Raw genomic sequence first — 56,977 nt, 5'->3', positions numbered from 1 at the left:
GGCGCAGCTCACAGGCCCGCAGGTCAGGAGCCTGCCGCGCGCGTCGGGTCACGAATGTGAAAAGGGTCTCAAACTAATGGTCGCCGAATAATCCACATCGTGAGATTTCCAGGACTCACGAGCTGCGGAGGCCCGACGCCGAGAGACCCCGCACCCACGCGAACGGGTCGTCTCCTAGGGGCGCCCAGGTGGGTTCGAATCCGCTCGACTGGGAGATCAACGCGACCACCGCGCCTGCCAGGAGCAAGACCGCGGCCACAACCGTGGACCCGTGTCGACCCGGGGTGAGAGCTCGCGCGACCACCCGCGACCCTCGACGTACCGTGGATCCCCCCGGCCCCCACCAGCCGACGAGCAGCGCGGCGGCAGCCCCCGCGAGCAGAGGCGCCGCGGCCGAGGTGTCGCTCGCCGACCCGGGGACTGGCCCAGCCCCCTGCAGCGCGATGGCCCCCGCGAGGGCACATCCCCCCGCGAGCGCGGGAAGGATCGCACCGAAGATGCTGCCGAGCGCCGCCCCCACGGCGTACGCCGGAGAACGCACCACGGCTCCCGCCACGTCGCCGCGCCGTACGCCGTACTCCCCGCGCCGCAGGCTCAGCCCCACGACGGCGCGGTCCACCGTGCGCGCCACCCAGGACCACGCGGTCCCGGCAACCAGCGCAAGCACCGGCGCGACCAGCGCAAACGCCGCGAGAAGCGCCGCTCCCGCGACGATCACCCCGGTCCGTCGGGCCCGCGGGACGGCCCCACTTCCGTACGCCGCGCCCGGCGGCGGGGCGTACGGCGCGTACGGCGCCGCGGCGGGCGGCCGGGACGGGGACCCATGCGGCGCAGCGACTTGATGCCCGGAGGCCGACCCGTGCGGCGCAGCGACCGGTGCTCCGTACGCTGCGGCCCGCACCCCAGGAGAAGCGGGCGACGCCGGGACGATCGGGACGGGCGCCGTCCTCGCCACCGCGGGGATGACCTCGGTGCGGGGCAACGCGGGCAAGGACGCGGTGGGCCCACCCCGCGCGGCGTATCGCTCCAGCCCCGCCAGGATCTGCGCCTGCGTCGGCCGCGCTGTCGGCTGGGGATCGAGGGCCGCGCGCAGCAGCGGCGCCAAGGCGGGGTCGACCCCGGCGAGGTCGCACTCGCCAGCCCGGATGCGGGCCAGGACCGCATCGGCCGGGCCCTCGCCGAACGGCACCCGGCCGGAGGCCGCGAAGGCCAGCGTCGCGGCCCACGCCCACCAGTCCGTGGCCGAGGTGACCTGCGCCCCGTCGAGGATTTCCGGGGCCAGGAACCCCGGCGTGCCCATCACCAGACCCGTCGACGTGATCCGGGCGTCGTCGGTGCCGTACGCGATCCCGAAGTCGATGAGCACGGGCCGCCCGTCGTGCAGCAAGACGTTGGCGGGCTTGAGATCACGGTGCACCACGCCGGCCGCGTGCACCGCGGAGAGCGCCTCGGAGAGGTCCCGCGCGAGGGCGAACAGGGCCTCGGGGGGCAGTGGGCCGTGTTGGGCGACGTACCGATCCAACGGCGGGCCGGGAATGTACCGGGTCACGACGTACGGCCGCGATCCCTGGACGTCGGCGTCGACGATGCCCGCGACCCCCGGGTGCCGAATCCGCCAGAGGTGATCGACCTCGCGCGCCAGCCGCGCGCGCGTCGCCGGGTCGTCCGTCACGTGGTCGCGGAGCACCTTGACGGCCACCGCGCGGCCCCGATCGTCCAGCGCCAGGTGAACGACGCCCATGCCGCCGCGGCCGAGCTCGGAGCAGAGGCGGTAGCGGCCCACCATCCCCACCTGTGACCCCCCTCTCCTGGCGCCCCGACGACGGCCCACCCGGAGCCTCGCTCAGGGTACGGCGCGTCGCTGGAACCCCCCTGGGAGGGGCGAGCACGCCGGGACGGAGCTTCCCCTACGACGTCTCGACCCGCCGATCCGCTCCCCCGGGCAGGTTCGCCCAGTCCCTCCCGCCGGTGGGCTCGCACCCCGGCCATAGAGTGGAGATCGCCCGATTGGTGAGGAGCTGAGACACGTGAGCGAGCGCACGACAGCGCGGCCGGACGTCGCACCTGCCACCGAGCAGACCTACGACTTCGTGATCGCCGCGAACCGCCTGCCCGTCGACCGCAAGGAGGCTGCGGACGGCACGGTCAGCTGGCAACGCAGCCCCGGTGGGCTGGTCTCGGCGATGGACTCGGTGATGCGGGGCCGGGAGGGCGCCTGGATCGGCTGGGCCGGGGACGCGGGCGAAGCCCCCGCCCCGTTCGAGGACGCGGGCATGTATCTGTACCCCGTCCCGTTGAGCGCCGAGGAGATCGCCGACCACTACGAGGGCCTGTCCAACGACACGCTCTGGCCGATCTACCACGACGTCATCGTCCCTGCGACCTTCCATCGGCGCTGGTGGCAGGCCTACACGAGGGTCAACAAACGCTTCGCGGAGGCGATCGCGACTGTCGCTGCGCCGAACGCCACGGTGTGGGTGCACGACTATCAGCTGCAACTGGTGCCCGCGCTCGTGCGCGAGCTGCGCCCAGACGTCCGGATCGGCTGGTTCAACCACATCCCGTTCCCGCCGGTGGAACTGTTCGCGCAGCTCCCGTGGCGCCGCGAGATCATCGACGGCCTCCTCGGGGCGGACTTCCTCGGCTTCCAGAAGTCCTCGGACGCGGCCAACTTCCGGCGCGCCTGCCGGGAGCTCGCCGGGCTGCGGTTGAAGCGCGACATCGTCTACACCGCCGGACCCCCCGGCCAGCACCGGGCGGTGCGCGCCGCCGGCGTGCCGATCTCCATCGACACGGCCCACTTCACCGAACTGGCCGCGCGGCCGGAGGTCCAGGCGCGGGCCAAGGAGATCCGCGAGTCGCTGGGCAACCCCAAGGTGCTCATGCTCGGCTGCGATCGCCTCGACTACACCAAGGGCATCCGGCACCGCCTGAAGGCCTACCAGGAGTTGCTCCGCGACGGGGCCATCGCCCCGCCCGAGCAGTGCTTGATCCAGGTGGCCGTGCCCAGCCGGGAGCGGGTCGACGCCTACAAGGACCTCCGCGAGCAGGTCGAACTCACGGTGGCGCAGGCCAACGGCGACTACAGCTCCCTGGGCTCGGCGGCGATCGAATACCTGCACCAGAGCTTCGACCAGGCGGAGATGGCCGCGATGTATCGGGCCGCCGACGTCATGCTCGTGACCCCGCTGCGGGACGGGATGAATCTCGTCGCGAAGGAATACATCGCCTGCCACCCCGACGACACGGGCGCCCTGGTGCTGTCCGAGTTCGCTGGCGCCGCAGAGGAACTCACCCAGGCCTATCTGTGCAACCCGCATGACATCCAGGGCCTGAAGGCGACGATCATGAGGGCGGCCACGGCGCCGAGCGCCGAGCGGCGGCGCCGGATGCGGGCGCTGCGGCGCCGCATCACGCAGTACGACGTGCAGCACTGGGCCGCCAGCTTCCTGCAGGCGCTGGAGGCCGCGCCGGAGCGGCCGGCCGCGGAGCCCTCGACCCAGGCGGCGGGGAGCCGACGGTGACCGCGCGACCGGGGGGTGCGCAGGCCGCCGCCGAGCTGAGCGCTGACGTGCACGAGCTGGTACGTCGGGCCGCGGCGCTGCCGACCGTGGTGCTGGCCACCGACTTCGACGGCACGCTGGCGCCGTTCGTCCAGGACCCGATGCAGGCCCGGCCGGCACCCGGCGCCATCGAGGCCCTCCGGGCGGCGCTGGCCCTGCCGGGCGTCACGGTCGCCCTCGTCTCGGGGCGTGACCTCGCCGTCCTGCAAGATCTTTCGGGGTTGGCCGACGACCCCCGTGTCGTCTTCATCGGGACGCACGGGGCCCAGTCGAGTCGCGTCGTCGGCTCGGGTCAGCTCACCCCCGCTCAGACCGACCTGCTGAGCGCCCTGGACGAGGCGCTGCACGCCGTGGTCGCGGCACATCCCGGCAGCCGGATCGAACGCAAGCCCGCCGCGGTGGTCCTGCACACGCGCGGCATGCCCGAACCCGCGAACTCGGCGGCGCTGACGGCGGCCGGCGAGGTGGCCGAGCAGTTCTCGGACTGCCATCCGCTGCGCGGCAAGGACGTCCAGGAGATCGGGGTCATCGAGGCGAACAAGGGCTCGGCGCTGCGCGGCCTCGCCGCGGAGGTGGGCGCCGACGCCACGATCTACCTGGGCGACGACGTCACCGACGAGATGGCGTTTCGGGCGCTGGATCCCGCCCGCGGCGACGTGACGATCAAGGTCGGTGGAGGGAGCACGGCCGCGTGCTGCCGCGTCGCCGACGTGCCGGCCGCGGTCGCCGTACTGGCCGCGTTCGTCGCCGCGCGCACGGCGAACCCGCCCCGCTAAGCCGACCGCCCACCGCGCCGACCGCGGGCCGTCCGCACCGCCCCCTCCAGCCGCGCGGACAGGCCCGCCTCGCCGCGTCGCATCGCCGCGTGCGCCGCGCTGGTCTGCGGGGCGGGGCCAGTGGAGGAGCGAACGACGAAATCGGGACGGAACACGAGTTCGGCACGCGGCGTCGGCTGACCCTCGATCTGCGCGAGGAGCAGCGACACCGCGGCCTGGGCCATGCCCGTGGTGTCCTGCCGGACGGTGGTCAGCGGCGGGTCGGTGTAGGCCATCAGCAGCGAGTCGTCATAGCCCACCACGGACAGGTCCGTCGGGACGCTCAGCCCGCGGCGCCGCGCCTCGGCGATGACGCCCAGCGCCATGATGTCGCTGCCGCAGGTGATGGCGGTGCAGCCGGCGTCCAGGAGCTGGGCCGCCGCCTGACTGCCGCCCTCAACCGTGAACAGCGTGCTGGCGATGAGGTCGCTGACATCGTCGAGGCCCACCAGGTCGGCCATGGCCTGCCGGAAGCCGGTGATTTTGCGGTGCGAGGGGACGAACCGCTCCTGGCCCACGGCCAGGCCGATGCGACGGTGGCCGAGCCCCACGAGGTGACCGACCGCGAGCGCCATCGCCCCGACGTCGTCGTTGCTCACGAACGGGGCCTCGACGCTCTCCTGGTAGCCGTTGACCAGCACGACGGGCAGCCCGCGCTGGGTCAGGGCGTGGTAGCGCGACATGTCCGCCGTGGCGTCGGCGTGCAGCCCGGAGACGAAGACGATCCCCGAGACCCCCCGCTCGAGCATCATCGCCACGTAGTCGTCCTCGGCGATGCCGCCCGCGGTCTGGGTGCACAGGATCGGGGTGTAGTCCCGCGCCGCCAGGCCGGACTCGATGGCCTGCGCGAACGCCGGGAAGACCGGGTTCTCCAGCTCCGGGACGACGAGCCCAACCAGCCCGACGCTCGCGCGCCGGAGCTTGGCCGGGCGGTCGTAGCCGAGCATGTCGACGGCGGCGAGGACCGCCACGCGAGTGCTCTCGGCCACGCCGGGCTTGCCGTTGAGGACCCGGCTCACGGTGGCCTCGGACACGCCGGTCTGCGCGGCCACGTCCGCTAGCCGCGGAGCTCGCATGGGTCCTCCTCCGTACGTCGGCGGCGCCTGTGGCGGGAGATTACCAATGGGGCTGAGTCCCCCACGACGCCGCGGCACCTCACGACGCGACTATCCCCGAGGTAACGAAATTACGCAAGAAGTCTCCAAAGGCTTGTGCAAGATCTTGCAGAGCTTTAGGCTCCCGGGAAGAGCGGGCGAGGGCGCCCGCCGCGAACTACCTAGGAGCACACACCCATGCGCCGGAGCGTTTACGCTGCAACCCTGCTCACCACGACGGCGATTGCGCTGACCGCCTGCGGTGGCGGCGGCAGCACCACTGCAACGACTTCCAGCGCCGCCTCCAGCGGTGCGTCCGCGAATGCTGCGGACATCAAGGGCGACCTGACCTGGTGGGACACCTCGGATGCGACCAACGAGGCCCCGATGTACAAGGAGATGATCGCGGAGTTCAGCAAGCAGTACCCCAACGTCAAGATCAACTACCAGTCGGTCCCGTTCGGTGAGGCCCAGAACAAGTTCAAGACGGCCGCCGCGGCGAAGTCCGGCGCTCCGGACATCTTGCGCGCCGAGGTCGCCTGGGTGCCCGAGTTCGCTTCCCTCGGTTACCTCTACAAGCTCGACGGCACCGAGCTGACCAAGGACATGGACGACTTCCTGGCCGCCCCCAAGGGTTCGACCCAGTTCAACGGCGGCACGTACGGCGTCCCGCAGGTCACCGACACCCTCGGCCTCATGTACAACAAGAAGATGCTCGCCGACGCGGGCGTCCAGCCGCCCAAGACCTGGGACGAGATGAAGACGGCCGCCGCCGCCATCAAGACCAAAACGGGCAAAGACGGCGTTTACCTGAACCCGGCCGGCTACTACCTGCTGCCGTTCATCTACGGCGAGGGCGGCAACCTGCTCGACCCGCAGGCGAAGAAGATCGTCGTCAACGACGCCCCCGCCGTGGCCGGCGTCACCAAGGCCCAGGAGCTGCTGAAGTCTCCCGGCTTCACCAAGGCCCCCGCCACCGAGGCCTACAAGGCCATGATGGACGCCTTCAACGCCGGCAACGTGGCCATGCTCGTGCAGGGCCCGTGGGAGACCGCGAACGTCTCCAAGGCCGCCACCTTCGGCGGCAAGGACAACCTCGGCATCGCCGCGGTCCCGGCCGGCTCCAAGAAGGCCGGCGCCCCCGTCGGCGGCCACGACTACGTCGTCTACCAGGGCATGAGCAGCGACAAGGCCAAGGCCGCGATCGCCTTCATCAAGTTCATGACGAGCCCGGAGAACCAGGCCAAGATCTCCGACAAGCTCGGCGTCCTGCCCACCCGCAAGTCCGCCTACGACAAGGTCACGAACCCGCTCGTCAAGGCGTGGCAGCCGGCCATAGACGTTGCGGTCGAGCGCGCCTGGATCCCCGAGGGCGGCCAGCTGTTCGCGCCGCTCGACAAGGCCGCGACCAAGCTTATGGTCAACCTCGCGGACCCGAAGGCGACGCTGACCGAGGTCGCCAACACCTACAAGGCCGAGGTCGTCAAGAGCTACAGCACCGTCGGCTGAGTGCGCCGTCTCAGCTGATCCCGCACGCCGTACGGCGGGCGGCCACCCCGGCCGCCGTACGGCGTGTCCCATGACCTGTCTGTTCCGCACCCACCGCAGCACCGCCGTACCGCTCTCAAGGAGTTCCATGTCGGTCGTCGTCAGCATCGGGGGGAGCCGATGAACCGGCTCCGGACCCTGTGGGGCAAGCACTGGTACGCGTGGGCCTTCGTCGCGCCCGTCGTCATCGTGCTCGCCGTGCTCGTCTTCTACCCCCTCGTGCAGGGCATCTGGCAGTCCTTCACCAATCTCACCGAGGCCAACCAGGCCGCCGAGGTGTGCACCAAGACCCTCGGCGGCGACCAGGAGTGTCGGCCCAACCCGAACCAGGCGCACTTTATCGGGCTCGGCAACTACGCCGACCTGCTCACCGGCCGGGTCGGCGAGTTCTGGCATCAGCTGCTCATCACGCTGATCTGGACCGCCGCCTGCGTGTTCTTCCACTACACGCTCGGGCTCGGCCTGGCGATCCTGCTGCACCGCGAGATGCGCCTCCGCAGCATCTACCGCGTGCTGCTGATCCTGCCGTGGGCGGTCCCCGCGTTCGTCTCGGCATTCGCGTGGAAGTTCATCTTCGACCGCGACGCGGGCATCATCAACGCAGTCATCACCGGGATGGGCGGCCAGGCCGTGGACTTCTTCGACACGACGCCCAAGGCCCTGATCGCCTGCATCATCGTCAACGTCTGGCTCGGCGTGCCGTTCATGATGGTCGCGCTGCTCGGCGGCATGCAGGCGATCCCCGGCGAGCTTTACGAGGCCGCCGAGATGGACGGCGCCACCGGCTGGCAGCGGTTCACCAATGTCACGCTGCCGGGCCTGCGGCCGGTGTCGAACTCGGTGATCCTGCTCGGCACGATCTGGACCTTCAACATGTTCCCGATCATCTTCCTGGTCAGCCGCGGCGGCCCGTCGGGCGGCACGGAGATCCTCGTGACGGGGGCGTATCGCGCGGCCTTCGAGGGCATCCGCAACTACGGCTTCGCCGCGGCGTACGGCGTGGTCATCCTCTCCATCCTCGTGCTCTACTCGCTCGTCTACCGGCGAGTGCTCCGCAGCCAAGGGGAGGTGTGGTGATGGCACGCCGGACCCGTCGTGGCCACCGTTCCCCCGCCGCCTCCGTGGGCCTGCACGCCACGTTGCTCTTCGCGACCTTCGTGGCCGTGTTCCCCATCGCGTGGATCGCGTTGGCCTCGTTCAAGCCGGCGGCCGAGGTCGGTCAGCTCGGCCTGCCCACCAGCCCCACGCTGGAGAACTACTCGAGCCTGCTCGGGACGACCGACTTCGCCAGGTGGTTCGCGAACTCCGTCGTCTGCGCCCTCTTCACGATGCTGATCGGCATCGCGATGTCGGCGACGGCGGGCTACGCGATCAGCCGGTTCAACTTCCCGGGCAAGCGGTCGCTGATGTGGACCTTCCTCGTCACCCAGATGTTCCCGGTCTCGATCCTCATCGTGCCGATCTACACGATCATGTCCCGGCTGGGCCTGATCAACACCCACGTGTCCCTGGTCATCGCGTACTGCACGATCGCGGTCCCGTTCTGCACCTGGATGCTCAAGGGCTACTTCGACTCGATCCCCGGCGAACTGGACGAGGCCGCGCACGTCGACGGGCTCGGGCCGTTCGGGACGTTCTGGCGGGTCATCCTGCCGCTGGCCCGGCCGGGCCTGGCCGTGACCGCGTTCTACACGTTCCTCACGGCGTGGGGCGAGGTCGCCTATGCGAGCGCCTTCCTCAACACCGACGACAAGTACACCCTCGCCTACGGCATGCAGATCCTCGTGCCCCGGCCGCCGGCGCTACCGCACTGGGATCTGCTGACCGCCGCGGCCGTGCTCATCACGATTCCCGCCGCCGTCGTGTTCTTCTTCGCCCAAAGACACCTGGTCGCGGGGCTTACTGCGGGTTCCACCAAGGGCTGATCGGCCGATGGCGTAGCCTGCTCGTGGCGGGCGCGTTTCGCGCAGTTCCGCTCGACAACCGCATATCGCCTGGACCCTCGGGTCTCCCCAAGGTCGGGGCATCCATCCTTTACAACGGATCGTCCGGCACGTTCCTGCCGGTGAAGGGAAGACAACGTCGTCATGGCTACCGTTCGTTTTGAGAGCGCTACCCGCACTTATCCGGGTAATGACAAGCCGTCCGTAGACGCCCTGGACCTCGACATCGCCGACGGCGAGTTCCTGGTTCTCGTGGGCCCGTCAGGCTGCGGAAAGTCCACCTCGCTGCGGATGCTCGCGGGCCTCGAAGAGGTCAACGCCGGCAAGATCTACATCGACAACAAGGACGTCACCGACCTGTCGCCGAAGGACCGCGACGTGGCGATGGTGTTCCAGAACTACGCCCTCTACCCGCACATGTCCGTCGCCGACAACATGGGCTTCGCCCTGAAGATCGCCGGCGTCGACAAGGGTGAGATCCGCCGGCGCGTGGAGGAGGCGGCGAAGATCCTCGACCTCACCGAATACCTGCAGCGCAAGCCGAAGGCCCTCTCCGGCGGTCAGCGCCAGCGCGTCGCGATGGGTCGCGCGATCGTGCGCGAGCCCAAGGTCTTCCTCATGGACGAGCCGCTGTCCAACCTGGACGCCAAGCTGCGGGTGCAGACCCGCACGCAGATCGCCTCGCTGCAGCGCCGGCTCGGCATCACCACGGTCTACGTCACCCACGACCAGGTCGAGGCCATGACAATGGGCGACCGAGTGGCGGTGCTCAAGGACGGCTTGCTGCAGCAGTGCGACAGCCCGCGCCGCATGTACGACCACCCCAACAACGTCTTCGTGGCCGGCTTCATCGGCTCCCCCGCGATGAACCTCTTCGAGGTGCCCGTGGAGGGATCGTCGGTGAAATTCGGTACGGCGACGCTGCCGGCCAGCTTCGGAGCTGCCCCGAGCGGCGGGCGCGTGACGCTCGGCGTACGGCCCGAGGATCTCGACATCGCGCAGCAGGGGCTTCCGGTGACCGTGGAGGTCGTCGAGGAGTTGGGCGCGGACGCCTATGTCTACGGCTCCATGGACGGCGCCGAGCCGACCGACAAGCCGATCGTGGTGCGGGTCGACGGGCGGGTTCCCCCGGAGAAGGGCACCCGGATTCACCTGATGCCCAAGGCGGATCACGTGCACTACTTCGACCCGAACACCGGCGAGCGCCTCGGCGACTGAGCCGCTCGACGACGCATGCAGGACTGCCTTCAGCCCCACAGCTGGGGGCAGTCCTGCATGTCGGGCTGCATTTCAGGGCTCCGGGTGGTCCAAACCCCGCGGTCGGTCCTGGCGATCGTGCAACACCCGGACGATGCGAACCTCTGCCGGCTCGGAGAGCTGATAGAAGACGCCATACGGGAACCGTCGCATCCGGGCACGACGCAAGTCGCTGAAGCCCTCGACCATGGTGCCCGAGCGGGGAAACGCCGTGAGGCGTTCGACGACTCGGCCGAGCGCCTCGACGAAGGCGTCCGCCAGTTCGGCGCTGACCTCGGCGTAGTGATCCCGGGCGGCACGCACGTCGGCGACCGCGGCGGGTGCGAGGACGACGTTTATCGCTGTCCCCACAGTTCGCGATGCACCTCGCTCCAGGGCCGCGCGGCGTGGGGCTGTGCGGCGTCCTCGTCCAAGGCCTGCTGCAGCAGGCGTCGCTCCTCCTCGGACGGGCAGTACTTCGCTTCGCCGAAGTGCGTGCGGATCGCCTCCTGGATCATCTCGGACCGCGACCGGTGTTCGATCTTGCGGGCCCGCTCGACCAGCTCGTACAGCTCCTCGGGCAGCGTCACCGCAACCTTCCGCACCGCCATGCCGGACCTCCTCGGTATGAGTTCAGCATACCGGCGAGCGCGCCCGAGACCCTGACGTTGTCAGTACGCCCCTACGCCCGGTGCCCCCTGGAGGGAGATAATCGCGGGATGCCGCTGCAGATCACCGCGTCCCGCCCGGATCCGGCGCTGCTCGACCTGCCCTGGTCGACGCCGCTGGAGGAATGGGACGGCCCCTACCTGGCGCACCTGCCCCGCGGGATCTCCCGGCACGTGGTCCGGTTCGTCAAGGTGTCGGGGCGGGTCCTCGCGGTCAAGGAGATCAAGGAGGAGATCGCGCGTGCGGAGTACGGGCTGCTGCGGTCGCTGCGCCGATTGGAGCAGCCGACGGTGAAGCCGTTCGGGGTGATCAGTGGACGGACCACCCCGGACGGCGAACCGCTCGATGCCTGCCTCCTAACGCGGCACCTGAAGTTTGCGCTCCCCTACCGGGCCGTGTTCAGCCAGCGGATGCAGCCGGACACGGCCCGGCGGCTGCTGGACGCGCTCGCGGTCCTGCTGGTGCGGCTGCACCTCGCGGGGTTCTGGTGGGGCGACGTGTCCCTGTCGAACACGCTGTTCCGGCGCGATGCGGGGGCGTTCTCGGCGTACCTCGTCGACGCCGAGACCGGCCAGCTGCTCCCGTCGCTGACCAAGGGGCAGCGCGAGCACGACCTGGACATCGCGCGGGTCAACATCGGCGGCGAGGTCATGGACCTCGCGGCGAGTGGCTCCCCCGCGGCCGAGGGGCTGGACCCGGTCGCCATGTCGGAGCGGGTGCTGATCCGCTACGAGCAGTTGTGGGACGAGCTGACCGGGGTGGAGCGGTTCGAGACCGGGGATCGGTGGCGGGTCGACGAGCGGATCCGGCGGCTCAACGCGCTCGGCTTCGACGTCGACGAGCTGGCGTTGTCGACGGACCTGGCCGGTACGACGATCCAGATCCAGCCCAAGGTCGTCGACGCCGGTCACCACAGCCGACGGCTGATGCGGCTCACGGGCCTCGACGTGCAGGAGAACCAGGCCCGCCGGCTCCTCAACGACCTGGACAGCTACCGCGCGAGCGAGGGGCGGCAGGGCGACAGCGAGGAGATGGTGGCGCACGACTGGATGTCGCAGGTGTACGAGCCGATCGTGTCGAACGTCCCGCCCGACCTGGCCGGGAAGCTGGAGCCGGCGGAGATCTTCCACGAGGTGCTGGAGCACCGCTGGTACATGTCCGAGAAGGCCGGTCAGGACGTCACCACGTTGTGGGCCTTCGTGGACTACCTCAACACGGTCTTGCCGGGCAAGCGGGACGAGGAGGCCATCGTCGGCGTCGACACGGTCGAGATGCCGGTGGTCGCCATGTTCGAGGACTAGAAGGTCGACGGATTTGCCGGCCGGCCTCAGGCCTCGGCGCGCCTGGTGGCGACGGCGTACAGCGCCACCCCCACCGCGACCCCCGCGTTGAGCGACTCGATCGAGCCGATCGGGATCGAGACGACCTGGTCGCAGGTCTCCCGGACGAGCCGGGACAGGCCCTTGCCCTCGGAGCCGACCACGACGACCAGCGGCACGTCGGCCAGGTCCAGCGCAGGGAGCGAGACCGTGCCGTCCATGTCGAGCCCGACGACGAAGAAGCCCGCCTTGCGGTAGTCCTCCAGCGTGCGGGTGAGGTTGGCGGCCTGCGCCACGGGCACGCGCGCCGCGGCCCCCGCGGACGTCTTCCAGGCGGAGGCGGTCATGCCCACGGATCGGCGCTGCGGGACGACCACGCCGTGGCCGCCGAAGGCCGCCACCGAGCGGATGATCGCCCCGAGGTTGCGCGGGTCGGTGATGCCGTCTAGCGCCACGACCAGCGGAATCCCGGGCGCCTCGGGGTCGATGAGGTCGCGCGGGTCGGCGTACGCGTACGCCGGCACGGTCAGCGCGAGGCCCTGATGCACGCCGCCGTCGGTGAGCCGGTCCAACTCGGTGCGCGGCGCCTCGAGGACCGGCAGCCCCTGCTCGTGCGCGAGCTTGAGCGCCTCGCGCACCCGGTCGTCGGAGTCGATCCGGCTCCCGACGTACATCGTGCTCACCGGCACGTGCGCGCGCAGCGCCTCCACGACGGAGTTCCGGCCGAAGACGATCTCGGTGGATCCCTTCGTACGCCGAGTGCCGGCGCGCGCTGGCGCCTTGGCGCCGCGGCCGGCGCCCGCGGCGTTGGCCGCGGCGCGCTTGGCCGCCTTGTGCGCCTTGTGGTAGACGCGATCCTCCGCCTTCGGGGTCGGCCCCCGACCCTCGAGGCCGCGACGGCGCTGCCCGCCGGACCCGACGGTCGCCCCCTTCTTGGATCCCGTCTTCCTGGTGGCCCCGGGTCGGCGCGCGTTGCCGGCCATCAGGAGGCCTGCTCGCTGCGTCGGGCCAGGCTCCAGCGCGCGCCGGCGGGGGTGTCCTCGACGAGCACGCCGACCGCCGCGAGTTGGTCCCGGATGGCGTCCGCCGTGGCGAAGTCGCGCGCCTTGCGGGCTGCGGCCCGCTGTTCGATCCGGTCCGCCACGAGCGCCTCCAGGGCCGCCGCCGAACCGTCGTCGCCCCCGGTGCCGTCGCCGGCCCAGATCGGGTCGAGCGGGTTCACGCCGAGCACGGCCGTCATGGCGACGACCTGCCGGGCGGCCGCCGCGGCGGCGTCGGGGTCGCCGTCGTCGAGCGCGGTGTTGCCGGCCCGGACGGTGTCGTGCACGACCGCGAGCGCGCCGGACACGCCGAGGTCGTCGTCCATGGCCGCGCGGAAGGCCGCGGGCAGCTCCACGTCGGCCGGATCGACGGTGTCTCCGTGCGCCCGGCGCAGGAAGCCCTCGATCCGCTCGACGGCCGCCTCGGCTTCGGCGAGCGAGCCCTCGTGGTATTCGAGCGTCGAGCGGTAGTGCGACGACGTGATGTAGTAGCGCACCGCCAACGGCCGGGCCACCTTGGTCACCTCGGCCACGGTCATCCCGTTGCCGAGGGACTTGCTCATCTTCTCCCCCGCGGCGGTGAGCCAGGCGTTGTGCATCCAGAACCGCGCGAACCCGTAGCCGGCCGCCCGGGACTGGGCCTGCTCGTTCTCGTGGTGCGGGAAGCGCAGGTCGACGCCACCACCGTGGATGTCGAAGGTGTCGCCGAGGTACTTGCGCGCCATCGCCGAGCACTCCAGGTGCCAGCCGGGCCGACCGCGACCGTACGGCGTGGGCCAGCTCGCCGTGTCCGGCTCACCCGCCTTGTGCCCCTTCCAGAGGGCGAAGTCCCGCGGGTCGCGCTTGCCGCGGGGATCCGCGTCCTCGGCGGCCTCCATGTCGTCGATGCCCTGATGGGTCAGCTCGCCGTAGCTGGGCCAGGACCGCACGTCGAAGTAGACGTCCCCGCTGCCGTCGGCCGCGGGATAGGCGTGCTCCCGCTCGACCAGGCGCTCCATCAGCTCGACCATCTCGGTGATGTGGCCGGTGGCGCGGGGCTCGTACGTCGGCGGCAGCACCCCGAGCGTTTCCAGCGCCTGGGTCGTCTCCCGCTCGTGCGCGTAGCTCCACGCCCACCACGGCTCGTCGTTCTCGGCCGACTTGCGCAGGATCTTGTCGTCGATGTCGGTGACATTGCGGACCATGGTCACGGCGTACCCGTGCCCGATCTCGAGCCAGCGGCGCAGCACGTCGAACGCGACCGCGAAGCGCAGGTGGCCGATGTGCGGGGTGCCCTGGGTGGTGAGCCCACAGATGTACATCCCCACCCGGCCAGGCTCCAGCGGCGTGAACTCGCGCAGATCGCGAGTGGCGGTGTCGTAGAGATGAAGGCTCACGAGTGCTCACCCTACCGGCCGCGCATCCGGACCCTCGGGGGTGCTTACCGGCGCCGGGTCACCAGTCCGTGTCCGCGTGCCGGCTCAGGGGGCGCAGGACGCCCTGCAGGTCGCCCCACAACAGGGAGCTGGGTCGGCCGGCCAGCATGACCGTCGCGTCCTCGGCGTGGCGCACCAGGTAGGTGCCGAAACCCTGAATGTCCACGTAGTCCAGCGCGATCTCGCGGGCGTCGCACTGGGCTCCCCACGGCCGCCACGGGGCGGCCCACATCGCCGCCAGCGCCGGCTCGGCCCCGCCGGGAACGGGTTCCGCGGGCGAGTGGCAGCGCCGCCGGAACGCGTCGCGGCGGATGGGTCCATGCTGCTCGTCCGAGCTGTTCAGCATCGGTTGCAGCCGGCCCCAGCCGGCCAGCACGAGCGGTACGGCGTCCGCCGGGAAGACCAGCAGCTCGCTGGTCTGGCGGGCCTCCTCGGCCGGGTGGATGCCGAGATACATCATGCGCTGGGCGCCGACGTACAGCCGGGCGCGCCGGGTCAGGCCGCTCGGGTCGGTGGCGAAGTCGGTCGAGTACAGCAAGACGAGTGCCGCGTGGCGCAGGTCGTCGCGCAGCCGCCGCCCGGCGGGCGTCAGCTCGCCGTCCTCGCTCACGAGGCCGAGTTCCGCGAGGGCGGTTCGGTCGGTGGCGGGCAGGGCTGCGGTGCTTCCCAGCCCCCGCAGCGCGTCTGCGGCCTGCGGGGTCACGGGCATGGCGGGGAGCGATTCGACGTTGGTCTGCCGCATCTCAGGCCACCTTGGGTCGCACGTGCGCCACGATGTCGGCCAGTTCCTCCTCCAGCGGCAACAGATCCGCGAGCGCGCACTCCACCTCGATCTGCACGGCGCGCCCGGCGTCGTCGAAGACATAGCAGTCGTGCGCGACGGTGGCGTCCTTCTCCACGCGCGCGGTCTGGACGAGGCGACCCTCTCCCCACACGGGGTGCGGCCACACGTCGCTGCTGGTGAAGACGGCGTGCGGGTGGTGCCGCCGCACGGACTCCCAGACCCGATAGGGCGCCTCGCCCACGGTCCCGATCCCGTCGACGACCCGGATGGAGACGGTGGGGCGCGGGCCCCGACCGCGGTGGGGTCCGATGAGGACGAGATCGGCGGCTGTCGCGTCCGGCACCGGCGCCTCGTCCGCCGCCCACCGACCGGGCGCGTCGACCATGACGGAGGCGCGACCTTCGAAGCGCCGACGTTCTGTTGTCTTCATCCGTTCCACGCCTATCGAGACCGGGCTGCGCGCCATCTGACTGGGGATCCGCCCTTGGCTCGGGCGGCGATCCGGCCCACGAGTCCAGACGGCGACCCGTGCACGTTTCTCACCGTTGAGAGTGCACCAGGACACGGCTATGTCACCAGATTTGCGCCGGGCAAGTTTCACACTTGCTCTTAACTCCCACATTTTGAGACGGTCTGCTCGCCTCGCGGACGCGAGCCTCATGTCCCAAAAGACGGTTTGGCCAGCCTGTTTCCCCGATCTCGTTGACCTGCTGCGGCGTTAACAGCCCGATCCTCCCGCCGCCCGCCCGAAGGGTCGCCCTTAACAGTTACACCCGAGGTTACGTTGTGACACGGACGTCCGACTCACTGTGTTCGAGAGTGACCCGGGGCGTTCGAGAAGAATTCACGCGGGCAGCACGAGGGCGGTCGCCACGGCGGCCACCCCCTCGGCGCGGCCGGTCAGCCCCAGCCCGTCCGTCGTCGTCCCGCTCACGCTGACCGGAGCCCCACAGGCCGTCGCCAAGACGCGTTGAGCCTCCTCCCGCCGGGTGCCGATCTTCGGGCGGACGCCGATCACCTGAATGGCGACGTTTCCGATGTCGAATCCTGCGGCCCGTACGAGCCGAGCAGCCTCCCGCAAGAGCACCACCCCGGCCGCGCCGGCGAACTCCGGGCGGTCCGTGCCGAAGTGTGCCCCCAGGTCGCCGATGCCGGCCGCCGAGAAGAGGGCGTCGCAGGCGGCGTGGGCGGCCACGTCAGCATCGGAGTGGCCCGCCAGGCCAGGCTGGCCGGGCCATTCCAGCCCCGCCACCATGAGGGGCCGGTCGGGGTCGGCGCTGAAGGCGTGGACGTCGACGCCCACTCCCACCCGGGGGACGAGGTGCGCTGGGGCAGGTCCGCTCACCTGGGCAGCATAGGCCGCGCGCCGTGCGCCCGAATCGTCATCCAGAGTTCACCCGTCGGACGTCTGGGAGCGATGGCGGCGACCCCTCGACGGGAGGAACGTGCGAGGCGTCGAAACCTCCCCAGACAGAAACCGCCGATGCGCCTCACCCGTTCCCTCACCGTCGCTGCCGCCGCTGCCCTGCTTGCGGCGCCCGCGGGGGCAAGCCTCGCCATCGCCGCACCCGCCGCGGGCCCTGCCCACGACGCGAAGGGCGCGCTGCCCGGCGGGTACAAGAACCTCGTCGTCATCTACCAGGAGAATCACTCCTTCGACAACCTCTACGGGCGCTGGGGCCAGGTCGGCAAGGACCAGGTCGACGGCGTCTTGACGGCACCCGCGTCGGCGCTCACCCAGGTGAAGCAGGACGGCACGGCGTACCGTTGCCTCCCCCAGAACGACGTGAACCTCGCGGCCGTGCAGCCGAAGTGGTGCACCGGCGACGCCGGCGCGGCGCCGAGCGCGTTCGGCAACGCGCCCTTCAACGTGGACGACTACATCGCCGCCACCGCCAAGACCTGCCCCGACCCGAAGGCGCCGTACGCGCCGAACGGCGTCCTGGCCGGGACCGCCGGGGCGACCCCGGGCGGCTGCACCGAGGACCTCGTGCACCGGTTCTACCAGGAGCAATACCAGCTCAACGACGGCGCGATGAACCGTTACGTGACCGGCTCCGACGCGCTCGGCCTGACCATGGGCCACTACAAGACCGGGGACCTGCCGATCTATCGTTACCTGCACGCCAAGGGCGCCCCGAACTATGTCGTCGCGGACCGCTTCTTCCAGGCGGCGTTCGGTGGTTCGTTCCTCAACCACCAGTTCCTCATCGCGGCGCGCGCGCCGCTCGACACGAGCAGCGGCGCCATGGGAGCGGCCTACACCAAGCTCGACGCCAACGGGATGCCGACGAAGTACGCGCAGTACACCCCGACCGTCGACCCGACCACCCTCAAGGACGGGCAGCTCACGGCGAAGTGCGCCGGCGACGCAACCGGGACGGTCCACGACTACGCCAACGCCTGCGGCGCCTACGCGGTGAACACCACCCAACCGGCCGTGCCGCCCTTCGGCAAGGGCGCGCAGATGCCGCTGATCGATGACGCGGAGTACCCGAACATCGGCGACCGCCTCACCGACGCCGGGGTGTCCTGGAACTGGTACGCCGGGGGCTGGGCGGACGCCGAGGCGGGCCACCCCGGGCCGCTGTTCCAGTACCACCACCAGCCCTTCAACTACTTCAAGAACTACGCCCCCGGCACCACCGGCCGGTCCCACCTGCAGGACGAGACGAAGTTCTTCGCGGCCGCGAAGGCGGGGCAGTTGCCCGCGGTCAGCTTCGTCAAGCCGTACGGCGCGGAGAACGAGCACCCCGGCTACGCCAGCGAGCCCGACGGCAGCGACCACCTGGTCAAGCTCGTCGAGTCGGTGTTGAGCGGCCCGCAGGCCAACGAGACGCTCATCGTGATCACGTACGACGAGTTCGGCGGCCAGTGGGACCATGTGACCCCGCCCGGGCAGGGCGGCCAGGGCGGCGTGGCCGACGCCTTCGGCCCGGGCACCCGGATCCCGGCGCTGCTCATCAGCAAGCGCATGACCGCCTCCGGGGTCGATCACACGAGTTACGACACGACGTCGATCCTCGCCACGATCGAGAAGGCCCACGGCCTGGACCCGCTGGACGGTCGCGACGCCCGCGTCGCCCCGCTGACCAACGCGATCGCCAAGGGCATGCCGCCCGGTCAGATGAAGGACCGCTGACCTCGCGCACGATCGCGAAACTTCGGACGCGCGCTCGCGACTCAGCCCGCGAGCGCGCGTTCGGCGGCCGCCAGATCGTCGGGCGTCGTGATCTTCGCGGCGCGGGGATCGCCCGGTACGACCTGGACGCGGCCACCGCAGGCCTCCACCAGCCCGGCGTCGTCGGTGACCGCCACGCCGCCCGCGGATTCGCTGGCCCCGTCGGTGGTCCGCTCTTGTGCCCAGCCGTGGGCTCGCTCGTGCGCGTGCAGTAGGACCTCCCGGACGAAACCCTGCGGGGTCTGGATCGCCCGCAGGGTGGCCCGTTCCGGCGTGGCCACGACGTACCCGTCGGCGTCCACCTGCTTGATCGTGTCGACCACCGGCAGGCCCGGGACCACCGCGCCATGGCCGCCGCGCAGCGCGGCCACCACCCGATCGAAGAGTTCGGGAGGGGCGCCGCACCGAGCGGCGTCGTGGACGAGCACGAGGCCGTCGTCGGGACGCAGCAGCGCGAGGCCGCGCGCCACCGAGTCCGTGCGCTCCGCGCCTCCGGCGACGATGTCGACGTACGGCGTCTCCTCGGCGGCCACGAGCCCGCGGGCCTGGGTCAGATGCGTGACGGGCGCGACGACGACCACGTGCCCCACCTCCGCGCAGGCCAGCGCGCCGTCCAGCGCATGACGCAGCAGGGGGCGCCCGGCGAGCGGCACGAACGCCTTGGGAACGTCACGGCCGAGGCGGTGACCCGCCCCGGCCGCAACGATGATGACAGCGACGTTCACACGTCGAGAATAGGTGCGCGGCGAGGCCGCGAGCAGCTCAGGAAGCCAGGACCTCGTCCAGCATGGTCTCGGCCCGGTCCTCGTCGGTCTTCTCGGCCAGCGCGAGTTCGGAGACGAGGATCTGGCGCGCCTTGGCGAGCATCCGCTTCTCGCCGGCGGACAGGCCGCGGCCCTTTTCGCGACGCCACAGGTCGCGGACGACCTCGGCGACCTTGATCACGTCACCGGAGGCGAGCTTTTCGAGGTTGGCCTTGTAGCGGCGGGACCAGTTGGTCGGCTCCTCGGTGTGCGAGGCGCGCAGGACGGCGAAGACGCGGTCGAGGCCCTCCTGGCCGACGACGTCACGGACCCCGATGTCCTCGCAGTTGTCGGCCGGTACCTCGATGGTCAGATCTCCCTGTGCGACCTTCAGAACCAGGTAGAGCTTCTCCTCGCCTCGGATGGTGCGAGTCTTGATCTGCTCGATCAGAGCCGCCCCGTGGTGCGGGTACACAACTGTCTCGCCGACATTGAAGACCATGTGTCTTATTCCCCTTTCGCGGCCTCCAGAGTATCACGACCGACTCAGTAGCCGTAACCCCGGTCTCGCTATTTGCGCTGGTCAGTGACTCACGGACGAGCGCCCATCCATCGATCCGGGCTTGACAGCGCGCCGTGGTCCGTGCCACCCGCGAGGGTCCGGCGACCCTGTCGGATCCGGTTTCCGGGACCTGATGGGTGACCGCCCGTCGCGTCGGCTGACCGCCGGTCGCAGCCGGGTCGCGCTGCGCGAAGGCGCGGTCGTTGCGGGCTACTACGCTGACCAGCGTGACCACCCGTACGTCGTTCTCCCCCACAGCCACCCGCCGAGCCCAGCGCGCCGTCGCCGTGGGACTGGTAGGCCTGGCCGCCTCCGTCAGCCTGTCCGCCTGCCAGTGGACGTCGCCGATCACGACCCAGCTGCAATACGACGCCGCCGACGGCAAGTCGACCGAGGTCGGCAAGGTGAAGGTGCTTAACGCCCTCATCGTCGCGGATAAGCAGGACGGGCCGGGCACGCTGGTCGCCTCGTTCGCGAACCAGGGCTCCGACAAGGCCACCATCCAGGTGCGCGTCGGCCAGCAGGTCGCCGGGTCGGTCGAGGTCCCCGCGGGCGCGGTGGTGCAGGCCAGCACGGGCGAGAAGCGGCTCCAGGTGGCCAAGGTGCCGGCCGCCCCGGGTGCCACGACCGAGGTCATCTTCCAGGCCCCCGACGGCTCGGTCTCGCCGATCGCGGTCCCGGTGCTGCCCGCGACGGGCCCGTACGACACCCTCAAGCCCAGCGCCGTCGCCTCGACGAGCGCGCCGGCCTCACCCAGTGGGTCGGCGACCGCGACGCCGGCCGCTCCCGGGGCCACCAACGCCCCCGCCACCACGACGCCGTAAGCGGCGCCGCGACACCCAGGAGGGCGACGGCTCAGGCGTCGCCCTCCTCGAACTTGTACCCCAGGCCGCGCACCGTGATGATGTGCCGCGGGTTGCCGGGGTCCGGCTCGATCTTGGCGCGCAGCCGCTTGATGTGGACATCGAGGGTCTTCGTGTCCCCGACGTAGTCGCTGCCCCACACCCGGTCGATGAGCTGCATGCGGGTGAGGACTCGACCGGAGTTGCGCAGGAGCATCTCCAGGAGCTCGAACTCCTTGAGCGGCAGGGCCGCCTGCGTTCCCTGCACGGTGACGATGTGGCGCTCCACATCCATCCGGACCGGGCCCACCTCGATAGCGGTGGGCATGAGGTCTTCCGGCTCGGAGTGCCGGCGTAGCACCGCCTTGATGCGGGCCAGGAGTTCGCGGCTGCTGTAGGGCTTGGTGACATAGTCGTCCGCGCCGATCTCCAGCCCGACGACCTTGTCGATCTCGCTGTCCTTCGCCGTAAGCATGATGATCGGCACGGTGGAGCGCTGGCGCAGGGTGCGGCACACGTCGATGCCGGAGATCCCGGGCAGCATCAGGTCCAGCAGGACCAGTTCGGCTCCGCCCCGGTCGAACTCCTCCAGCGCCTGTGGCCCGGTCTCGGCCACGACCACGTCGTACCCTTCCTTCTTCAATAGGTACGACAGGGGGTCGGAGAACGAGATCTCGTCCTCGACCACCAGGATCCTGGTCATCTGCTCACCTCTCCGCCGGCGGGTGCCGCCGACTCCTCTTCCCAACCCAGCGGCGGTCGCGCGGGTACGGCGGCCAGGGCGGAGTCCTCCGGACCGACGGCGGGCAGCCGGATCGTGAACGTCGACCCTTGGCCCTCCTCGCTCCAGACCTTGACCTCGCCGCCGTGATTGCTGCAGATGTGCTTCACGATGGCCAGGCCCAACCCCGTTCCCCCGGTCGCCCGCGATCGGGCGGGGTCCACCCGGTAGAACCGCTCGAAGATCCGGTCCAGGTCGGCGGCGGGGATGCCGCAGCCCTGGTCGGAGACCGTGATCTCGACGATGCCGTCGACCTGCCGAACGCCCAGTGCCACGCGGGTGCCGTCGCCGGAGTAGTTGACGGCGTTGGTCAGGAGGTTGTCCACGGCAGTCCCCAGCATGTGCGCGTCCCCGAACACGACGGCGTCCTCGTCGATGGCCACCAGCACGTCCATGCCCTTGGCCTCGGCCAGTGTCTGCACGCGATCCGCGGCCTCCCGGGCCACGTCCGCCACGCGCACGGGCACCGGGTCGGACAGCGATTCGGAGGCCTGCAGCCGGGACAGGTCCACGATCTCCCGGACCAGCTGCGTCAGCCGCGCGCTTTCCACCCGGATCCGCTTCGCGAACCGCTGCACCGCCTCGGGGTCGTCGCTGGCGTCCAGCACGGCCTCGGCCAGCAGGGAGATGCCGCCGACCGGCGTCTTGAGTTCGTGGCTGACGTTCGCGACGAAGTCCCGGCGCACCGCCTCGACGCGTTGGGCGTGGGTGTGGTCCTCGACCAGGAGCAGCACCTGGTCACCACTGAGCGGGGCCACCCGCGCCTGAACGGTCAGCGTGCCGGGGCCCAAGGGGCCGCGGGCCAGCTGCAGCCGCACCTCCCGGGTGACGCCGTCCCGCCGGACCGCGCGGACCAGTTCACGCAGCTCCGCATGGGCGAGATCGCGGGATCGGATCAACCCCAACGCCCGCGCTGCCGGGCTGGCGGTGACGACGGCGTCGCCGGCATCGAGGATGACGGCGCTGCTCCGCAGGACCCGCAGGACCTCCGCGACGGCGGGATCGGGCGCCGTGGCCAGGGTGGGGGTCGGCGTGGCCAGCCCGAGCCCCGGCGTCGCCGCGAATCCCCCGGGCCCGCGCGGCGAGTCTGCTCCACGCCCGGGCGCCTGCTCGGCGGGTCGCATCCGGTCGGCCGAGGATCGGCCGCGCCAACGCATCCCGCACCACAGGCCGCCGGCCCCACCGGCGCAGAGGCCGCCGACGAGCGGCACCCACTGCGACACGTCCACGTCTAGCAGCGTACGCACACCGTACGCATGCCAGCCTCCTCACCTGCCATTCCAGGCCGACCGGACGTAGTGTTCACCTAGCGGCCGGGCGACGTTCATCCGCGACTGAAAGCCTTTCGACCGCGGCTTCGGCCGCGGTCGAACCACCAATCCGAACCACGCGAAATAAGGACACCATGCGCGACGCGTTCCACGAGGACCTGGACCGGATCTCCGATCAGCTCGTCGAGATGACCCGCCTGGCGGGCTCCGCCATGTCGCGGGCCACCACGGCGCTGCTCGATGCGGACGTGTCGATTGCCGAAAGCGTCATCGCGGCGGACAGCCAGCTCGACGAGATTCGGATTCAGGTCGATGACCGCTCGATCGACCTCCTCGCGCGGCAGCAGCCGGTGGCGACCGATCTGCGCATGGTCGTGACCGCCATGCAGATGGCCGCCGACCTGGAGCGCATGGGCGACCTGGCCAAGCACGTCGCCAAGGTCGCGAGGCTGCGGTTCCCCACCTGCGCGGTCCCCGACCAGATGCGCCCGATCATCGTCGAAATGGATGCGGTCGCGCGCGCCATCGCCGAGCAGACCGGCGACATCATCGCGAGCAAGCGCGCGCAGGGGGCCGGCGAGCTGGTCCAGGCCGACGACCGGATGGACGCCCTCCACAAGGAGGTGTTCGCCAAGCTGGCCGATACCTCGTGGCCGCACGCCCCGGAGACGACGATCGACGTCACCCTGTTGGCGCGCTACTACGAGCGCTTCGCCGACCACGCCGTCCTGGTGGCGCACCGCGTCGCCTACCTCGTGACCGGCGAATGGCGCACCGTCGACGTGCCGTCCGAAGAGAGCATCCTCGACCGCCACGAGGCGCCGCCGCAGTGACAATGGTGCCGAGCGCCGATGGTGACAAGGTGACGACTGGGTGAACACCCAGCGCTTCGGCCCGTGCACCGTTCGGGCCGAAGCGAACGAGGCCCGCCCCAGGTTTCCCTGGGACGGGCCTCGTCCCGTCGTACGGCCGTCGTCTGACGGCTGCGCGATCAGCGGCCCTGGTTGGCGACCGCCTGCGCGGCGGCGGCGGCGGCCTCGGGGTCGAGGTAACGCCCACCCTTGGTGACCGGCTTCAGGTCGTCGTCGAGCTCGTAGACCAGCGGCTGCGCCGTGGGGATGTTCAGGCCCGCGATGTCCTCGTCGGAGATGCCGTCCAGGTGCTTGACCATGGCGCGCAGGCTGTTGCCGTGCGCGGCGATCAGGACGACCTTGCCGGCCTTGAGGTCGGGGACGATCTCGCTCTCCCAGTAGGGCAGCAGGCGCGCCACCACGTCCTTGAGGCACTCGGTGGGCGGGTTCTCGCCGTCGATGTTGGCGTACCGCACGTCGTGGGCCTGGCTGAACTCGTCATTGGGGTCGAGCGGCGGCGGCGGGGTGTCGTAGCTGCGGCGCCACAGCATGAACTGCTCCTCGCCGAACTCCTGCAGCGTCTGCTTCTTGTCCTTGCCCTGCAGCGCGCCGTAGTGGCGCTCGTTGAGGCGCCAGTTGCGCTTCACGGGGATCCAGTGCCGGTCGGCCGCGTCCAGGGCGATGTTGGCGGTGTTGATCGCCCGGCGCAGCACGGAGGTGTGCACGATGTCCGGAAGCACGCCCTCCTTGACCAAGAGCTTGCCGCCGACGATGGCCTCCTCCCGACCCTTGTCGGTGAGGTCGACGTCGACCCAGCCGGTGAACAGGTTCTTCTGGTTCCACTGGCTCTCGCCGTGGCGCAGCAGCACGAGGGTGTAGGTCATGCGCTCACTCTAGTTGCGCGGGGTTCCCAGGTGAGGGGATGACGGAGGCCCGCTCGACGGTCTCCTCCGGGAGGGGTTCGACGTGGTACGCCGGGTCGTCCTCGCTGCCCGCCAGCACGTCGCGGAAGGCCTCCAGGTTGCGCAGCGACTCCCCCCGCGCGACCCGCCACGCCCATTCCCGCTTCATCGACGTCAGGAAGCCCAGGAGCAGCAGCTCGTTGAACGCCGCGTCGGCGCTCTCCAGCACGACGCCGAACAGCCGGTCCAGCGCGTCCTCGGTCACGGCCTCCAGCGGCAACCGGGCCACGACGTACACGTCGTCGTTGCTGTCCGTCGCGTAGGCGACGCCGGGGGTGCGCAGGTTGCGCCGCAGGAGGTGCCCGAAGAACGCGGCGTGGTTCTCGTCCGGGTGCCGGATCACGAAGGCCGACAACGACGCTTCCCGCTCGGTGAAGACGATCGAGCAGACGGTCTTGAGCTTCTTCTCGCCGGGCAGGACGAGCACGTACTCCCCCGCCCGGGTCCCCGGGTCCAGCGTGAGCTCCTGGTCCGCGGCGAACGCGCGCAGGGCGTCCTCCGCCTGGCTTCGGACGTCGGTCATCGCGATCCTCGCCTCTCGCTTGTCGCCGGGTCAGGCGCTGCGGCGCACCTCGGCTCGAGCGCTCGCCCGGGCCAACGCCTCCAGTGTGTCGGATCTGCGGCTGGCGGCGGCCTCGGCGTACACGTCGAGCAGCCGCCCCGCGGTGACATCCCAGCCGAACCCGCGCGCATGCTCGACCCCCGCGGCGCCCAGCGCCGCCCGCCGCGCCGGATCATCGAGCAGCCGCTCCAGGGCGCGACTCCAGTCGCCGACGTCATGCCCGGGGACGAGCTCGCCGCCACCCGCGACGGCGGTCGGCAGGCCGCCCACGTCGGCCGCCAGGACCGGGGTGCCGCAGGCCTGGGCCTCGAGGGCGACCAGGCCGAAGGACTCGTTGTGGGAGGGGACGGCGACGAGGTCGGCGGCGCGATACCAGTGCGCGAGCCGGTCCCGCGCCCCCGGCGCCTCGAACCGCACCCGATCCGCGATGCCGAGCTGCCGGGCCAGGTCGATCAGCGCCGTCGGGCGTTGCAGGCCGGTCCCGCTCGGCCCTCCGTTGATGACCACCCGCAGCCGCCCGCGCAGGTCGGGACGCCGATCAATCAGCGCGGCGGCGGCCGCCACCAGCAGGTCCGGCGCCTTCAGCGGTTGGATCCGGCCCACGAACGCGACGACGAGGTCGTCCGGGGCGACGCCGAGCACGGCGCGGCTCGCCGCTCGGTCGCCCGGGCAGAAGGTGCGCAGGTCGACTCCGGGGTTGACGACCCGCACCCGGCCGGGCTCGGCGTCGTAGAGCTCGATGAGCTCCGCGGCCTCGGTGTCGGTGTTGGCGACGAGACGATCGGCCACCGCGACCACCTGGGCCTCCCCGAGCTCGCGGTCCTCCGGTTCCGGGGTGTCGCCGTCGGCGAGGTAGGCGTTCTTCACCCTGGCCATCGTGTGCATGGTGTGCACGAGGGGCACGTGCCAGCGTTCCGCAGCCAGCCAGCCCACCTGACCGGAGAGCCAGTAGTGGCTGTGCACCACGTCGTAGTAGCCCTCCGGGTGGGCGGCGACGGCCTGCATGACCCCCGCCGCGAACGCGCAGAGCTGGGCGGGGAGGTGTTCCTTGGCCAGGCCCTCGTACGGGCCGGCGGGAACATGCCGTACGACGACGCCCGGCGCCGCCGCCACGATCCCCTGGTCGCCCGACGTCGCCCGCGTAAAGACCTCGACCGCGACGCCGCGGCGGGCCATCTCCAGGGCGCTGTTGAGAACGTAGACGTTCAGACCGCCGGCATCCCCGGTGCCCGGCGTCGCCAACGGCGAGGTGTGCACGGCGATCATGGCGACCCGCTCGATCTGGGGGCTCATGTCTCGGCCCCTCCTTCCCTGGCTCTCGGGCGTGGCGCTTCGCCCCTGCGGTGCAACGCGCGCGGGGCGGCGACCCTTCCCGGCTTACCGTGTCCCTGTGCCCGCCCGAGTGCCTACGCCGTCGCCCGTGCGCGTGACGCCCGCCACGCGCCCCGCGGCCATGGTCGGCACCATCACCCGGGGGACCACGAACCCCAACCGGCTGCGGCGCTGCGATCGGTGGCTGGTCGCGACGCAGGCCTGGCGGCTGCGCAGCGAACCGGACCCCGTGGCCGTGGACCTCGGGTACGGCGCCTCGCCCGTCACCACCGTCGAATGGGCGGCCCGGCTGAGCCGGGTGGCGCCCGACGTGCGGGTCGTCGGGCTGGAGATCGATCCCGACCGGGTGGCGGCGGCGCGCCCGCTCGAGGCGCCCGGCCTGACGTTCGCGGCCGGCGGCTTCGAGGTGCCGCTGGCGGCGGGCCGCACCGCGGCGGTGATCCGGGCGTTCAACGTGCTGCGCCAGTACGCCGAGGCCGACGTGCCGGGCGCCTGGGAGCGGCTGCGCGGCCGCCTGTCACCGGCCGGGCTGGTCATCGACGGGACGTGCGACGAGCTGGGCCGCCGCGCCACCTGGGTGGCCCTGGACCGGGACGGGCCGCAGTCGCTGACGATCGCCCTGCGGCTGGCCGATGTGGATCAGCCCTCCGAGGTCGCCGAGCGGCTGCCGAAGGCGTTGATCCACCGGAACGTGCCCGGGGAACGGGTGCACGCCTACCTCGGCGCGCTGGACGCGGCGTGGGCGCGGGCGGCGCCGCTGTCGGCATACGGTCGGCGGCAGCGCTTCGTGGCCACGGTGCGGGACCTGCGCGACGCGGGCTGGCCCGTGCTCGGCGGCGTCTCGCGGTGGCGCCTGGGCGAGGTCACGGTGGCCTGGGAGGCCGTGGCGCCCGGCGGGGTTCAGACCCGCTTGTAGTCGTCCTCGAGCCGCACGATGTCGTCCTCGTCGAACTGGCCGAAGCCGACCTCGAGGATGCGCGCGACCTCGGTGCCGGGGTTCGCCATGCGGTGCACCGCCCCCTGCGGCACCCAGATCTGCTCGTCCTTGCCGGCCCGCCAGGTGCGGTCGTCGACGGTGACCTCCATGGGCGCCTCGTCGAGGACGGTCCACATCTCCGCCCGGTGCGCGTGCTTCTGCAGCGAGAGCCGCTGCCCCGGCTTGACCGTGATGACCTTCACGGTCACGGTCTCGTTGGTGCAGAAGCTGCGGAAGTCGCCCCAGGGCCGCTGTTCGGTAAAGACGCCCTCGGTGCGGTCGTCGATGGTGTTCACGAGCTGTCCCCCTCCGCGTCCCGGCCGGATGGAGCGGCCAGGAATTCTGTCACCAACCCTCTCAGGGTAACCCGGTGCGCCCAGAGCAGGCCGCCCGGAGGGAGCACCACCAGGCGCGCCGCGGGCAACGCGGCCGCGAGCTCGCGAGCCACCTCCACGGGGTGCACCGGGTCCTCCTCCTGCGCGATGACCAGCGCCGGGGCGCGGACGCGGGCGAGTACTGCCGGGTCCGGGACGGGCGCCGACCGGGGGACCCGGCGGAACGCCTCGGCGGTGCCGGTGCGGGCGCTTGGGGCGCCGGAACCGACGAGCCACCGGGCGTGCGCGTCGGCCCAGTGGGCCACCGCCGCGGCCGCCTGCGGCCCCGCGGCCTGCTCCTGCGCGAGCGCCCGGGCGAGGGCATCGGCGTCGCCCGCGTCCAGCAGGGCGGCGAGGCGATCGGCACGGGTCGTCTCCGGGCCGGCGCGCGGGGTGTCGAGCGCTGCCGGCAGCACGAGGATCACGCGCTCGAAGCGGTCGGGCGTCTGCGCCAGCAGGGCGCACAACGCCCCGGCGCCCATGCTCACGCCGAGCGCACGGGTCGCCCCGGACGCGTCGGCGACGGCCCGCAGCTGGGCGGCCAGGCCGCCGTACGACCAGGCTCCCGCCCCCACCTCCGAGCGACCGTGACCCCGGAAGTGGAAGAACACCCGGCGCCCGCGCACCCCGGAGGCGAAGGGGCGGGTGGACTCGATCGACTGGCCCAGGCCGTGCGCGAACACCGTGACGGGCTCACCGCGGCCGAACTGCGTCCACTCCACCCGGCCCGCGGGGGTCTCCAGGAGCCGGGGCTCGGATATCACCGCGGCTCCTCAGCGGGCCGCGGTCACCAGGACCCGTAGGGCCCGCGGCCCGACGCGCCGCCCTTTCGCCGCACCGGCGTGTAACGCCGGATCGCCGGACGGACGTCGGCGAGGAAGACCCCGGCCGCGACGACGGCGATGAGCCCGATCCCGAACGGGTTGAAGATGCTCACGAAGCCGATCAGCATCGCGACGGCGGTGATGCCGACCCACCACTGCTTGCTGAGCTTTTCTGCCGTGGCGTAGGCGGCGGACGGATAGCGCAGGGACTCCACGAACGCGAAGACCTGCATCGCGAGGGCGGCGACGCCGAGCAGCATCACGACCAAGGCCTGGGCGTTGTCGAGCGATTGCATCATGACGTCCAGGGTACGTGGCCCGCCGCAGACCTTCAGAATCACGGCTGCTCGCGCGGGCGCCCGTCCGACCCAATCCCCGACCCGGCCAGGACGCAGGCGCAGACCGGTACGCCGCAGGGCCGGGACGCCTCGGCGTCCCGGCCCTGGTGCAGCCGCTGGTTCAGCGCGCTGGGCCCCGGCGTACGGCGCCCGGCGTCACTCGCCCGAGCTCGCGGGCAGGTGGTCGCTCGGAGTGTCGGGCAGGGCCGGCTCGGCGATGATCGGCGTCACGGCCGGCGTGGCCGGCATGTCGGCGGGCGTGGCCGTCACCGGCTTCGCCGCGCGCTTGGTCGTGCGCTTCGCGGCACCGGCGACGGGGGTCGAGGACGCCCGCTTGACGGCCGGCTTGGCCGCAGCCTTCTTGGTCGCTGCCTTCTTGGCGGTGGCCTTCTTCGCGGCCGGCGCCTTGGCGGTCGGCGTGGTGGCACCGGCGTCGACGCCCGCGCTCATGACCGGCCGGGTCTCCGCGGTGGGCGCACCCGGGGACCGGCGGCGACGCGCGATCGGCTTGCGCACCTCGGCCCCGACGGTCTTCGCGGTGCTCATCGGGTGCCGGGCGCCGTGGCTGACGGCCTCGACGACGTGGCTGGCCTGGTCCACGACCTTGTCGGCCTGGTGCGCGGCGGCGCGGCGGGTGCGCTCCGCGGCGCGGCGCCCGTCGGCGACCCGCTTCTCCGCCTCGTGGCCGACCTGCTCGACGACCCGGCGGCCCTCGGCGACGCGCTTCTCGGCCTGCTGGCGACCCTGCGCCACCACGTGCTCGGCCTGGTGGCGACCCATGGCCACCCGCGCCTCGGCCTCGTGCTTGCCCTGCTCCACCAGCGAGGTCGCCTGGTGCACCTTCTTGTCGACGGCCTGGCCGGCCTCCTTGCGGCTGCGCCCGGCAAGGTCGCCCGCCTGCTTCATGAGGCCCTGGGCGGTGGTGGAGGCCTGCGCCGCGAGGTCCACGTCCTTGCCGCGCCGGGCGAGGTCGGCGTACTGCCGGCGCCCCTTGGCGACCGCCTTCTTCGCCTGCTTGACCGCCTCCTTGGGGAGGTGCTTGGCGCCCTTGATCGCCTTGGACACGTCGCGGTTGGCCTTGAGCTGAAGGTCGTCAGCCCGCTGCTGGAGCTCGTCGATGCCCTGCTCAGCGTCCTTGGCGGCCCGGTGGCCGAGCTCGACGAGCTTCTCGACGGCGAGGTCCGACGCGCCGACGACAGCGTAGATGGGGGTCAGCGCCGACTTCTCGGCATCACGGTCGGACTCGTGGGGCGTGGCCGACTTGGCGTTCATGTACATCTCCTTGGATCCATGGTGGTACGACGGCTTGTTCCCGTCCGGAACGGAGGCCCCGGTGGCGAGCTCCGCAGGTGCGTCGACGACGGCGTACCATCCGTCCTCGACGATCCGGGAATAGGCGTCGAGGAGTGCGCGGCGCTGCGGACCGTCGAGCCTGGGGTCGTTGCGGATCGCGACACGCGCGTCCGCCCCGTGCGGTGCGTGGTCAGGGTCGAGAAGCCCGGCACGGACATACAGCGACTCGGCGGACAGGGACAGGCCCTGCGCGAGTTGCTGCAGGATCTCCGCGCTCGGCCGACGAAGGCCGCGCTCGATCTGCGACAGATACGGGTTGCTGATACCCGTGACGGCGGACAACTGGCGAACCGAGAGATTTGCCGCGATGCGCTGCTGGCGAAGGTATTCACCGAGTTCCCGCATCCCCGCCGCCGGGGACGGAATCGTGGTCACGGTGCTTAGTCTGCTAACCATGGCAAGCAATGAGCAAGCGCCGTCGCTGCGATGTTGAACACGTTTTCGCCGCGGCGCTTGCTCCTGCTAACGGTGTGCTTGCCGGGCCCGACGGCGACGGTCAGGGCTGTACGACGACCGTTGGGGCCGCACTGATTCCGCCGGCGACCAGCACCGCATCCACCGGGGTGTTGCGCCGCACGACGCCGAGTGCGATGGGGCCCTCGAGCGCATGCCGGGCGACGCTCGTCAAGCGCCCGACCGAACGCCCGCCCGCGGTCAGCTCTGCGCCGGCTTCCGGCAGCACGTGGCCCGACCCGTCGAGGTGGCAGAACACCAGTCGCCGGGGTGGCCGCCCGAGATTGTGCACGCGGGCCATCGTCTCCTGGCCCCGATAGCAGCCCTTGTGCAGGTGCACCGCCGTGCGCAGCCAGTCCAGCTCGTGCGGGATGGTGCGGTGGTCGGTGTCCGCCCCGAGTCGAGGGCGCCAGGAGGCGATGCGGGCCGCCTCCGCCGCCCAGATCCCGGCCAGCGGGCGATCCCCGACCGCCGCACGCAGCTGCTCCCGCGGCACGATCACCTCGCGCCAGGCGCGCTCGGCGCCGGGGTGGTTCTCGGCGGGTCCGTAGCACGTCGTGTCGCCCACCGGCCCGGGCCACGGGTCGCGCCACGTGGGGGGCTCGCCGGGTCGTCCCTCCGCCGCAATCGGCTCACCCAGTACGGCGTACTCCGCGGTGACCTGTCCGACCTCCACCCGCAACAGGAACTGCATCCGCCGCAGCCACTCAGCCAGGGCGGCGCCCGTGCCGGGTTCCACCGTGATCCAGATGCGCTCGCCGTCGTCGACGAGGTGCAGGGCGTGTTCGACGTGCCCGTTCGGGGTGAGGACGAGCGACTCCGCCGAGGTGTGCGGCGGTAGGTCGGTCAGGTGTTGGCTCGTGAGCGAGTGCAGCCAGGAGAGCCGGTCGGGCCCGGCGATGGTCAGCACGTCGCGGTGAGCCAGGTCCACCACGGCCAGGCCCTCGGCAAGCAGGCGTTGCTCCCGCACCGGGTCGCCGTAGTGCGCGGCGACCCCGGCGTCGAGGCCGCCGGCCGCAACGGCGCCCGGCACCTCGTCGAGCAGTGGCGATCTCATGCTTCCTCCCTCTCGCAGGCGCCGCACCAGCCGTGCACGGCCATGTGCCGCACGTCGACGACGAACGCGGTCTCACGCATCAGGGTGCTGGCGAACGAGTCGGCCACCTGCACGGGCGCCTCGCTCACCGCGCCGCACCCCAGGCACACCAGGTGCAGATGATTGGCGTGCGTCGCGAGGTGGTACGACGGCGCGCGGTGCTCCAGGTGGGTGTGCGACACCGCACCGACGCGCTCCAGCGCCTCCAGATTGCGATACACCGTGGACAGCGACAGCGGCGGTCCGCCGTCGGCGTCGATGGACTCGGCGACCGCGTCGGGCGTCGCGTGGCCCAACGCCCCGACCGCGGCCAGCACCCGCTCGCGTTGCGGCGTCATCCGCATCCCGCGGGCGCGCAGCGCGTCGGCGACCTCCGCCGCGCCCCGCAGCCCGCTCACTCCACCCGCTTGAGGCGGGCCGACAGGTGGCTCTGCAGCGGGTGACCCGTCGCGGCCATGTCCATGGCCCACATGAGCTCACCCTCGACGTAGCCGTACATGCGGGTGCCCGCGTTGTACTCCTTCGCCTCCGGGCTGCGCATCACCCCGTCGGTGCGCAGCTGCACCGCGGGTCGGGCGGGATCCTTCGCCCCGACGTACATCTCGACGATCCCCGTGGGGTGGGTGAGCAGCAGCTCGATCTCTCCCGAGCCCAGGACGCGCCAGAACCCCAGCTCGGTGGCGGAGGGGCGCACCTGGTTGCCGGCCTCGTCGAGCAGCCAGGTCCGGCTCTCCCAACGCAGGAATGCGCGTTCGTCGTGGGTGCAGATCACCTCTTGGCCGAAGTTCATCGACGTCATGCTCGGGTAGCCGACCACGCCCGCGCCCTCCCACCGGCCGACGAGCCAGGCGAGCGGGGCCAGGACGGGTTGCAGGGTCACGTCGAGTTCGAAGGGCATGGCGCCATTCTCCCGCACGCTCAGCGCACGAGCGCGACCAGGAGGCTCACGACGACCCCTACCAGGAGCCAGGAGCCGGCGCCGGAGGCGACCTGCGGTCGGCGGCGCGACTGGGTCGGCTGGACGAAGAAGATCTGGCGCAAGGCGTAGGACCCCAGCCCGGCCACCACGCCGCCAGCGGCCACCACTCCGGCCGCCAGGCCGGCCACGTCGACGAATCGGGCGGCGCCGACGGCTCCCGCACTGGCCAGCGCCGCGGCGATGACGACGGCGGGGACATCGTCGACCCATCGGCCCCGGACGATGTCGGCGAACGCGGCGCACCCCACGGCGGACGCGACGACGACGACCGCGCCCAATGCCCCAGGGCGCGTCAGCGCCGGGAGCGACCCCGCCCAGGCGGCGATCAGCAGGACCCCGGATACCTCCGACGTCAGGGACTCGACGAGCCGGGGCCGACCGTCCCGGCGCGCGAGCTGGTGGACGAACGCGGCGAGGATGCACAGCGCGAAGGCGGCCACGACGGCGTCGAGGTCACCGATGCCGGAGGTGACCGGCCGGGCCACCCACCCCGTCACCCCCAGGACCACGGCGGCGAACGCCAGGACGGCCGTGGTGCCCCGCGGGCTGGGCAGGTTCAGCAGCGGGACCCAGCCCACGACGACGGCCAGCACGCCCAGGGCGCCGACGAGGGCCACGCCCAGCGGCTGCCCGGCCCAGGCGCAGGCCGCCGAGGCTGCAGCGGACAGGACGGCCGCGGACGTCACCAGGGGACGCCACGGCCGCACGGGCATGAGCGGTCCGGCGATGGCGCTCGGCAGCGGACCGGTTGACTCGGCCGACATGACTCAGCCCCCCGCGAACGGGGGCAGGATCTCCAGGACGCTCCCCGCAGGCGCCACGTCGTGGGGCGCCGCCGTGGTGCCGTCGATCAGCGTCGAGGCCACGGCGAGCACCGGAACCAGGTCGGGGTGCTCCGTCGCCGCACCCGCCAGGATGTCGGCGACGACGCCAGCCGCCCGGGTTTCCTCGTCGACGCCGGCGGCGGCGCGGGCCGCGGCCCAGTACCGCACGGTCACCGTCCCCGCCGCCGCGGTCGCTGCCACGGTCGCCGAGGTCGCCGCTGCAACGGGCTCGGCGCTGGGGTCGGCGGGCGGCGCGGGAGTGGGCTCGGTCACGGCCCTAGCCTGCCACGGGCCGCCCACGCCCCGGCGGGGGAAGGACCATCCAGCGAGACGGCCTACTCTTGAGGGGTGGCGGAACTGGTGGTGATGACCTCCGTGCTGGGGCCCAGCGCGGAGGTGTTGCCCGCCCTCGGATTCCTGCCGCACCAGGTCCGCATCGTCCCCCCGGACCTCACGGCGCTCCTCGACGACCGGCACGTGGACGCGATTCTGGTCGACGCCCGCCGCGATCTCGCGGGCGCCCGCACCCTGTGCCGGCTGCTCGCGACCACCGGCACCCCTGGCCCGATCCTCGCTGTGGTCTCCGAGGGTGGCCTGGTCGCGGTCTCCGCCGATTGGCAGCTCACCGACCTGCTGCTGGAGACCGCGGGACCCGCGGAGGTCGAGGCGCGGCTGCGGCTCGCGCTGACCCGCCAATCCGCCCAGGAGCCGGAGTTCGCCACCCCGATCTCCTCCGGCGAGCTGGTCATCGACGAGACCACCTATTCGGCGCGGCTGCATGGCCGCCTGCTCGACCTGACCTACAAGGAGTTCGAGCTGCTGAAGTATCTGGCCGGGCACCCGGGCCGGGTGTTCACCCGGGCGCAGCTCCTCCAGGAGGTGTGGGGGTACGACTATTTCGGCGGCACCCGCACCGTCGACGTCCACGTGCGGCGGCTGCGCGCCAAGCTCGGCTCCGAACACGAGGCGCTGATCGGCACGGTCCGCAACGTGGGCTACCGGTTCGTCCCGGAGGAGTCGCTGGTCTGACGCGTCAGCCCTTGGTGATCCGGGTGAGCGCGGCGGGGCTGTAGGGCGAGTGCGCCTGCAGGTACGCCGCGAACCCGTCGATGTCGAGCCCGCCGAACACCTTGTTCGTCGCCTTGGTGAACGCCGCGAAGCCGTCGCCGCCGTCGGAGAGGAACGAGTTCGCCACGACGCGGTACGTCGCGGCCTTGTCCACCGCCTTGCCGCCGAGCTGCACGCTGCCGTCGACGATCGTGCCCGTCCCGGTCCAGCGGTAGCTGAAGCCGGCGCTGACCTGGAGGACCTTCGGGGCACTCGCGTTGGGGCCGGTGAACTGCTGGCCGAGCAGGTCGTAGATCTGCTGCCCGGTCATGTCCATGCTCACGAGGTAGTTGTTGAACGGCTGGACGTTGAACGCCTTCTGGTAGGTCACCTCACCCGGCTGCTCCCCGCCCATCGGCGCCGCGCCCAGGTCCGCCCGGATGCCACCGGGGTTCATGAACGCCACGACCGGCTTGCCCTTCGCGGCGACGGAGGCGTCGGCCAGCTGGGCGTCGGCGATGAGGTCGCCTAACGCGCTCTCCCCCGCCGGGTTCTGGGCCTTGGTCACGTCGGCGGTGATCCGGCCCAGCACCTTGCTGGCGATGGGCTTGACCAGCTCGGCGTACCGGGCGATGAGCGCCGCCACCTGCGGGTCCGCGGGCACGTCGCGGGTCACGACCTGCTGCCGCGTCCAGGTGCGCTCGCGGACGACGTCCTTGGTCGCCGGGTCGTAGGCGAAGTGCAGGTCGGTGACCAGGCGCCCGAACGCGGCCGCCTGGGTGACCGGCCGCGGCTTGCCCGCCGGGTCCGGCACGTCGCACTGATAGGCGACGTGGCTGTGCGCCGTGAGGATCGCGTCCACGGCCGCGTCGGCCCCCTTGACGATGGGCAGGATCGGGGAACCGTCAAGAAGGTCGGTGGTGCCGGGGGTGCACCGCGCGTCGTACGTCGTGGTCGCCGGGTAGGACTTGCCGTCCGGACCGACCCAGGCGCGCTTGGGGCCGTTGCCGCCCTGGTGGACCAGCGCGACCATCGCGTTGACGCCGTGGGCCTTCAGCTCGGCGGCGGCGCGGTTGATCGCCGCGACCTCGTCGCCGAAGTCGAGGTCCTTGATGCCCGCCTGGGTGACGATGTTGGCGGTGTCCTTCAGCACGACACCGATGACTCCGAGGCGAACGCCGTTGTCCTGCAGGACGGTGTACGCCGGCAGGATCGGCGTGGTCGTGCCCTTGCGGTAGACGTTCGCCGCCAGCACGGGGAAGCCCGCGCCGCGGTAGGGCTGCGCGGCGCACGAATTCTGGTTGTCCTTGCCGGCCCCGTCGTCGATGCAGCCGCCGCGGACGATGCGTAGCAGCTCGGCGTACCCCTCGTCGAACTCGTGGTTGCCCACGACGCCCGCCTGCACGCCCATCAGCCGGGCCGCCTCGATGGTCGGCTCGTCGTGGAACGCCGCCGAGATCAGCGGCGAGGCGCCGATGAGGTCGCCGGTCTCCAGCGTGAACGAGGTCTGCTGTCCGGCGCGCATCCGGGCGAGGTGGGTGGCGAGGTACGCTGCGCCGCCCGCGTCGACCGTCGCGTCGGTGACCTTGCCGGCGGCGTCGACGGTGTGGCCCACGACGACGCGACCCCCGCTGCCCGCTGGGGGCTCGAGGTTGCCGTGGAAGTCGTTGAACGCCAGCAGCTGCACGTCCTTGAGCCGGCGATCCGCGCCCCGCTGACCCTGGGCGTCCGGCGTGGGGGCTGGGGCGTCGTCGGCGGCGAAGGCCGGGGCCGCGAACGCGGCCGTGGTCAGGGCCAGGCCCAGGGATGCGGTGACCAGGCGGGCGAGCGTCGTGGACGACATGCGTCCTCCTCGGGGGGTTCGGGGAGCGCGGCGGCGCCGTACGGCGTGGGGAGTCAAGGCGGCTGGCGTCGCGGCCGGGTTCGATGACGGTCCCACGCTAGAACGGACGTCCGAGTTCACCGTGGTGGAATGGCCGCATGTCGCCGATGAACACTGGGCAAATTCGTCCCGCGGACCGGGCCGCCGTGCTCGAGCTGGTCCGCCGCGTGCAGGCGAGCGACGGCGTCGCCCCGCTGTCCGAGCAGGGGCTGCTGCACCTGGCCCACGGCGCGCGGGAGCCGATCGACGGCGTCCGCCACCTCCTCCAGGCCGCCGAGCCCGGACCGGGCGTGGCCGCCTACGCGCAGCTCGACGCGCGCGCGGGGGGCCAACCCGCCGCCGAGCTGGTCGTCGACCCCGCCCACCGCCGCTGCGGGCATGGCGGCGCGCTCCTCGACGCGGTGCTCGCGAGCGAACCGGCGGTCCGCGTCTGGTCGCACGGCCTGCTGCCGGGGGCCGGCGAGCTGGCCGCATCCCGGGGCATGCAACCCGTCCGAGAACTGCTCAAGCTGGCTCGGGCCCTCGCCCCGAGCGACGCCTTCGACACCCAGGTTCCGCAGGGCTACGTGCTCTCGACGTACGACCCGGACGACCCGCGCGACGCTCGGGACTGGCTCGCGCTCAACGCCGCCGCCTTCGCCGCCCACCCCGAGCAGGGCCGGATGACGATGGCGGACCTGCGCGCCCGCCAGGACGAGTCGTGGTTCGACGCGGCGGGCCTCTTCCTCGTGCGCGACGCCGCCGGGAGCCTCGCCGCCTCGCACTGGACGAAGGTCGAGGACGGGGTGGGCGAGGTGTACGTCGTGGCCGTCTCCCCCGATCACCAGGGCCGGGGGCTGGGCCGCGCCGTCACCGCGGTCGGCCTGGCGCACCTGCGTGACCTGGGCCTTCGCACGGTGGAGCTGTACGTCGACGGGGACAACGCGGCGGCGCTCGCGACCTATGCGGCGCAGGGCTTCCGCACCGTGACCCGCGATGTGCAGTTCGCGGCCGGGGTGTCACGATAAGCGCATGGCCCGCGCCCGCACCGTCCCCGAACCACCGCCCGACGCGGAGCCGCTCGCGCTCGCAACCGCCCTGACCTCGGCGCCGGAGTCGCCGCGCCCCCGCGCGGCCAACGGCCGGTTCGTCCGGCTCCGAGAGAGCGCCACCGACCGCCCCGAGGCCGAGCAGCTCCCCGACGAGCGGTTCCTGGACCGCGAGATCAGTTGGCTCCAGTTCAACGAGCGCGTCCTTCAGCTCGCCATGGACCCCGACCTCTACCTGCTGGAGCGGGCCAGGTTCCTGGCGATCTTCGCCAGCAACCTCGACGAGTTCTTCATGGTCCGCGTCGCCGGGCTCAAGCGGCGGATCGCCACCGGCCTCGCCGTACGGTCCGCGTCCGGGCTGGAACCGCGCGAGCTGCTCGATCGCATCCTCGGGGGCGCCAAGCAGCTCATGGAGGCCCACGCGCGGACGTTCGCCGACGAGGTGCTGCCCGCCCTCGCCGAGGAGGGCATCGTCCTGCTGCGCTGGACCGAGCTAGCCGACGACGAGCGGCGACGGCTCTCCTCCTGGTTCCGGGACCGCGTCTTCCCGGTGCTCACCCCGCTGGCCGTCGACCCGGCGCACCCGTTCCCCTACATCTCCGGGCTGTCCCTCAACCTCGCCGTGACCCTGGTCAACCCCAAGACCGGCAACGAACACTTCGCCCGGGTCAAGGTGCCACCGCTGCTGCCGCGCCTCGTGCGGGTCGAAACCGAGGACGGGTCCACCGACCTGTACGGCGCCCGGTTCGTCGCCCTCGAGGAGGTCATCGCCGCCCACCTGGAGCACCTGTTCCCGGGCATGGACGTGCACGAACACTTCACCTTCCGGGTCACCCGCAACGAGGACCTGGAGGTCGAGGAGGACGACGCCGAGAACCTGCTCACCGCCCTGGAGAAGGAGCTCACCCGGCGCCGCTTCGGTCCCCCGGTGCGCCTGGAGGTCGACCGGGACATGGACGACCACGTCCTCGGGATGCTGATGCGGGAGATGCAGATCGGGCCGAAGGAGGTGTTCCGGCTGGCCTCCCCGCTCGACCTGCGCTGCCTGAACACGGTCGCGGACCTGGATCGGACCGAGCTGAAGTACCCCAGCTTCGTGCCGCGCACCCATCCCGACCTGGCCCGCGTCGAGTCGAGCAAGGCCGCCAACATCATGGCGGCGGTGCGCGCCAAGGACGTCCTCGTTCAGCACCCCTACGACAGCTTCTCGACGTCTGTGCAGGCCTTCGTGGAGCAGGCCGCGGCGGACCCCAAGGTGCTCGCCATCAAGCAGACCCTCTACCGGACCAGCGGCGACTCCCCCATCATCGACGCCCTCATCGACGCCGCCGAGGCCGGCAAGCAGGTCCTCGCCGTGGTCGAGATCAAGGCCCGGTTCGACGAGCAGAACAACATCGAATGGGCCCGCAAGCTGGAGCATTCGGGCGTGCACGTCGTGTACGGCGTGGTCGGCCTGAAGACCCACTGCAAGCTCTCGCTCGTGGTGCGCCAGGAGACCGACGGGCTGCGCCGCTACTGCCACGTCGGCACCGGCAACTACCACCCCAAGACGGCCCGCCTCTACGAGGACTACGGCCTGTTCACCTGCGACCCGAACGTCGGCGAGGACCTCACCCGGCTGTTCAACCAGCTGTCCGGCTGGGCGCCGCGCAGCAAGTACAAGCGCCTGCTCGTGGCCCCGCGTTCGATCCGGTCCGGGCTCGTCGAGAAGGTCGACGAGCAGATCGCCCGGGCCCGCGACGGCAAGCCCGCCTACATCGGCATCAAGGTCAACTCGATCGTCGACGAGCAGGTTATCGACGCGCTCTACCGCGCCTCGCAGGCCGGGGTCGACGTCGACGTCCTCGTGCGCGGGATCTGCGCCCTGCGACCCGGGATCCCCGAGCTGTCGGAGCGGGTGCGGGTGCGCTCGGTGCTCGGCCGCTTTCTGGAGCACAGCCGCGTCTTCGTCTTCGGTCCGGGCGGCGCCGACGGGGTGTTCATCGGCAGTGCCGACATGATGCACCGCAACCTCGACCGCCGCGTCGAGGCGCTCGTCAGCATCAACGACCCCGGCCACGTGGACCAGCTAGTCAGCAACGTGGCGCGGGGCATGAGCGATGCCACCTCCAGTTGGCATCTGGAGGGCTCGGGCCGCTGGACGCGGCACCATCGCGGCCCCGACGGCGAACCGCTGGCCGACCTGCAGGACGAACTGATCGAGGAGCACGCCCGCCGTCGCAAGCGGAACCGGGGCCGATGACGCCAGCGCGCCAGTCCGGCCGGGGCAAGACGCCGGTCGACGTGCCCACCGCGGGCGCGGTGCCGTGGCGCCGCCGCCACGGTCGTCTCGAGGTCGCCCTCGTGCACCGGAGCCGGTACGACGACTGGTCGTGGCCCAAGGGCAAGCTCGAGGCGGGTGAGCCCTGGGCCGCCGCTGCCGTCCGGGAGGTCGGGGAGGAGACGACCTTTCGGGTCCGGCTCGGGATCCCGCTGCCGTCGTCCAGCTACCCGATCGCGCCGCGCTCGGGCACGCCGCAGCGCAAGGTGGTCCGCTACTGGGCCGCCCAGCCGACGGGCACCGAAGGCCGGCTGCGGCGCGAGGTGGACCACGTCCGGTGGGTCTCGGTGCGTTCGGCGCTGAAGCTGATGACCTACCGCCGCGACGCCGAGCAGCTCGACGCGTTGGTACTGGCCGATGCCGCCGGGGACCTCGCCACGTGGCCGTTCGTGGTGGTTCGGCACGCCCATGCGGTGCCCCGGAAGGCGTGGCACAAGAAGGACTGGCTGCGCCCGCTCGACGCCCGGGGGGCGGCCCAGGCGCAGGATCTCGTCGGGGTGCTCTCGGCGTACGGCGTGCGCAGCGTCTCCTCGTCCTCGGCAACCCGCTGCGTGCACACGATCGCGCCGTACGCCAAGGCGGCGCGCGTCAAGGTCTGCTCCACCGGCTGGCTCTCGGAGGAAGGCTACGAGGACAAGCCCGCGAAGATGCCCCAGCTCGTCGCCGCGCAGCTCGACGCCGGCAGGCCCGCGCTGATGTGTAGCCACGGCCCGGTGCTACCCGACCTCGTGGACCTGTTCGTGGACCGCTGCCCCAAGGGTGCAACGCGCGATGCGCTCAAGGCCGCGGGGCAGGAGAAGCTGGTCAAGGGCGAGGCGCTGGTCATCCACCTGCGCGGTCGGGGCAAGTCCGCGCGGGTCGTCGCGGCCGAACGGCACCTGCCGTTGCGCTGACCGGCACGCGCTGCCCGGCTTCCGTCGGGCGCACGACGAGGGCCCCCCGGTTGGAGCGGGCCGGACCGTGCCGATACGGTAGTTCAGGTGTGTCGGGCCGTGGCAGCCCCGGGTCCCAATATCAGCCGCTACGAGCGGCCTCGCGCCGAGAGGCGCTCCCGGCCCGGCACACCGTTATCCCGCGTCGCGGGCCCCGACACGCGAGGCGGCGATGGCCGCCGGTTACGGGGTCGAGGCCAGTCCGTGGTCCAGCCGGTCCAGGACGTGCTCCACGAGCCCGCGGATGCGTTCCGGTTCCAGGGCGGCGCCCGTGCCGTCCGGCACCGCCCGAGACAGCGCGCCGCTCACCACGCCGAAGACGGCGCCCAGCACCGCATCGAGCTCCGCCTGCCGCGCCGGATCTGCGTTCCTGTCGTGTTCGAGCACGTGATCGCCGGCCATGGCCCACAACCGCCACTGCGCCTCGCGCACGTAAGGAACCAGTTGCCGGTGCTCCACGGCGAGGTTGCCCACCGAAGCCAGCCGGGCGAGGACGCCCGCGTCGAACTGGTGCTGCACGAGGCTGCGCACCAGGTCGATGAGCCCGACGGCGGTCCAGTCCACCGGTGGCCAGCGGGACAACCCGTCGGCGGCGTCATGAAGGATGACCGCCGCGACGGCCTCCTCCTTGCAGGCGTAGTAGTTCGAGAAGGTTCGGCGCGAGACGTGCGCCTCTTCGGCGATGTCGTCCACGGTGACGTGCGCGAAGCCACGCTCCCGCACGAGGGCGTAGGAGATCGCGGCGAGCCGCTGCTGGGTCTCGGCTCTCTTGACCTCGCGCAATCCGGGGGGGGCCACGACCAGCACTATGGCACGCGGTCCAGGTGCTGACGAAGCCGGTCGCCTTCAATGTCGACCCGCGGCAGCAAGCGATCGAGCCAGGCCGGCAGCCACCACGCCTTCTCGCCCGCGAAGTGCAGCAGCGCCGGCATGAGGATCATCCTGACGAGGAACGCATCGATGAGGATTCCTACCGACAGGGCGAACCCGAACTGACGGATCGTCGTGTCAGCGCCGAGGACGAACCCACCGAACACCGCGACCATGATGGCGGCCGCCGCGACGACCACGAGGCTGGCGTGGTGGAAACCGGTGCGCACCGCCTCCCGGGCCGACGCGCCGTGGACGTGGTCCTCACGCATCGAGGTCCCGAGGAAGACCTGGTAATCCATCGCCAGGCCGTAGAGGATGCCGGTCGCCATGATCGGCAGGAAGCTGAGGATCGGTCCTGATCGGTCGACCCCGACCAGCCAGGTGAAGCGTTCGTCGCCGAACGCCCGAGCGACGAGGCCCAGCGTCGCGCTGATCGTCAGCAGGAAGCCCCCGGTCGCGACGAGTGGCACGACGAGCGATCGGAAAACCAGCAGCAGAATGACGATCGAGAGGGCGACGACGACCCCGACGTAGACGGGGATCGCGGAGCGGAGCACGTCGGACAGGTCGATGTTGATGGCGGTGAGCCCGGAGACTCCCAGCGGCGCGACGCCGGACAGTTCCGTGCCGCGGAGCCGGTGAACGAGCGCCTCGGTCGCCGGGTCCGTCGGGCCATCCACCGGGATCACCTGGAAGATCGCCAGAGTCCGGTCCGACGTAGCGCCCATGAGTCGAGCGCTGGTGGCACCTTCGACGCCGGCCAGTTGGTCCTGGCGGCTCAGCAGCTCCGCGGTGTCCATGGCGGAGCCATCGGAGTGGGCCACGGTCACCACCAGCGGGGCGTTCGCCCCGGTGCCGAACGCACGAGTCGTCGCGTCGTAGTTCACGCGCTGCGGCGAGCCCGCAGCGGCCACCCCGCCGTCCGGCATGCCGAGCCGCATTCCGGTGACGCCGCTGGCCACGGCCCCCAACCCCAACGTCACGAGCAGCGCGGTGAGCACGGGCAGCGCCGTCACGGCGCGGATCCATCGCCGGGCGACGGGGTGGTGTCGGTGAGCAGGTCGATCGGCGTGCCGGGCCTGAGCGCGTCGCCCGACAACACGGCTGCCCACGAGGCCGAGGAGCGCCGGCAGCGCGGTCAGCGAGATCGCCACGGCGAGCGCCACGGTCGTCGCGGCCGTGAGCGCCATCGTAGAGACGAAGTCGATACGCAGGATGAGCAGGCTGAGGAGAGCGGTGATGACGGTCAACCCCGCGAAGAGCACCGCACTGCCCGCCGTACCGACCGCTCGGCCCACGGCGTCGCCGGGGGTGAGCGACTGGGTGACGATGAGCTTGCGGTGTTTGTGCAGGATGAACAGGGCGTAGTCGATCCCTACGGCGAGCCCGATCATGAGCCCGAGCGCCGGCGTCGCGGTCGTCATCACGTAGTGGGAGGACAGGGCGAAGGCCCCACCCACTCCGATGAAGACGCCGACCAGCGCCGTGAGGACGGGCAATCCGGCAGCCACCAGTGAGCCCAGGGTCAGGAGCAGGACGACGACCGCGATCGCCACTCCGATGAGCTCGTGGCCGCCGAGCGGCGGCTTCGTCGGGTTGAGCGCGGTGCTGGGGTAAGCGGTGAGGCCCGTGCCCTCGACGGCCCTCTCGGTCGCGGTCAGCACGTCCGGGAGGGCGGACTCAGGCAAGTGCGCCAGGGACGCGGTGAACTGCAGCGGCAACATGGCAACGCGGCCGTCGTCGCTGACGCGGACGGACGCGAGCGTGCGATCACCTACCGTCAGCGCGTGTCCTTGGGGTGTCGTGCCGGCGGTGAGCCGATCCAGGTCGGCGTACACCTGCGCGCTGGCCTTCGCCACCCCGTCCGTCACGGCGGTCGTGGGGTCGGTCATCGCGGCGGATCCGGCGGGCAAGCCCAAGGCCTGAGGGGAGATCCCCTTCGCGCCCATCGCCGCGGTCAGGGTCTTGAGGTCGGCGAGGAGGGAGGTCGTACCCACGATCCGCTCGTGGGGCGAGGCCGTCGCCAAACTCCGCGCCCGGGTCGCGAGCCCGCCAAGGGACTGCGCGCCCGGCCGGGTGGCGGCAGCATCAAGGGTTGTGGCAAGCGTGGTGAGTTCGGGGCCGAGTTTGGCGGCTACGCTCTGCTCGACCCGTGCGGCGATCTGCTCACGCACCTGGCCGCGCTGCTCGGAGAGCTTGGCCTCGCGGTTCACGACGTACGGCGTGCTTGCCGCGCGATCGGCCGCTTCGGCGATCGCGGCGGCCCGGGCGGGGGTGTCGATGCGGCCCCCGTCCCTCGCGGTGAAGACCAGCGTTCCCTGCGTTCCCCCGGCCTCCGGCAACCGCGCGGAGACGGTGTCGAGCACCTCCTGGGAGGGAGTGCCGTGCAGGCTGAAGCCGGACGCGATCGAGCGTGGCTGCGTTGCGAGCAAGGCCGCGACCACGCCCAGCAGGACGAGCCACCCGCCAAGGACGCGCTTGGGGTGCCGGAAAGCGAAACGGGCGAAGCGGTGCAGCGCGATAGACATCAGGCGCTCCTGAGGTGTGGTGACGACCGTGAACCGTCCCCACACCGTAACAGCGAACTATGCCCATTGAGCATATTTGCATGATGAGCAACATTGCTCGGTTGAGCACCCCCACCAGGCCCCGGGTGTCGCGGCGCTGGATGCAGGGGTCGCACCCACCCCACCGAGGAGCTGCTCGGCCTCGACTAGGGCCTGGCGCGAAGCTGATCCGGACCGTCGGTTCCGACGTCCGACCACGTCTGTGCCAGCGGGACGGCGAGGTCAGTGCACCCCGTCCGGGCATGTCCGTCGGCGTCCAGGGCGGCCACGCCACGAGAGCGCCGGCCAGGCCCCTCCCAGCCGCATTCCCCGCAAAACGCGTGGGCGAACGAGCCGCGCTCCACGACGGGAGCAGGGACCCCGTCCGAGACGCCCCGGCGGTTCCGACTCCGCCCGTGGGCTTTTCTGTGCCCCCACCTGCGCGTCATACTCCCTGCCTCGACCCGGGCCCGGACTGCTCCAGGACTCCCGACCATCTTCACACGCCGGGCCGCGGATTGCGCAAAGACTGGGGATCAAGGCTGGCGCGGAGAAGGTTCAGCCGAACCGCCCGGAGATGTAGTCCTCCGTCGCCCGCTGGCCCGGATTGCTGAAGATCTTCTGGGTGTCGTCGATCTCGATCAGCCGGCCGGGCTTTCCGGTGGCCGCGAGGTTGAAGAACGCCGTACGGTCACTGACCCGCGCCGCCTGCTGCATGTTGTGGGTGACGATGACGATCGTGTACTTCTCCTTGATCTCATTGATCAAGTCCTCGATCGCCAGCGTCGAGATGGGGTCGAGCGCCGAGCACGGCTCGTCCATGAGGAGCACCTGCGGCTCGACCGCGATGGCCCGGGCGATGCAGAGGCGCTGCTGCTGACCGCCGGACAGGCCCGCGCCGGGCTTGTCGAGCCGATCCTTGACCTCATTCCACAGGTTGGCCCCGCGCAGCGACTTCTCCACGACCTCGGTCAGCGTCTTCTTGTTCTTGACGCCGTTGAGGCGCAGTCCCGCGGCGACGTTGTCGAAGATCGTCATCGTCGGGAACGGGTTCGGTCGCTGGAAGACCATGCCGACCGTACGCCGTACGGCGACCGGATCCATGTCCGAGGCGTAGAGGTTCTTGCCGTCGAGGGCGATCTCCCCCTCGACCCGACCGCCGGGGATGACCTCGTGCATGCGGTTGAGCGTGCGGAGCACGGTCGACTTGCCGCAGCCGGAGGGTCCGATGAAGGCGGTGACGGAGCGGGGCTCGACGGTCATCGAGACGTCCTCGACCGCCTTGAAGCTGCCGTAATAGATGTTGACGTTGTTCACGTCGATGCGCTTGGCCATGGTCTTCCTAGATCGAGGTCGGATGCGGCATGCGTCGGATCACTTCAGCTTGCTGAAGTGGGCGACCAGGCGCCCGGCGACGTTGAGGACGAGGATGAGCAGGATCAGCGTGAGGGCGGCGCCCCAGGACCGTTCGATCGCGGGGGCCAGCGCCTCCGTGCGTTCCTGGTTGATCATGGTGGGCAGGGTGGCCATGTAGCCGCCGAACAGGTTCAGGTTGATGAACTTGGTGTACGGCGTGAGGATCAGCAGCGGCGCCGTCTCCCCCATGACCCGCGCGAGGCCGAGCAGCACGCCGGTGACGATCCCGCCGAACGCGGTCGGCAGCACCACGCTCGCGATGGTCTTCCACTTGGGCACCCCGAGCGCGTACGACGCCTCCCGCAGCTCGTTCGGCACCAGCTTGAGCATCTCCTCGGTGGAGCGCACGATGACCGGGATCATCAGGAGCATCAGGGCCAGCGAGGAGGCGAAGCCGGTGCGCTGCCCGCCGAAGGTCGTGATGAACACGGCGTAGATGAACAGACCCGCCACGATCGAGGGCACCCCGGTGAGGATGTCGACCGTGAAGCTGACCACGCGGGCGAGTCTCCCCCGGCCGTATTCCACGAGGTAGATCGCGGTGAAGATGCCAATCGGCACCGAGATGATCGAGGTGACCGCGGCCATGAGCAGGGTCCCCATGATCGCGTGATAGGCGCCGCCGCCGCTGATCCGGGAGGTCATGTTCGCCTGCGAGGTGCTCCACCAGCCGCTGGAGAACAGCATGTGCAGGCCCTCGCTGAGCACGGCGTACAGGATCCAGACGAGCGGGACCATCGCCGCGAAGAAGCAGGCCCACATCACGACGGTGGCGATGACGTTCTTGGCGGCGCGCCCGCCGGACTTACCCCCCATGCCGGCGCCCAGCGGGGCGGCGGGGTCGTCGCGACGGATCTCGGTGCTGGCTGCGGTGCTCATTCGGAGAAGGCCTTCCTGCGCTCGATGACGACGCGGGCGATGGCGTTGACGACGAACGTCAGGAGGAAGAGCACCAGGCCGGCCGCGAGGTACGCGCCGGTCTTCTGCGGCGTGTCGAACTCGCCGGCGTTGTTGGCGATCCGCGAGGCGAAGGTCTCGCCGCCGGTGAAGAGCGAGAAGCTCCAGGGCGCGCCGGGGGCCAGCGCCGACACGATGAGCATGACGGCGACCGTCTCACCGAGGGCGCGGCCCAGTCCGAGCATGGCGGCGGAGATGACGCCCGGCTTGCCGAACGGCAGCACGGCGGTGCGGATCATCTCCCACTTGGTGGCCCCCAGGGCGAGGGCGCCCTCCTTGTGGGTCACCGGGGTCTGGGCGAAGACCTCGCGCGACAGGGCGGTGATGATCGGCAGGATCATGATGGCCAGCACGATCCCGATGATGAAGATCGTCGAGGCCGACGTGACCTCGGCGGCTCCGGGCGGCGTCTCGAAGATGGGGATCCAGCCGAGCGCGCGGTTGAGGAACTGCTGCAGCCCGATGTCGCGGATGAAGAAGCCGAAGTACAGCGCCCCCCACAGGCCGTAGACGATCGACGGGACCGCCGCGAGGAGGTCGACGAGGGCCGCCGCGGGCTGTTGCAGCCACGGCGGGGCGTACTGAGTGAGGAAGAGCGCCACGCCCACCCCGAGGGGTACGGCGAGGAGCAGCGCGATGACCGAGCTGCTCACCGTCACCCACAGCATGCTGGCGATGCCGAACCGCGGGTGCTCACCGCCGGGGGTCCACTCCGAAGAGGTGAGGAAGTTGGCCTCGTTCTTGCCCAGGGCGGGGATCGCCTGCATCAGCAGGAACACCCCGATCAGCGTGACCAGCGCGATGACGAAGGCGCCGGCCCCGACGGACAGACCGAGAAAGACGGTGTCGCCGGCGCGCCGCTTGCCGTGCCCGCCCTCCGAGGACGGTGCCGGCGTCATGCCCCCGTCACCGGCGCGCATCTGGGGATCACTCGGGGGGTCGGTGTGGGGGACTCCCGTGGAGGACGTGGTCATCGATCCTTCTGACGTGGTCGGGGAAGGGGCGTCACAGTGGTCCCGCCGGGGCGTACGCCGTACGACGGGGGACGCACGCGCTGGGCCGGCCGGGACCGACCCGGCCGACCCAGCGCGGTGGCGTCACGAAATGGCGTCGATCGCCGTGGCGACCTTGTCGGAGATGCTCTTCGGCAGGGGCGCGTAGCCGACCTGCTCGATGAGCTCCTGGCTGTCGGCGCTCGCGAAGTGCTTCAGGAAGGACTTGACGTTCTTGCCCTTGGTCGCGTCCGGGTACTTGCTGCAGACGACCTCGTAGGTGACCAGCAGGATCGGGTAGGCGCCCTGCTCCTTGGTGGCGTAGTCGAGCTTCAGCTTGAGGTCATTGCCGCTGCCCTCCTGCTTGGCCGCCGCGACGGCCTTGCCGACATTGTCACCGGTCAGCTCGACGGGACCACCGCCGTTGTCGACCTGGGCGATGCCCAGCTTGTTGTCCTTGGCGTAGGACCACTCGACGTAGGTGATCCCGCCCGGCGCGGACTTGACCGCGGTGGCGACACCGGCCGACTTCTCCTTGCCCTCGCCCTTGCCGGTCCACTTCTTGCTGGCCTCGGCGGTCCACTTCTCCGGGGCGGCGGCCTTGAGGTACTTGGTGAAGTTCTCGGTGGTGCCCGACTCGTCGGAACGGAAGAAGACCTTGATGGGCGTCGCGGGCAGCTTGGCGTCCTTGTTCGCCGCGGCGATGGCCGGGTCGTTCCAGGTGGTGATCTTGCCGCTGAAGATGTCGGCGAGCACCGCCGGCGTCATGACGAGCTTGCTGACGCCCTCGAGGTTGTAGCCGATGGCCACCGGGCCCGTCACCATCGGGAGGTTCCACGCGGGGGCCTTGCACTGCTTCTCCGCGGCGGTGGCCTCGTCGGCCTTCAGCGCCGAGTCGGAGCCGGCGAAGTCGACCTGGCCGGCGTTGAACTGCTTGATGCCGGCGCCGGAACCCGTGGGGTTGTAGTTCACCTTGGCGCCGGAGCACTTCTGCTGGTAGGTCCGGGAGACCTCGTCCACCGCGTTCTTCTGGGCCGAGGAGCCCTCGCCGTTCAGGGTGCCGCTCGCGCAGTCGCCGGCTGCGGCGCTGCTCCCGGAGCCCCCCGCGGCCGAGCTGGTGCCACCCGTCGTCGGGTTGTCGGAACCGCACGCGGCGAGCGCAAGCACGCCGGCGAGCGCCATGGTCGAGACGGCGGCCATACGCTGCGTCTTCACGATATTCGTACCTCTCCACTGACGTTCGTACGGAAACGGCCCGTGCCATTCCGCCTCCGACCCTAAAGAGGACGGATGTCCCGCTGCGTTCGGGATCGTGAACGCCGGGTGAACAGCCCGCGGACGTGTGGGAAGTCACACGCGACCGGGGCGTGACCAGCGGGGGAATGGGCGCGCGTCAGTCCAGCTCGCCCCGCCGCCAGGCGCGGGCGCATCCGGTGAGATCGTCAGCCATCGCCAATACCGCTGCGGCGGAGCGCGCGTGTCGGGCGCTCACCTGATCGAGCGTGAGGTCGAGGCCCCCCGGGCGGCCCCCCTGGCCCGCGGCCGACGGGGGCATATCCGGGTCTCGAGAGGCCCGTCCGGAGGCCACGACCCGGCAGAACGCCGCCGCGCGGTCGAGGGCGATGCCGACGTCCCCGTCGTACATGCCGCGCAGAATCTCGTCCGCGAGCTCGCGCATGGCCGCGGGGCCCGGCGGCGTGCCCGCGCCCGCGATCACCACGGCGACGTCGGCGTGCCGAGTCCCCTCGGCGAAGTCGTTGCTGGCGCCGACCGGGTCGCGGCGGACCCACTCGCGCAGCACGTAGAGCCGCCACAGGGCCCCGGGCAGGCTGCGCGGCGGGCGCTGGGCCCACAGCTCGGCGACGGTGTCCAGACCCAGCTCGTCGACCAGCCGGACCAGCCGCTCGGTCGTGGCCGGGTCGTCGGAGGCGCGGCCGGTCCGCAGCAGGATGGCCGCGGTCTCGTGGGCAATCTCCGAGATGACCGCCGGGTCCAGCCGGTCCGCGCCGAACGAGTCCATCGCGCCGGGGTCGAGGGGGGCGGGGCGACGGTACGCCGGGCGCGAGCGGCCGCTCGCCGCGTTGTCGCTCCCGCCGGGCCCGCCGTACGCCGCCGCCACTCAGTCCGCCGTACTCGGGCCGACGACGACGGCTCCGTCCGCTAGCAGGGTGACGTGGCCGTCCTCGCCCAGGCTCGCCGTACGGTCCGTGGCGAGGAGCACGACGAGCCCGCGGGTGGACTCCAGGCCGAGGTTCGCGTCGACGGGGCTGGCGCCGAGGTTCACGGCGACGCGGTGCCGGCCGCGCTCGACGACGACCAACCCGGTGCCCTCGATGTGCCGGACGCGCACGGCGGAGAGGTCGGGGTCGCGCAGGTCGCTGCGGGCGCGACGCAACGCGATGAGCGCGCGATACCAGCGCAGCGTCTTGCGGTGGTCGCCCTCCCCGACCTCGCCCCAGTCGAGCACCGAGCGATCCCGGGTGGCCGGATCCTGCGGGTCCGGGACGTCCTCGGCGCCCCAGCCGTGCCGGCCGAACTCGGCCCGCCGCCCGTGCCGCACCGCCTCCGCCAGGGTGTCGTCGACGTGGTCGGTGAAGTATTGCCACGGGGTGCTCGCCCCCCACTCCTCGCCCATAAACAGCATCGGGGTGTAGGGGCTGGTGAGCAGCAGCGTGGCGCCACACCGCAGCCGCCGGGGCGACAGGGTGGCCGAATGCCGGTCCCCGGCGCGGCGATTGCCGACCTGGTCGTGATTCTGCAGGGAGGCGACGAAGCGCCAGCCCGCCACGCCCTCCGGGACGGGCCGGCCGTGTCGCCGGCCGCGGAAGGCCGACCAGGAGTCCGCGTGGAAGTACGGCGACGTGAGCACCGTCGCCAGCGCCCCGGGGCGGCCGAAGTCCTCGTAATAGCCCTGCCGCTCCCCCGTGAGCGCCACGTGCAGCCCGTGGTGGACGTCGTCGGCCCACTGACCATCCAGCCCCAGGCCGCCGCGCTCGACGGGCTGGACCGTGCGCGGGTCGTTGCGGTCCGTCTCGGCGACGACCCACACGTGCCGGCCCAGGTCCTCGGCCAGCTCGTGGACCCGCTGGGACACCTCCTCCAGGATGTGCACCGCGCGGTTGTCGTGCAGCTCGTGCACCGCGTCGAGGCGCAGCCCGTCCAGGTGGTAGTCGGTGAGCCAGTGCACGACGTTGCCGACGATGTAGTCCCGCACGGGGTCCGACAGGGGTCCGTCCAGGTTGAGCGCGAGGCCCCACGGGGTGTGGTGCCGATCGGTGAAGTACGGGCCGTAGTTGAACAGGTAGGCGCCGTCGGGCCCGAGGTGGTTGTAGACCACGTCGAGGCACACCCCGAGCCCGCGGGAGTGGCACGCGTCGACGAACCGCTGCAGGCCCTCGGGCCCGCCGTAGGGCTCGTGCACCGCCCAGGTGGCCACCCCGTCGTACCCCCACCCCGACCGACCGGGGAACGAGGCCACCGGCATGACCTCGACGATGTCGATGCCCAGCTCGACGAGATGGCCGAGGTGTTCGATCGCCGCGTCGAAAGTGCCCTCGGCGGTGAACGTCCCCACGTGCATCTCGTAGAGGACCGAGCCCTGCAACGGCACACCCTCCCAGCCCTCGTCGGTCCAGGCGAACTGGCCCGGGTCGAAGATCTGCGACAGGCCGTGCGGGCCGTCGGGGAGCCGGGTCGCCCGGGGGCTGGGCATGACCGGGCCCCCGTCGATGCTGTAGCCGTAGCGGTCGCCCGGGCCGGCCGGCACCTCGGTCGCCCACCAGCCCTGCCCGGCGGGCTCCATGGCGTGACAGACGCCGTTCAGCTGCAGGTCGACGCTCTTGCTCGCCAGCGGCGCCCACACCGAGAACGCGCGGCCGCCGCCCGCGCCCGCTTCGTGGCCCGGGTCGTGCGCGGCCACCTCGCCGTCGGACTCGCCGTGGTCCAGCGGTGGTGCGTCGGGCAGGAGGTCGCGGTCCTCGCTCATGTCTTCCTTCACGTACGTCGGGGGCGGGATCAGCGTTGCACGAGCACGGCCACCGGGAGGTCGGCCAGGAGGGTCGCGACGCTCGACGTACCGCCGGGCACCGCGGCGCCGGTGAACAGGTCCACCCAGTCCCCCTCGGGGAGCTCGACCGTGGCCTCCCGCCACCCGCCGGCGGCGGCGAGGCGGGCGGGCGCGCGGGTCACGAGGGTGACGAGCCGGGCGCGGCGGCCGAGCCCGAGGGCGCCGGCGACGGCGCCGGCCACCGCCCCGGCGAGGCCCGCCGGCCCTGCCTCGCGGACGAAGCCTAGGGCGTGCTCGCTGCGGCACTCCAGCGGCGTGTAGGCCCCCGTGAAGAGCTCCGGTTCCTCGCGGCGCAGCCGCAGGATCGACGAGGTGACCAGCAGCTTCTCCGCGTCGAGGCGGTCGTTTTCGGGCACCATGGAGCGGCCGCCGTCGTCGAGCCGCGCCAGCAGCGCGGCCCGCCGCTCGTAGTCCACGGGGCGTCGGTTGTCCGGGTCGACGAGGGACAGGTCGACGATCTCGCAGCCCTGGTAGCAGTCCGGTACGCCGGGCATGGTGAGCTGCAGGGCCTTGGCGGCGAGCACCGTGGCGCGGATGGCCTCGGCGTTGCGGTCCAGGGCGGCGTCGATCGCGTCGTGCAGCCGGCCGTCGCGACGGACCTGCTCGACGAACTCCAGGACGGCCCGCTCGTAGCCCTCGTCGCCGTCGACCCAGGCCGTGTGCTGCTTGGCCTCTCGAAGCGCCTTGAGCAGGTAGTTCTCCATGCGTTCGGGGTCGATGTAGCCGACCCCGAGGATCGTCTGCCAGAGCAGGTGGGCCGTGGGCAGGTCCACGCCGAAGTCGGCGGCGCGCTCGCGGGCGACCCGGGAGCAGTCGACCCACGCCTGCGGGTCGCCGGCCACCGCGAGCAGGCGGGCCCGCACGTCCTCGCTGCGCTTCGTGTCGTGCGTCGACAGCGTGGTCATCCCGCGCGGCCAGTCCTTGGCCTGCCGCAGTGCCCACTCGTGCAGCTCGTCCGCCGAGCCGGTTTCCAGGCCGCCCGGATCACCGCCGACCTCGTTGAGCGCGATGAGCCGGTGCCAGCGATAGAAGGTGGTGTCCTCGATGCCCTTGGCCATGACCGGGCCCCAGGTCTGCTGCAGGCGCACCGAGAAGTCGAGCGCGTTGGGCTCGTCGTCGGAGGGGACGCTCAGCGGGATCAGCCGCGCCAGCTCGTCCTCCAGGTCGGGGCGGGCCCCGATGGCGGCGGCGAAGGCGTCGGTGAGGCGCTCGCGGGCCTCCGGGGTGAGCCGTTCGTCCGGGCGGACGTAGGCCCGGTAGACCTCGCCGGCCACCAGCAGCTCAACGATCGCCTCGCGGAGCCGCTCGGGGTCGTCGTCGGGCAGCGCCTCGCGGGCCCGGCGGACCAGCCGTTCCACCTCCGGGGTCAGCGACTGCGAGACGACCTGCCGCTTCGACTTCTGCACGGCCTCGGCGAGCGTCGCGTCGCCGCCCGCGGCCGCCCATTCGCGGCTGAGCACGTCGGCATCCGCGGTGTCGACTAGGGCATCCTGCAGCGCCCGCAGCGCGTCGTACCCCGTCGTGCCGTCGCAGGCCCACGAGGTCGGCAGGTCCTCGCTGGCCTCCAGGATCTTCTCGACCACGACGTACGTGCCCTTCGCGGTCGCCCGCCGGAGCTGCTCCAGGTAGCCGGCGGGGTCGGCGAGCCCGTCCGGGTGGTCGATGCGGAAGCCGTCGATGAGGCCGGCGTGGTTGAGCTCGAGCAGGAGCCGATGCGTCGCCTCGAACACCTCGGGCAGCTCCACGCGGACGGCGATCAGCTCGTCTACCTCGAAGAACCTGCGGTAGTTGAGGGTCTCGGCCTTGTCCCGCCAGTTCGCGAGCCGGTAATGCTGGCGGTCCAGGATGCCGCGGATGGCGAGGGCGTCGGTGGTGCCCGTCTCGTGCGTCCCCTCGGTGCCGATCGCGACGGGCAGGACGTGTTCGAAGTAGCGCAGGACGGGTACGTCGCGGCCGGTGAACGGATCCTCCATCTGGTCGAGCTGGATCTCGCCGCGGTCCAGGACCGGCTCCAGGTCGTCCCCGAGGATGGGCAGCCCGAGCCGTCCCCCGCCGGCCTTCCAGTCGATGTCGAACCAATCGGCCGTCGGCGCGTCGCGGCCCTCGCGCAGCAGCTCCCAGAGCGGCCGGTTCTGGCATTCGGGGGCGATGAAGGCCATGTGGTTGGGGACGACGTCGACGATGAGGCCGAGCCCGTGGGCCTGGGCCGCGCGCGCCAGGGACTCGAAGGCCTCCCGGCCGCCCAGGCCGCGGGCGATCTGGGCGTGGTCGAGCACGTCGTACCCGTGCATCGAGCCGCTCGCGGCCTGCAGGATCGGCGACAGGTAGAGGTGGCTCACCCCGAGGTCGGCCAGGTAGGGGACGATCCGCTCGGCGTCGGCGAACCCGAAGTCGTGGTGCAACTGCAGGCGGTAGGTTCCGGTGACCGGCATGGGGGGATGGACTCCTCGAGGGGCGGCAACGCCGCCCATTGTTTCAGTCCGCGCCAGGCCCGCGGTCAGTAGCCCTGGGCCGCCTCGAGATCGCGGTCCGGCTGCGGGACGACGATGCCGCCGGCCTGCGCGAGCCGGCGGGCGCCCTCGACGATCGCGACGGTGCTGGACGTGCCGATCCGGGTCGCCCCCGCGGCGACCATGGCCAGCGCGATCTCGATGTCGCGCACGCCGCCGGACGCCTTGACGCTGACCCGGTCCGGGACGTTGGCGGCCATGAGGAGGACGTCCGGGACGGTGGCTCCGCCGCCCGCGAACCCCGTCGACGTCTTGACGAAGTCGGCGCCCGCCTCGGTGGCCGCCCGACACGCGTCGACCTTCTCGCCCTGGTCCAGCAGCGCGGTCTCGAAGATGACCTTGACGAGAGCGCCCCCCGCGTGGCCGACCTCCACGACCGCGGCGATGTCGTCGCGGACCGCCTGGAACTGGCCGCCCCGGAGCCGACCGATGTTGAGCACCATGTCGAGCTCGACCGCCCCGTCGGCCAGCGCCTGGCGGGCCTCGGCGACCTTCGCGGCGGTGCTCGTCGTGCCGTGCGGAAAGCCGATGACGGTGCAGACCTTGGTGTGCGCGTCCGCGAGTCGGCGCGCGGCGTCGGCGACGTCGCTGGGCCGGACGCAGACGCTCCAGGCCTGCTGCGCGGCGACCTCATCGACGCCGGCCGCCACCTCGTGCGGGGTGAGGTCCGGCTTGAGCAGCGCGTGGTCGACCAGGTCGGCGATCTGCTGCACGGTCAACGTGGTGCCGGGAGCGATGCGGGTCATGGCCCTCAGCGTACGTCGCTGCCTGACGTGCGGTTCGCGCCGCCTGCCCGGCCCCCTCACGTGAGGTGACGTGCGGTTCGCGCCGGCTGCCCGGCCCCACCCCACGTGAGGTGACGCGCGGTTCGCGCCGTCTGCCCGGCGCCACCCTCACGTGAGGCGCCTCTCCTCACAGCGAGACGACTCACGTCCATACGTGAGCTCTCTCGATCTCATGAGAGGCGCCTCAGCGTTGGGTGAGGCCCGGGAAAGGTCAGGCCCGGGACAGGTCCGTCGCCCGCAGGACCAGCTCGCCCGCCGCGTCGCTGGCGGCCAGATCGACCTCCGCGGAAATGCGCCAGTCGCGGTGGGCCTCGGGGTCGTCCAGGATCTGCTCCACCAGCCAGAACCCCGGCTCGGACTCGGTGTCGACCCGCAGCAGCCCCGGGCCGCGTGCCTCCGGGCCGATTCCCACCAGATCGGTCCCCTCATGACCGGGGTAGTCCGCGGCCAGCTCGTCGTACGCCTCTTCCCACTCGGCCGCCTCCAACGGCTCCCCACCGGCCCCCACGTCCGCCGTCGCGGCGTCGAGTGCGGCGAGGTCGTCGAAGCGGCAGAGCGCGAGGAGCTCGACCCGCCGCCACATCGCCGAGCGCACCAGCACCCGGAACGCGCGCTTGTTGGCGGTGATCGGCTTGGGCCCGGTGCTCATGACGTCTCCGGGCCGCACCGGCGCGGCCTCGTCGCGGTCCGGGTCGGTCAGCGCCTCCCACTCGTCGAGCAGCGAGGAGTCGGTCTGCCGGATCAACTCGCCGAGCCAGGCGATGAGGTCTTCCAGCTCCTCGGTCTTGGCCGCGTCGGGGACGGTCTGGCGCAGCGCCCGATACGCGTCGGTGAGATAGCGCAGCAGCAGCCCCTCGCCGCGTTGCAGCTGGTAGAACGCGACGTACTCCCCGAACGTCATCGCCCGCTCGAACAGGTCCCGGACGACGGACTTGGGCGAGAGATCCTCCTCGGCGAGCCAGGGATGCGCGGGACGGTACGTCGCGAACGCCACGGTCAACAGGTCTTCGAGCGGCTTGGGCCAGGAGACGTCCTCGAGGAGTTCCATCCGTTCCTCGTACTCGATCCCGTCCGCCTTCATCTCCGCGACCGCCTCGCCGCGCGCCTTGAACTGCTGCGCGAACAACACGGCCCGCGGATCGTCCAGGGTGGCCTCGATGACCGAGACGACGTCGAGGGCGTACGTCGGGGCGGCCGGGTCCAGCAGGTCCAGCGCGGCGAGGGCGAAGGCGGACAGGGGCTGATTCAGCGAGAAGTTGCGCTGGAGGTCCACCACGACCGCGAGGGTCCGGCCGGTGGCGTCCGGTTCGGGCAGCCGCTCCACGATCCCTGCTTGCAGGAGTGAGCGCAGGATCGCGATGGCCCGGCGCTGCAGGTGGGCCTGGCTGCGGGGGCTCTCGTGGTTGTCGGTGAGCAGCCGGCGCATCGCTGCGACCGGGTCGCCGGGGCGCTGAATCACGTTGAGCACCATGGCGTAGGTGACCCGTAGCCGCGGCGGCAGCGGCTCCGGTACGGCGCCGACCAACCGCTCGAACGTGTCCTCGGAGTAGTTGACGAAGCCCTCCGGCGGCTTGCGCTTGGCGAGCTTGCGCTGCTTGCGGACGTCGTCGCCCGCCTTGATCATGGCGCGGTGGTTCTCGATGACGTGGTCGGGGGCCTGGACCACAACGGTGCCGGTCACGTCGTACCCCGCCCGTCCCGCCCGCCCGGCGATCTGGTGGAACTCGCGGGCCTTGAGCAGCCGCTGCCGGTTGCCGTCGTACTTGCTCAGGCTCGTCAACAGCACCGTGCGGATCGGGACGTTGATGCCCACCCCGAGGGTGTCGGTCCCGCAGATGACCTTGAGCAGCCCGGCCTGGGCGAGGGTCTCCACGAGGCGGCGATACTTCGGCA

51 protein-coding genes and 1 pseudogene (1 of these 52 only partly in view) are annotated in these 56,977 nt (G+C 71.5%); 15 read left to right on the top strand and 37 right to left on the bottom strand.

The genetic code is table 11. The features are described 5' to 3' along the window. Positions 1–115: 115 nt before the first annotated feature. Positions 116–1,783, bottom strand: a complete 1,668-nt coding sequence (locus IPK37_11345) for a serine/threonine protein kinase (protein QQR99609.1) — start codon at positions 1,781–1,783, stop codon at positions 116–118. Between the two features lie 244 nt (positions 1,784–2,027). Here IPK37_11345 and IPK37_11340 point away from each other — a divergent pair, with 244 nt between their 5' ends. Together IPK37_11340 and otsB are read left to right on the top strand one after the other, a co-directional pair. After that, a complete protein-coding gene (locus tag IPK37_11340; protein QQR99608.1) occupies positions 2,028–3,524 on the top strand; it encodes a trehalose-6-phosphate synthase in 1,497 nt (498 codons plus the stop codon). Between the two features lie 35 nt (positions 3,525–3,559). Beyond that, complete coding sequence (otsB, locus tag IPK37_11335) at positions 3,560–4,339, top strand: trehalose-phosphatase (protein QQS02831.1); 780 nt, start codon at positions 3,560–3,562, stop codon at positions 4,337–4,339. On the opposite strand, the gene IPK37_11330 is transcribed toward otsB, so the two are convergent. Further along, positions 4,336–5,454 (bottom strand): LacI family DNA-binding transcriptional regulator, encoded by a 1,119-nt coding sequence (locus tag IPK37_11330; GenBank protein ID QQR99607.1) that lies wholly within the window; start codon positions 5,452–5,454, stop codon positions 4,336–4,338. The two genes, otsB and IPK37_11330, sit on opposite strands and share 4 nt — an antisense overlap. A 216-nt stretch (positions 5,455–5,670) precedes the next feature. Between IPK37_11330 and IPK37_11325 the strand changes: the two genes are divergently transcribed. The 4 genes from IPK37_11325 to ugpC all read left to right on the top strand — a co-directional run bounded on the left by IPK37_11325 (position 5,671) and on the right by ugpC (position 10,181). Further along, positions 5,671–6,981 (top strand): extracellular solute-binding protein, encoded by a 1,311-nt coding sequence (locus tag IPK37_11325; GenBank protein ID QQR99606.1) that lies wholly within the window; start codon positions 5,671–5,673, stop codon positions 6,979–6,981. 159 nt (positions 6,982–7,140) lie between these two features. Beyond that, positions 7,141–8,097, top strand: a complete 957-nt coding sequence (locus tag IPK37_11320; protein QQR99605.1) for a sugar ABC transporter permease — start codon at positions 7,141–7,143, stop codon at positions 8,095–8,097. Beyond that, complete coding sequence (locus tag IPK37_11315; GenBank protein QQR99604.1) at positions 8,097–8,945, top strand: carbohydrate ABC transporter permease; 849 nt, start codon at positions 8,097–8,099, stop codon at positions 8,943–8,945. Before IPK37_11320 ends, IPK37_11315 begins: the two co-directional genes overlap by 1 nt. A gap of 162 nt (positions 8,946–9,107) precedes the next feature. Continuing rightward, positions 9,108–10,181: a sn-glycerol-3-phosphate ABC transporter ATP-binding protein UgpC gene (ugpC, locus tag IPK37_11310; GenBank protein ID QQR99603.1), complete on the top strand. Its 1,074-nt coding sequence runs from the start codon at positions 9,108–9,110 to the stop codon at positions 10,179–10,181. Between the two features lie 72 nt (positions 10,182–10,253). Here ugpC and IPK37_11305 read toward each other — a convergent pair whose 3' ends face one another. After that, complete coding sequence (locus tag IPK37_11305; GenBank protein ID QQR99602.1) at positions 10,254–10,571, bottom strand: type II toxin-antitoxin system RelE/ParE family toxin; 318 nt, start codon at positions 10,569–10,571, stop codon at positions 10,254–10,256. After that, on the bottom strand, positions 10,556–10,810 hold the full coding sequence (locus IPK37_11300; GenBank protein QQR99601.1) for a ribbon-helix-helix protein, CopG family: 255 nt from the start codon (positions 10,808–10,810) through the stop codon (positions 10,556–10,558). Before IPK37_11300 ends, IPK37_11305 begins: the two co-directional genes overlap by 16 nt. A gap of 108 nt (positions 10,811–10,918) precedes the next feature. On the opposite strand from IPK37_11300, the gene IPK37_11295 reads away from it, so the two are divergent. Further along, positions 10,919–12,169, top strand: coding sequence for a DUF4032 domain-containing protein (locus IPK37_11295; GenBank protein ID QQR99600.1), 1,251 nt, complete (start codon positions 10,919–10,921; stop codon positions 12,167–12,169). A gap of 26 nt (positions 12,170–12,195) precedes the next feature. Here the strand turns inward: IPK37_11295 and rlmB are convergent, their stop codons facing one another. The 5 genes from rlmB to IPK37_11270 form a co-directional block, all read right to left on the bottom strand. After that, the gene (gene rlmB / locus IPK37_11290; protein ID QQR99599.1) at positions 12,196–13,170 is read right to left on the bottom strand and encodes a 23S rRNA (guanosine(2251)-2'-O)-methyltransferase RlmB; all 975 of its coding nucleotides are present in this window, start codon (positions 13,168–13,170) and stop codon (positions 12,196–12,198) included. Then, positions 13,170–14,603: a cysteine--tRNA ligase gene (locus IPK37_11285; GenBank protein ID QQR99598.1), complete on the bottom strand. Its 1,434-nt coding sequence runs from the start codon at positions 14,601–14,603 to the stop codon at positions 13,170–13,172. Before IPK37_11285 ends, rlmB begins: the two co-directional genes overlap by 1 nt. Positions 14,604–14,661: 58 nt before the next feature. Then, positions 14,662–15,384 carry a hypothetical protein gene (locus tag IPK37_11280; GenBank protein ID QQR99597.1) on the bottom strand — a complete coding sequence of 241 codons (723 nt, stop codon included), beginning with the start codon at positions 15,382–15,384 and terminating at the stop codon, positions 14,662–14,664. Between the two features lies 1 nt (position 15,385). Further along, entirely contained in the window at positions 15,386–15,811 is a 426-nt protein-coding gene (locus tag IPK37_11275; protein ID QQR99596.1) for a hypothetical protein, read from the bottom strand. 459 nt (positions 15,812–16,270) lie between these two features. Further along, positions 16,271–16,771, bottom strand: a complete 501-nt coding sequence (locus IPK37_11270; protein ID QQR99595.1) for a 2-C-methyl-D-erythritol 2,4-cyclodiphosphate synthase — start codon at positions 16,769–16,771, stop codon at positions 16,271–16,273. A gap of 138 nt (positions 16,772–16,909) precedes the next feature. Here IPK37_11270 and IPK37_11265 point away from each other — a divergent pair, with 138 nt between their 5' ends. Then, positions 16,910–18,568, top strand: a complete 1,659-nt coding sequence (locus IPK37_11265) for a phosphoesterase (protein ID QQR99594.1) — start codon at positions 16,910–16,912, stop codon at positions 18,566–18,568. Between the two features lie 41 nt (positions 18,569–18,609). On the opposite strand, the gene IPK37_11260 is transcribed toward IPK37_11265, so the two are convergent. Next, on the bottom strand, positions 18,610–19,332 hold the full coding sequence (locus IPK37_11260) for a 2-C-methyl-D-erythritol 4-phosphate cytidylyltransferase (GenBank protein ID QQR99593.1): 723 nt from the start codon (positions 19,330–19,332) through the stop codon (positions 18,610–18,612). Positions 19,333–19,369: 37 nt separating this feature from the next. Then, on the bottom strand, positions 19,370–19,852 hold the full coding sequence (locus IPK37_11255) for a CarD family transcriptional regulator (GenBank protein ID QQR99592.1): 483 nt from the start codon (positions 19,850–19,852) through the stop codon (positions 19,370–19,372). A gap of 287 nt (positions 19,853–20,139) precedes the next feature. Between IPK37_11255 and IPK37_11250 the strand changes: the two genes are divergently transcribed. Continuing rightward, positions 20,140–20,736, top strand: coding sequence for a hypothetical protein (locus IPK37_11250; GenBank protein QQR99591.1), 597 nt, complete (start codon positions 20,140–20,142; stop codon positions 20,734–20,736). A 31-nt stretch (positions 20,737–20,767) separates the two neighbouring features. Here the strand turns inward: IPK37_11250 and IPK37_11245 are convergent, their stop codons facing one another. Together IPK37_11245 and IPK37_11240 are read right to left on the bottom strand one after the other, a co-directional pair. Further along, entirely contained in the window at positions 20,768–21,457 is a 690-nt protein-coding gene (locus tag IPK37_11245) for a response regulator transcription factor (protein ID QQR99590.1), read from the bottom strand. Then, the gene (locus IPK37_11240) at positions 21,454–22,659 is read right to left on the bottom strand and encodes a two-component sensor histidine kinase (protein ID QQS02830.1); all 1,206 of its coding nucleotides are present in this window, start codon (positions 22,657–22,659) and stop codon (positions 21,454–21,456) included. The genes IPK37_11245 and IPK37_11240 overlap by 4 nt, the downstream gene beginning before the upstream one ends. 281 nt (positions 22,660–22,940) lie before the next feature. Between IPK37_11240 and phoU the strand changes: the two genes are divergently transcribed. Then, positions 22,941–23,639 (top strand): phosphate signaling complex protein PhoU, encoded by a 699-nt coding sequence (phoU, locus tag IPK37_11235; protein ID QQR99589.1) that lies wholly within the window; start codon positions 22,941–22,943, stop codon positions 23,637–23,639. A 158-nt stretch (positions 23,640–23,797) separates the two neighbouring features. On the opposite strand, the gene IPK37_11230 is transcribed toward phoU, so the two are convergent. Genes IPK37_11230 through mshA form a run of 3 tightly spaced genes read right to left on the bottom strand, consistent with a single transcriptional unit; the run spans position 23,798 to position 26,474 of the window. Beyond that, entirely contained in the window at positions 23,798–24,541 is a 744-nt protein-coding gene (locus tag IPK37_11230; GenBank protein ID QQR99588.1) for a phosphoglyceromutase, read from the bottom strand. Between the two features lie 4 nt (positions 24,542–24,545). Beyond that, positions 24,546–25,142 carry a YbjN domain-containing protein gene (locus tag IPK37_11225; protein ID QQR99587.1) on the bottom strand — a complete coding sequence of 199 codons (597 nt, stop codon included), beginning with the start codon at positions 25,140–25,142 and terminating at the stop codon, positions 24,546–24,548. A gap of 30 nt (positions 25,143–25,172) precedes the next feature. Further along, complete coding sequence (mshA, locus tag IPK37_11220) at positions 25,173–26,474, bottom strand: D-inositol-3-phosphate glycosyltransferase (protein ID QQR99586.1); 1,302 nt, start codon at positions 26,472–26,474, stop codon at positions 25,173–25,175. A 160-nt stretch (positions 26,475–26,634) separates the two neighbouring features. Between mshA and IPK37_11215 the strand changes: the two genes are divergently transcribed. Continuing rightward, complete coding sequence (locus IPK37_11215; protein QQS02829.1) at positions 26,635–27,429, top strand: class I SAM-dependent methyltransferase; 795 nt, start codon at positions 26,635–26,637, stop codon at positions 27,427–27,429. Here the strand turns inward: IPK37_11215 and IPK37_11210 are convergent. From IPK37_11210 to IPK37_11170, 9 genes and pseudogenes are all read right to left on the bottom strand, one after another. Further along, a complete protein-coding gene (locus IPK37_11210) occupies positions 27,414–27,785 on the bottom strand; it encodes a phosphomannose isomerase type II C-terminal cupin domain (protein QQR99585.1) in 372 nt (123 codons plus the stop codon). The genes IPK37_11215 and IPK37_11210 overlap by 16 nt on opposite strands. Beyond that, positions 27,782–28,627, bottom strand: coding sequence for an alpha/beta hydrolase (locus tag IPK37_11205; GenBank protein QQR99584.1), 846 nt, complete (start codon positions 28,625–28,627; stop codon positions 27,782–27,784). The genes IPK37_11210 and IPK37_11205 overlap by 4 nt, the downstream gene beginning before the upstream one ends. 23 nt (positions 28,628–28,650) lie before the next feature. Next, positions 28,651–28,986, bottom strand: a complete 336-nt coding sequence (locus IPK37_11200) for a DUF2516 family protein (GenBank protein ID QQR99583.1) — start codon at positions 28,984–28,986, stop codon at positions 28,651–28,653. 1,440 nt (positions 28,987–30,426) lie between these two features. Beyond that, positions 30,427–30,723: pseudogene (locus tag IPK37_11195) on the bottom strand (helix-turn-helix transcriptional regulator). Between the two features lie 151 nt (positions 30,724–30,874). Then, positions 30,875–31,888 carry a folate-binding protein YgfZ gene (locus tag IPK37_11190; protein ID QQR99582.1) on the bottom strand — a complete coding sequence of 338 codons (1,014 nt, stop codon included), beginning with the start codon at positions 31,886–31,888 and terminating at the stop codon, positions 30,875–30,877. Continuing rightward, on the bottom strand, positions 31,885–32,271 hold the full coding sequence (locus tag IPK37_11185) for a transcriptional repressor (GenBank protein ID QQS02828.1): 387 nt from the start codon (positions 32,269–32,271) through the stop codon (positions 31,885–31,887). Before IPK37_11185 ends, IPK37_11190 begins: the two co-directional genes overlap by 4 nt. 50 nt (positions 32,272–32,321) lie before the next feature. Then, the gene (locus tag IPK37_11180; protein QQR99581.1) at positions 32,322–32,825 is read right to left on the bottom strand and encodes an FABP family protein; all 504 of its coding nucleotides are present in this window, start codon (positions 32,823–32,825) and stop codon (positions 32,322–32,324) included. Between the two features lie 20 nt (positions 32,826–32,845). After that, a complete protein-coding gene (locus IPK37_11175) occupies positions 32,846–33,670 on the bottom strand; it encodes a hypothetical protein (GenBank protein QQR99580.1) in 825 nt (274 codons plus the stop codon). Between the two features lie 3 nt (positions 33,671–33,673). Continuing rightward, positions 33,674–33,904: a MoaD/ThiS family protein gene (locus IPK37_11170; GenBank protein ID QQS02827.1), complete on the bottom strand. Its 231-nt coding sequence runs from the start codon at positions 33,902–33,904 to the stop codon at positions 33,674–33,676. Positions 33,905–34,096: 192 nt separating this feature from the next. On the opposite strand from IPK37_11170, the gene IPK37_11165 reads away from it, so the two are divergent. After that, positions 34,097–34,759 carry a response regulator transcription factor gene (locus tag IPK37_11165; protein QQS02826.1) on the top strand — a complete coding sequence of 221 codons (663 nt, stop codon included), beginning with the start codon at positions 34,097–34,099 and terminating at the stop codon, positions 34,757–34,759. A 4-nt stretch (positions 34,760–34,763) separates the two neighbouring features. On the opposite strand, the gene IPK37_11160 is transcribed toward IPK37_11165, so the two are convergent. Further along, on the bottom strand, positions 34,764–36,620 hold the full coding sequence (locus IPK37_11160) for a bifunctional metallophosphatase/5'-nucleotidase (protein QQR99579.1): 1,857 nt from the start codon (positions 36,618–36,620) through the stop codon (positions 34,764–34,766). A 146-nt stretch (positions 36,621–36,766) separates the two neighbouring features. Between IPK37_11160 and mshD the strand changes: the two genes are divergently transcribed. The 3 genes from mshD to IPK37_11145 are packed head-to-tail and all read left to right on the top strand — an operon-like array spanning position 36,767 to position 40,900. Next, positions 36,767–37,666, top strand: coding sequence for a mycothiol synthase (gene mshD, locus IPK37_11155; protein QQS02825.1), 900 nt, complete (start codon positions 36,767–36,769; stop codon positions 37,664–37,666). Between the two features lie 4 nt (positions 37,667–37,670). After that, a complete protein-coding gene (locus IPK37_11150) occupies positions 37,671–39,929 on the top strand; it encodes an RNA degradosome polyphosphate kinase (GenBank protein QQR99578.1) in 2,259 nt (752 codons plus the stop codon). Then, entirely contained in the window at positions 39,926–40,900 is a 975-nt protein-coding gene (locus IPK37_11145; protein QQR99577.1) for an NUDIX domain-containing protein, read from the top strand. Before IPK37_11150 ends, IPK37_11145 begins: the two co-directional genes overlap by 4 nt. A gap of 222 nt (positions 40,901–41,122) precedes the next feature. Here IPK37_11145 and IPK37_11140 read toward each other — a convergent pair whose 3' ends face one another. The 11 genes from IPK37_11140 to IPK37_11090 all read right to left on the bottom strand — a co-directional run. After that, entirely contained in the window at positions 41,123–41,737 is a 615-nt protein-coding gene (locus IPK37_11140) for a TetR/AcrR family transcriptional regulator (GenBank protein ID QQR99576.1), read from the bottom strand. A gap of 8 nt (positions 41,738–41,745) precedes the next feature. Continuing rightward, the gene (locus IPK37_11135) at positions 41,746–44,340 is read right to left on the bottom strand and encodes an MMPL family transporter (protein QQR99575.1); all 2,595 of its coding nucleotides are present in this window, start codon (positions 44,338–44,340) and stop codon (positions 41,746–41,748) included. A 576-nt stretch (positions 44,341–44,916) separates the two neighbouring features. After that, entirely contained in the window at positions 44,917–45,693 is a 777-nt protein-coding gene (locus IPK37_11130) for a phosphate ABC transporter ATP-binding protein (GenBank protein QQR99574.1), read from the bottom strand. 39 nt (positions 45,694–45,732) lie between these two features. Further along, the gene (gene pstA / locus IPK37_11125; GenBank protein ID QQR99573.1) at positions 45,733–46,653 is read right to left on the bottom strand and encodes a phosphate ABC transporter permease PstA; all 921 of its coding nucleotides are present in this window, start codon (positions 46,651–46,653) and stop codon (positions 45,733–45,735) included. Further along, on the bottom strand, positions 46,650–47,651 hold the full coding sequence (gene pstC, locus IPK37_11120) for a phosphate ABC transporter permease subunit PstC (GenBank protein QQS02824.1): 1,002 nt from the start codon (positions 47,649–47,651) through the stop codon (positions 46,650–46,652). The genes pstA and pstC overlap by 4 nt, the downstream gene beginning before the upstream one ends. A 177-nt stretch (positions 47,652–47,828) precedes the next feature. Then, positions 47,829–48,938 carry a phosphate ABC transporter substrate-binding protein PstS gene (gene pstS / locus IPK37_11115; GenBank protein ID QQR99572.1) on the bottom strand — a complete coding sequence of 370 codons (1,110 nt, stop codon included), beginning with the start codon at positions 48,936–48,938 and terminating at the stop codon, positions 47,829–47,831. Positions 48,939–49,116: 178 nt separating this feature from the next. Continuing rightward, on the bottom strand, positions 49,117–49,743 hold the full coding sequence (locus IPK37_11110; GenBank protein ID QQS02823.1) for a hypothetical protein: 627 nt from the start codon (positions 49,741–49,743) through the stop codon (positions 49,117–49,119). Positions 49,744–49,842: 99 nt separating this feature from the next. Then, a complete protein-coding gene (gene treZ / locus IPK37_11105) occupies positions 49,843–51,708 on the bottom strand; it encodes a malto-oligosyltrehalose trehalohydrolase (GenBank protein QQR99571.1) in 1,866 nt (621 codons plus the stop codon). A gap of 29 nt (positions 51,709–51,737) precedes the next feature. Further along, complete coding sequence (gene treY / locus IPK37_11100; protein ID QQR99570.1) at positions 51,738–54,221, bottom strand: malto-oligosyltrehalose synthase; 2,484 nt, start codon at positions 54,219–54,221, stop codon at positions 51,738–51,740. Positions 54,222–54,286: 65 nt separating this feature from the next. Beyond that, positions 54,287–55,045, bottom strand: a complete 759-nt coding sequence (gene deoC / locus IPK37_11095) for a deoxyribose-phosphate aldolase (GenBank protein ID QQR99569.1) — start codon at positions 55,043–55,045, stop codon at positions 54,287–54,289. Positions 55,046–55,295: 250 nt separating this feature from the next. Beyond that, positions 55,296–56,977 carry the 3' portion of a DUF3516 domain-containing protein gene (locus tag IPK37_11090; protein ID QQR99568.1) on the bottom strand. The gene runs 925 nt beyond the window's last position, so 1,682 of the gene's 2,607 nt are visible here — the last part of the coding sequence; the start codon falls outside the window, past its right edge — the gene reads right to left on this strand; its stop codon occupies positions 55,296–55,298.

Origin of the sequence: Austwickia sp., from assembly GCA_016699675.1 — a bacterium.
GTDB lineage: Bacteria > Actinomycetota > Actinomycetes > Actinomycetales > Dermatophilaceae > Austwickia.
The sequence above is the reverse complement of the archived record's forward strand: the minus strand, read 5'-3'. Positions and strand labels throughout refer to the sequence as shown.

Excerpts from the sequence above, each read along its gene's own strand:
- IPK37_11330 (QQR99607.1), bottom strand. The coding sequence starts at position 5,454 with ATGCGAGCTCCGCGGCTAGCGGACGTGGCCGCGCAGACCGGCGTGTCC.
- IPK37_11325 (QQR99606.1), top strand. The coding sequence starts at position 5,671 with ATGCGCCGGAGCGTTTACGCTGCAACCCTGCTCACCACGACGGCGATT.
- IPK37_11320 (QQR99605.1), top strand. The coding sequence starts at position 7,141 with ATGAACCGGCTCCGGACCCTGTGGGGCAAGCACTGGTACGCGTGGGCC.
- IPK37_11315 (QQR99604.1), top strand. The coding sequence starts at position 8,097 with ATGGCACGCCGGACCCGTCGTGGCCACCGTTCCCCCGCCGCCTCCGTG.
- ugpC (QQR99603.1), top strand. The coding sequence starts at position 9,108 with ATGGCTACCGTTCGTTTTGAGAGCGCTACCCGCACTTATCCGGGTAAT.
- IPK37_11300 (QQR99601.1), bottom strand. The coding sequence starts at position 10,810 with ATGGCGGTGCGGAAGGTTGCGGTGACGCTGCCCGAGGAGCTGTACGAG.
- IPK37_11295 (QQR99600.1), top strand. The coding sequence starts at position 10,919 with ATGCCGCTGCAGATCACCGCGTCCCGCCCGGATCCGGCGCTGCTCGAC.
- rlmB (QQR99599.1), bottom strand. The coding sequence starts at position 13,170 with ATGGCCGGCAACGCGCGCCGACCCGGGGCCACCAGGAAGACGGGATCC.
- IPK37_11280 (QQR99597.1), bottom strand. The coding sequence starts at position 15,384 with ATGCGGCAGACCAACGTCGAATCGCTCCCCGCCATGCCCGTGACCCCG.
- IPK37_11275 (QQR99596.1), bottom strand. The coding sequence starts at position 15,811 with ATGGTCGACGCGCCCGGTCGGTGGGCGGCGGACGAGGCGCCGGTGCCG.
- IPK37_11265 (QQR99594.1), top strand. The coding sequence starts at position 16,910 with ATGCGCCTCACCCGTTCCCTCACCGTCGCTGCCGCCGCTGCCCTGCTT.
- IPK37_11255 (QQR99592.1), bottom strand. The coding sequence starts at position 19,852 with ATGGTCTTCAATGTCGGCGAGACAGTTGTGTACCCGCACCACGGGGCG.
- IPK37_11245 (QQR99590.1), bottom strand. The coding sequence starts at position 21,457 with ATGACCAGGATCCTGGTGGTCGAGGACGAGATCTCGTTCTCCGACCCC.
- IPK37_11240 (QQS02830.1), bottom strand. The coding sequence starts at position 22,659 with ATGCGACCCGCCGAGCAGGCGCCCGGGCGTGGAGCAGACTCGCCGCGC.
- phoU (QQR99589.1), top strand. The coding sequence starts at position 22,941 with ATGCGCGACGCGTTCCACGAGGACCTGGACCGGATCTCCGATCAGCTC.
- IPK37_11230 (QQR99588.1), bottom strand. The coding sequence starts at position 24,541 with ATGACCTACACCCTCGTGCTGCTGCGCCACGGCGAGAGCCAGTGGAAC.
- IPK37_11225 (QQR99587.1), bottom strand. The coding sequence starts at position 25,142 with ATGACCGACGTCCGAAGCCAGGCGGAGGACGCCCTGCGCGCGTTCGCC.
- mshA (QQR99586.1), bottom strand. The coding sequence starts at position 26,474 with ATGAGCCCCCAGATCGAGCGGGTCGCCATGATCGCCGTGCACACCTCG.
- IPK37_11215 (QQS02829.1), top strand. The coding sequence starts at position 26,635 with ATGGTCGGCACCATCACCCGGGGGACCACGAACCCCAACCGGCTGCGG.
- IPK37_11200 (QQR99583.1), bottom strand. The coding sequence starts at position 28,986 with ATGATGCAATCGCTCGACAACGCCCAGGCCTTGGTCGTGATGCTGCTC.
- IPK37_11190 (QQR99582.1), bottom strand. The coding sequence starts at position 31,888 with ATGAGATCGCCACTGCTCGACGAGGTGCCGGGCGCCGTTGCGGCCGGC.
- IPK37_11185 (QQS02828.1), bottom strand. The coding sequence starts at position 32,271 with ATGCGGATGACGCCGCAACGCGAGCGGGTGCTGGCCGCGGTCGGGGCG.
- IPK37_11180 (QQR99581.1), bottom strand. The coding sequence starts at position 32,825 with ATGCCCTTCGAACTCGACGTGACCCTGCAACCCGTCCTGGCCCCGCTC.
- IPK37_11175 (QQR99580.1), bottom strand. The coding sequence starts at position 33,670 with ATGTCGGCCGAGTCAACCGGTCCGCTGCCGAGCGCCATCGCCGGACCG.
- IPK37_11165 (QQS02826.1), top strand. The coding sequence starts at position 34,097 with ATGACCTCCGTGCTGGGGCCCAGCGCGGAGGTGTTGCCCGCCCTCGGA.
- IPK37_11160 (QQR99579.1), bottom strand. The coding sequence starts at position 36,620 with ATGTCGTCCACGACGCTCGCCCGCCTGGTCACCGCATCCCTGGGCCTG.
- mshD (QQS02825.1), top strand. The coding sequence starts at position 36,767 with ATGAACACTGGGCAAATTCGTCCCGCGGACCGGGCCGCCGTGCTCGAG.
- IPK37_11150 (QQR99578.1), top strand. The coding sequence starts at position 37,671 with ATGGCCCGCGCCCGCACCGTCCCCGAACCACCGCCCGACGCGGAGCCG.
- IPK37_11145 (QQR99577.1), top strand. The coding sequence starts at position 39,926 with ATGACGCCAGCGCGCCAGTCCGGCCGGGGCAAGACGCCGGTCGACGTG.
- IPK37_11135 (QQR99575.1), bottom strand. The coding sequence starts at position 44,340 with ATGTCTATCGCGCTGCACCGCTTCGCCCGTTTCGCTTTCCGGCACCCC.
- IPK37_11130 (QQR99574.1), bottom strand. The coding sequence starts at position 45,693 with ATGGCCAAGCGCATCGACGTGAACAACGTCAACATCTATTACGGCAGC.
- pstA (QQR99573.1), bottom strand. The coding sequence starts at position 46,653 with ATGAGCACCGCAGCCAGCACCGAGATCCGTCGCGACGACCCCGCCGCC.
- pstC (QQS02824.1), bottom strand. The coding sequence starts at position 47,651 with ATGCGCGCCGGTGACGGGGGCATGACGCCGGCACCGTCCTCGGAGGGC.
- IPK37_11110 (QQS02823.1), bottom strand. The coding sequence starts at position 49,743 with ATGGACTCGTTCGGCGCGGACCGGCTGGACCCGGCGGTCATCTCGGAG.
- treZ (QQR99571.1), bottom strand. The coding sequence starts at position 51,708 with ATGAGCGAGGACCGCGACCTCCTGCCCGACGCACCACCGCTGGACCAC.
- treY (QQR99570.1), bottom strand. The coding sequence starts at position 54,221 with ATGCCGGTCACCGGAACCTACCGCCTGCAGTTGCACCACGACTTCGGG.
- deoC (QQR99569.1), bottom strand. The coding sequence starts at position 55,045 with ATGACCCGCATCGCTCCCGGCACCACGTTGACCGTGCAGCAGATCGCC.